The organism is Auritidibacter ignavus (assembly GCF_003703835.1).
GTDB classification, from domain to species: Bacteria; Actinomycetota; Actinomycetes; order Actinomycetales; family Micrococcaceae; genus Auritidibacter; species Auritidibacter ignavus.
On sequence record NZ_RDQR01000009.1, the window covers coordinates 1 to 57,051 of the forward strand.

Sequence of the window (57,051 nt, forward strand, 5' to 3'; positions counted from 1 at the left end):
AGGCACGTCGAGGTCTTTCAGATGGCTTGTGTAGGAACTTCCATCATCGGAAGGCCTCGACCTCTATCCAGCTATCGACGCGCCACTTCCCCGAGACCCCCGTCTACACCCTCGATTGTGAAGAGCCCCTTTGTAGATGAGACACCGACAAAATTTTGGCGACTCTATCTACGCCCAGAGGTAGCGAACCTGCGTCCTTTGAGCCAAGCAAGAACAGGAGAGAATGCTTGGGAAGGCGCGATTCCTCCGGAAACACCCAGTTAAAGTAAGAGGTTCTGCTAATTGAACCTATATAAAATAAATACATGATGCATTTCTTCAGATATTTGCATTTCAATATCCCATTCATTCCAAGCATTGTTTCGCGTGCTGTTGCGCTGAGGTTCTATTCACTTTGGTACTGATAATCTGTGGAAGGTGTTAGGTAAATGTTCTAGCGTACGAACCGTGTGGGATTTCGGCACTGGGCAATGCACACTAGTTGTTCACTAGGCGGAGGGATCACGTTCCCCTTGTCTTTTCAGATAGAGCGCCATGCGATTTGTGCATTCCGGTGAGCTGAAGGTCTCGATCGCAGCGGCAGTTTCCTCCTGGTCGTGATTTCGACCTCGCAGAGCTTCACGGCGAAGATTTTCTTTGGTTAGTCGTACCGCATCGGGTGGTAACTCTGCGGCTGTAGTTGCACGCTGTAGCGCAGTAGAAACAAGCTCCTCAGGACGGACGATTTCATCGATGAGATCTAAATCAAGAGCTTTGTGGGCGTGAAGCAGGTGACTTTGAAGAAGAATGCGCCTAGCTTGCTGAATGCTCATGAACTTCACCAGTCGTTGCGCGGGGGCCATAAATCCCATGGCTACCTCAGGGAGACCAAGGCGTATATCGCTCGTCGCCACGCGGAAATCACAGGCAAGCGCCAATTCCGTGGCGTTACCGAGGCATAGCCCGGACAATGCAACGACTGTAACAAACGGCATCTCTTCCAGTTGTCGAATGCAACGGTACTCGAGGCTGACAAAATCGCCGAACTCCTTTCGGCTTGCATTCACGACGTCTTCAATTGCAAGACCAGCGCTGAAACAATCGTCGCGACCCGTAAGCACCGCTGCGCGTGGCGGATCTTTATGCCAGGCGTCGAAGAGTCGCCCAAGATCCTTTACTGCATCGAGCGTTAACTCATTACGAGGGCGGTCGGTGTTGATGCGGACAAGGGCGACCCCGTTGATCGCCTCGGTTTGGATTTGTGAGTCCCGCTGCATGAGCTTCAACCATCTGTAGTCGACTATCCTGAGTGTGATATATCACACAGTATGGTATATTTCACACTAAACCGAAAGGTCGCTACCCATTGCTTGCATCCATATCAACGCGTCATCGGCCTGCTTGCTCGGAAATGTGCGCGGTGAGCAAAAAAAGAGGGGTCGCAGAGGCCGAGCTGAAGTGCTCATTCGAATGCGTTTCTTGCGAGTGTGTAAAAGAGTGTTTTTGTGGGTATATGTGTGAAATTTCAGGTGTCGATAAAGCGAAACGAAAATGCAGTTAAAAACGAAGCATGCTTTCTATGTCATCGATGATTGGCGAAAAATGTAAGGAGCATCCATGACGAGCATTCTAGTAGGCGACATACTCCGCAATAGTGCCAGCAGATATCCTGACCGAGTCGCGGTCATCGCCGGAGATGAGCGACTGACGTATAGTGAACTGCAAGCTCGAACCGAAGCGATCAGGCGTGGATTGTATAGTGCGGGCATCAGTAGTGGCTCACGTGTAGCGTGTTTGGCACGAACGTCCGTTGCCTACCTCGCTTTGTATTTTGCGACTGCGGACCTTGGCGCGATTCTTGTACCTCTCAACTACTGGCAACGAGGTGAAGAGGTGTCGTACGTTCTCAATGATGTGGAGCCAAGTCTGCTTTTCTATGATGAAGAGTTCGAAGAACTGGCGAACGGTGTCGCCAATCGGTGCGACAACTCCCCTCGATTGTTGTGCATGCCTGCATGGGGTCAAACTGGTAGCGGAAACTCCGAATGGCTTGGCTTCCTTGCTAAGGGGCAAGATGCTAAACCCGAATGCTCACCTGAACCTACCGATGCGCATCTGATCCTCTATACTTCCGGAACCACCGGGCGTCCGAAAGGAGCAATGCTGACTCAGGAAGGTACCGTGGCTAGCGCTTTCTCGGTGGCCTTGGCTTATCGGCTAGAGCGCGATGACTCTTTCGTGTCTGCACTGACGCCTTTCCACATTGCATCGTGGGGGCATATAAACCCATTTCTGTTACTCGGTGCAACCGTCACACTATTACCCAGTTTCGATGCAAAGCAGGCATATGGCTCCATAGTGGCTGAGAGGTCGACCATCATCATCCTCGCTCCCGTGATGATTCATCAGATTATGAATTTACCGGAGTTTGATCGGGGTGCTCTGGAAGCAGTGCGCTTGGTAGTCTTTGGGGCCTTTGACCCATCAGGTATTATGCGTCGGTTTGGCGAGTTGCTTGGGGCAACTCCGGACGGCCCAGTGCAGATGTTGCACGCTTATGGCATCACTGAGGGCGGAATCATTACCGTGCATTGTCGCCCTCAAGACGTTTTCTCCCATTGGGGTGCGATCGGAAAAGCTTCGGAAGGTTATCAAGTGCGGTTGGTAAGCCCTGACGGAGAAGATGTGGAGTCGGGTGAACCTGGAGAGATCTGGATTAAGGGGCCCATCATGAAAGCATATTGGCGTCGAGATGAAGCTACCGCTAGTACTCTTGTCGATGGCTGGCTTCGCACTGGTGATGTCGGGGTTCGAGACGACGAAGGATTCATCACTGTGGTGGACCGCTTGAAAGATATGATTCGCAGTGGTGCGCAGAATATCTACTGTAAGCAGATCGAAGACTGTCTCATCACGCATCCAGACGTGACCGAAGTTGCGGTCATTGGAGTTCCTGATCCAGAGTACGAAGAAGCTGTATGTGCTGTGGTTGTCCCGAAAGAAGTTCCTACTGACTCCCAATTATTGGCCACGTCAATTCAGGATTATGTCCGTGAACGCATCGCTGGATATAACGTGCCAAAACACGTGAGGTTCGTTGATGCCTTGCCTAAGAACTCTTTGGGTAAGATTCTGAAGCGCAATCTTCGGGAGGTTGCTAGTTCGGTGTGACTTTCCTGACTTACGCTTTCTCCGAGGGCGTGTGCCGGTTCTATAAAGCTTAGAAAGCACCAGTCGATCATTATTGCATCGCGCCGGAGCATAATTGCCCATCGTATCGTGACTCGCGGCATCGATCCGCTGAGACAGTGACGAAAAGAGATGGCGGTAGCAAAACAACGGGTCCCAGTAGTCGCACAGAAATCTGGAGGAAAGGAGTGGGTTCAAGCCGAGTGGCGGGCCACACGACTCCAAAGCCGCCGGTGTCCTCCGTGTCGGTCATTCCCAGTCCGGCCGAAACGGGGCCCGCCAAGCACATTGTGACTAGCCACTCCAACGTACCGGAGATGGTTCTGATCGCTCGGTTCTTGAAGGCGTCCTCTGTGCGTCGTATTTCGGCTCCAAGGACGTCACGCGCAATTCGACGCTTGCCAATGAATAGCTCGGCATAGTAGCTCCCTAGGCAGTTGGCTATCATTACAGTAGGGTTCATCTGCCACAGTGCCGTGGTGCCGGCGACACTCCCACTGCCGAATATCGGGACCGAGAAAAAGAAGTATCGCGTCGTGAAATGTGAATCCTCAGAGCATGCCAATCAGATTGCAGAGGGTGACTGCGGGGAGGGCGGTGCCGATCAAAGGTGCAACGATCGGATCACCGAACCTGATCAGCAGAGCACGGGGCGCTCCTAGGTTGCTATTTGCGGTGAGAAATGGCGCGTAGACATCGATAAATTTTATAACTGTGATGAAGCGTTGAGTTAAGTCCTCAAATCACTGTGGGTTAATCGATATAGAGCAAGAGGTTTGGTAGGACAATACGTCGCACAGTGGGTAGATTGACATGCCACAGGAGGGGACTCTATCGCCCACCAAAGTGGACCGCCCGCCGAATAAAATCACGATTTCGAAGCCCGGACTAGGGCATCAGGTGTGGAAAATTCCGGGCCACTTCTCATTGTGACGTGACGTTATTGATAGCACCTATGGAGAGTGTGCGGACATCTGATTGGCAAGAAGTCACGACCGTTAAGTTCATTGGCTAACTTGCCTTGGAATGTGAATGTCGCCCGATCTCGTTCCGCCTTTTCCTCGGTGTTGCATTCGTTAGTGCTCGAGTTTCAGCGCACGCCAAAGTTCTGGGTACCCACATGCCACCGCACCTCACTACGAGGGCGGTGGCATGTCAAGGGCTACACCCCAGGTTCCGAGAAGGAATTAGCTGACGTGAAGCAGGACCTTCCCGCGGGAACCGCGCTGGTTGTGTTCCATCGCCTCGGCGGCTTGTTCCAGCGGGTAGGTGGTGTCGATGTCGACGGTGAGGCGCTGCTGGTCGACCTTCTCCAACAGCTCACGGAGGCGCGCACCGTCGGGACGGACCCATACCCAGTGGCCTCCCGCTTCTTCCACGGATGGGTCAGCGGTGGAAGCGTGCCGGCCACCCTCGGTCAGGACCGCGAGCGTTTGTTCGCGCACGCCACCGACGAAGTCCAGCACGGCAGTGACCCCCTCGGGGGCGAGTTCTTTGACGCGGTCCTCGAGACCGTCACCGTAAGCGACCGGTTGTACGCCGAGCTCGCGGAGACGTTCGTGGTTGGCCGCCGAGGCAGTGCCGATCACCGAGGCGCCACGCTCCACGGCCAGCTGAGCGGCCAGGTGGCCCACGCCACCAGAGGCAGCGTGGATCAGCACGATATCGTCGCCGGAGACCGCAATGGTGTCGAGGCTACGCAGGGCGGTCAGTCCGGCTAGGGGAAGGCCGGCGGCAGTGTCGAGATCCACCCCGTCGGGGATGGGCGCCACAGAGGTTGCCGGCAGGGCCACATAGTCGGCGTAGGTACCACCCTGGATAAAGTCTTTGCGACCATAGGCAGCCACGCGATCGCCCGGTTTGAACTCGGGGGTATCGGGGCCGACTGTTTCGACCACACCGGCGACGTCCCAGCCTGGGGTCACTGGGAAGAAGGTGTCCATCATGGCATCCAGACCGCCACTCATCACCTTCCAGTCCACCGGGTTGACCGCTGCGCGCTGAACCCGAATCAGCACGGCACCGGGTGCGACTTTGGGGGTCGGTACATCGTGAAGTTCAAGGGTATGAGGTTCGCCGTATTTGAAGTAAGTCATTGCACGCATACTTCGCATAACAGCCGACCTTGTTGGCATATTCCTGCCTGTCGGATGGTGGTGCACCCCACGTCGGGAACGCCCCTGGTGCGAAGCGTTCCTCGTGCGTTCCTAGTGCAGGGCCCCGCCGATCAGGGGTTCATCGGGTTCCGGGCGTAAGGATTCGTCGATCAGGATCTGTAGTGCTACCACGGCTTGGTCGGTGGTGACGGGAACGGTTGGGTCAGGGAGGTCGGGCACGTGGACGAATCCGGCTGGAACCGGGGCGGGCCACTGTGTGACGGTTGCGAGTAAGGAGTAGAGCACCTCATTGCACACGAAGCTGCCAGCGCTCAGAGACAATTGGGCCGGCAGATCGATGGCACGCATGCGAGAGTGAGCGGCTTTCAACCGCAATGTGGAGAACACGGCGGCGGGCCCGTGGGGATCGATAGGCTGATCCACCGGTTGGAAGCCGGCGTTATCCGGGATGCGGGCATCGCGCAGGTTGAGTCCCACCCGCTCCAGGCGGATCGTTTCGGTGCCGGCTGCTAGGCCGACGGCGATGATCAGATCTGGTTGGATCGAGTCGACCTGGTCGAGCAACAGGCGAGCGGCAGTGCCGAATTCTACCGGAAGGCAGACGGCGTGGACCTCCGGGCTGATGTCGGCCTGTGACACTTTGTGGGCTACCTCCCACGACGGGTTATCGGTCATGGTGTCAAAGGGCTCGAAACCGGAAACTAACACTCGGGTCATGGTGTTAGCTCACCTCGGTGCGGTGGGCGTGCCGGGCCCAGGCTGACTGGCTCTGCTGGCCGTGCTCAGTCTGTTGGCCCCGGGTGTAGATGATGCGGTGGTGGTGCCGATCCGGGGAGCCCTGCCAAAACTCGACCCGGTCTGGCTGCAACCACCACAGCGTCCAATCGTCGGAATCCACACTGGCTTGGGCCTGTGGTGCGCGGGAGCTGAGGTCCTGCAGACTTTCGGCCCGGGTGGCCTCGACCACCTCGCCACGGATCCGGACGGCCCTGACCTGGGCGGGCCACCAAAACGTCATCGCTGCCGCGCTACGGTCAGCCAACTGGGAACCTTTGCGACTACTTTTCGTGCTGGAGAAGGCCCATCCGCGCTCGCCGACATCTTTGACCACCAACGGGCGGGCATCGGGGACACCATGGACATCGACGGTGGATAAATTCACCACGTGCGGTTCGGGGACCTCGGCTTCGACAGCCGCGCGAAGCCACTGCAAAAATGCGGTGACTGGGTCATTGGGAAAGGCCTCCGGGTCAATGTCGGGGGCAACGCCGGTCATGGCCGGGATGGATTTGAGGAAACCACGGACAGCATCGGTCATAGCGTCCAGCCTAGTGTGTCGGTGCCATGTCGGTGCCGGCGCCCCCGGTCCTTGGCCATTCTGCTGTGGCCAATCAGCCCGGACTGATCGGTCCCTTCGGCCTCGAGGAGACCACGGAGTACGGTAGCTTGCACCAAGGCATTGACGGCCCACGGGTCAACTGACCGATCAGGACATCTCGTGCCACGGCCCGGAAGATACGTCAGTCGGCACGGATGGTGACGATCGTGGCCACTGTCCAGACCGCTCAGAAACCGATCCTGCGCTGGTGGAGCCGAGGTGGCTGTGGCTTGCATCCAGATTTCCTGGGCGAAGGTGCTACTGATGTGGTGCAGGTATGACAAGTCTGGCCAGCTGGTCGACGGTATGGTCTAGTTGCGCAGCGGTGGTCTGCGCGCCGAACGTGAAACGCACCGCGGTCTGAGCAAGATCGGCTTCATACCCCATGGCGATCAGTGCGGGGCTGGGTTCCTGGCTACCTGCAGCGCAGGCTGGTCCCGAGGAACACATGATCCCGTAGCGTTGCAGGTCCAGTAACACCGACTCACCGCTCCGGCCGGCAAACACGAAGGAGGCATGCCCGGGTAACCTGCAGTGCCGATGGCCAGTGAGTTGGGCCCCCGGAATTTCGGCCTCGACCCGGTGGATGAAGGCATCACGGAGGTCGGTCAGGTCCGCAGACTCGTTCTGGGCCAATTCCAGGCCGGTGACCATTCCCACGGCTGCTGCGAGGTTCTCGGTCCCCGAGCGCAGACCGCGTTGCTGACCGCCACCGTGAATCAGCGGATCGCAGGGGGTCCGGCGACGCAGATACAGTGCCCCGATCCCCTTCGGGGTGCCGAGTTTATGACCGGCCAAGCTCATCGCCTGAACCCCGAGATCATCCACCTGCAGTGGAAGATCTCCGGCGGCTTGAACGGCGTCGGTGTGGAAGGGAACCCCGTATTTTTCAGCCACGGCTGCCAGGGCGGGAATGTCTTGGACGGTGCCGACTTCATGACTGGCGTATTGGATGCTGACCAGCGTGGTGTCTTCCCGCAGGGCATCCTCCAAGGCCGCGGGGGGCACCTGACCGGTGGCATCTACCGGTAGTTGCTCGAGCTGATAACCGAACCGTTGCAACCAGGTAGCGGATTCCCGCACAGCGGGGTGTTCGATGGCCGAGACCAGCAGGTGGCGGCCCCGAGGCGCAGCCAGGGAGATTCCTTTGACCGCGGCGTTATCGGATTCGGTCCCCCCGGAGGTGAAGATGATCTCGGAGGGCCGGGCCCCTAGGTGGTTGGCGAGGCGCTGTCGGGCCGCTTCCAGCACACCCCGGGCCTCTTCGGCGGGTTCGTGTTGGGCCGCGGGGTTAGCAAAGGCGCCGGTCAGATAAGGCCACATCGACCGCAAGACCTCTGGTCGGGGTGGGGCGCTGGCTGCGTAGTCCAGGTAAATACTCACGAAAAGTCCAGTCCGAGGTCCAGGGCACGAATGTGGTGGGTCAAGGCTCCCACGCTGATCAGGTCCACCCCGGTGGCGGCAATGTCTCCCACCGTTTCGAGCCGCACCCCGCCGGAGGCTTCCACGAGGGCCTGTCCAGCGATGAGTTCCACACCGCGATGCAGATCCTGTAGCGAGAAATTATCCAGCATGATGGTATCCGCCCCGCCGTGCAGGGCGGAGGGGATCTGGTCGAGGCGGTCGACTTCCACTTCCAGGTGCACGGTGTGTGGCACTTGGGCTTTGGCGTCTCGGATCGCGCTGGCCAGATCCCGGCCCCCTGTGGCAACCACAGCCAGGTGGTTATCCTTGGCCAGTACCGCATCGGAGAGGCTGAAGCGGTGATTATGGCCTCCTCCGCACCGCACCGCATGGCGTTCCAAGGCGCGCAAGCCGGGAGTGGTTTTACGGGTGTCGACAATGCGGGCTCGGGTTCCGGCCACAGCAGCGACGTAGGCGGCGGTGGTGGTCGCAATGCCACACATCCGTTGCACCAGGTTCAGTCCGATGCGCTCGCAGGTCAGAATGGGCCGGGCGGGCCCTGAGATCCCGGCCAGCACCTGGCCCTGGTCAAATTCGGCGCCCTCGTCGACCGTGAGATTCACGGCCACCTCGGAGCTCAGCGCGGTCAGAGCCCGGACGAAGACCTCCCCGCCACTGAAGACCCCGGGCTCACGGGCGACCAGCTCGGCGGTGATCTGTGCTGTGGCAGGGACGAAGGCCTGAGTGGTGAGGTCTCCGAAGGGTACATCCTCCTCCAGCGCGATATGGATCACCCGGTCAATCTGTGAGGGTTTCATGTCTGTCACCTCACCTCGGCTTGGCGGCTAGCATCCGGTCCAAGGCGACCTTGGCCGGGATGGCGATCTGTTCGGGCACGCTGATCTGATTGCTGACCCTGCCGGCCACCAGGTCGTCGAGTACCCAGGCCAGATAGCCAGGATGGATGCGGTACATCGTCGAGCAGGGGCAGATCACTGGGTCGAGGCAGAAAATGGTGCGGTCGGGGTATTGAGCGGCCAGCCGGTTGACCATGTTGATCTCAGTGCCCACTGCGATGACGTCGCCGGGGTGGCTGGCGGCAACGACTTTGTGGATGGCATCGGTGGAGCCGGACGCGTCGGCGGCATCGACCACCGGCATGGGGCATTCGGGGTGAACAATGACCTTCACCCCGGGAGCATCGCGACGGGCTTTGTCGATCTGATCGACGGTGAAGCGCCTATGGACCGAGCAGAAGCCATGCCAGAGTAGCACTTTGGCGTGTTGCAGGTCTTCTGCCGTATTGCCACCTTGCGGTTGGCGGGGATTCCACATCGGCATTTGCTCCAGCGGAATGCCCATCGCTTTGGCAGTATTGCGACCCAGGTGTTGATCGGGGAAGAACAATACCCGGTGGGCGCGTTCGAAGGCCCACTCCAACACGGTGGCGGCGTTGGAAGAAGTGCACACGATGCCCCCGTGCCGGCCACAGAAAGCTTTCAGGGCCGCTGAGGAGTTCATGTAGGTCACCGGGATGACCGGCAGTTTTCCGTTGGCATCGGGTTCGGGGTTCTCCGGGTCGAAACCATAGACCGCGGCGATGTCCTCCCAGGCGGTTTCTACCGAGTCCTCATCGGCCATATCGGCCATGGAACACCCGGCAGCGAGATTGGGCAGGATCACTTTCTGTTCGGCGGTGGAGAGAATGTCTGCGGTTTCGGCCATAAAGTGAACTCCGCAGAAGACGATGGCTTCGGCCTGTGGGCGAGTGAGGGCGGCGTTGGCCAGTTGGAAGGAGTCTCCGACAAAGTCGGCGTGCTGGACGACCTCATCGCGTTGATAAAAGTGGCCGAGGATGACCAGCTTGTCTCCCAGGGTGGCCTTGGCCTGTCGAATCCGGCGGTGGAGTTCCTCGTCGTTCATTGACCGGTACGCCTCGGGGAGCTGGCCGGGCCGGGCGATGGCATTCGTCGGGGCGAAACCCGGCACGCTGTCGTCTTGGGAGGAACCGGGCCCATAGCCGGGGATGGCATCGAAGGCCCAGGGGTCATCTGCCAGGGAATCGTGACAGGTTTGGGCCGGTGCTAGGGTGATTCGCTGATGAATGGACAGTGTGGTCATTGATCGGTCTCCTGGATGGTGAGTATGTAGCGGGAACGTTCCGGCGCGGAACGATAAAGTTTGGGGGGCCGGTGGGCGGTTCCGGTTTGGCGGCGTCCGGTGTCTTCCACGGTGCCCTGGGCCAGAATCTGGCGTCGAAAATTAGAGGGGTCCAGTGCCCGGTCGAGGATGGCCTCGTACACCCGACGCAAGTGGGCCAGTGGGAATTCCTCGGGGAGAAACGCGTGAGCGATCGGCGAGTAGGTGACCTTAGCGCGCAACCGATGTAAGGCATAGTCGAGAATGACGCCGTGGTCGAAGGCCAGGTGCTCGGCGTTGTCGGCAACCTCGTCGACGGGGAACCACTCCACATTGTCACCATCAATAGAGGCGGCGTCCTCATCCTGGCCGACCAAGGCCCAGTAGACAATGGAGACGACGCGGGCGTGGCTGAGAGCATCAGCGCTGTGGGAGCGGTCCACATCACCGAACGCGTAGAGCTGTTCGAGGTGGCGCGGGCTCAGTCCGGTGGTGCGTTGCAGGGTCATCTGGGCCGATTCCACGAGGCTCTTCTCGGGGGCTAGGGGCCCGCCAGGGAGCGCCCAGCGACCCTGATAGGGTTCGCGGATGCGCCGGACCAGAGGCAGCCAGAGGGTCAGTTCCCCGGTGTCCGGATGTGGCCGCAACGTGAAGACCACGGTAGAGACAGCCAATTCAAGACGGTCTGACATGGTGACTTACCCCCTCTGGTTAGGTGAGTGACACCATACAGGCCCCATAAGGTCAATTCAACCTGAAGTCGATGTGGTTTAACACGTGGGTTAAACCACGACGGCGACCCGTCCTGTCATCTCAGGACGAGCCGCCGTCGTGGTTCGTTTTTCGTCAGTTCCCTCAGCGGGCAACTTCAGCGTGCACTGTCAGCGCAAGGAGGCGTAAGGAGCCTGCGCGGATCAAGCCTGACTACCGGCCGGGGTGAAGTCCCGGGAGCCCAGGAAGTCCGGGCGCAGGTGCGGTGCCGCATAGGGCGGGTCCACCGGGGTGTTCTCCACAGAGTTGTAGACGATGAACACGTTGGACCGGGAGTAGGGAGTGACGTTGCCGTTGGAGGCGTGCATGCAGTTGGAGTCGAACATAATCGCTCCACCAGCGGGGCCTTCCAGCACGTCAATGCCGAATCGATCGGCGAAATCGGTCAGAATCTGTGGGTCGGGAACGCCGGCACCCTGCATCACCAGGGACTGCTTGTAGTTATCGTCCGGGGTCTGGCCCTGGCAGACGATGTAGTGCTGGTGGGAGCCCGGCATGATCATTAGCGGACCGTTGAAGGAATAGTTATCGGTCAGCGAGATCGAGATCGACACAGCCCGGGGTCCGGGCATGCCGTCCTCGGCGTGCCAGGTTTCGAAATCCGAGTGCCAGGTGAAGTCCTTACCCACAAACCCGGGCTTGTAATTGATCCGGGATTGGTGGATGTAGACATCGGATCCGAGAATTTGCCGGGCGCGGTCGACCAGGCGGGGATCATTGGCGATCTTCTTGAAGACCTCGTTGCTACGGTGAATATCGAAAATGGAACGGACCTCATTGGACTTAGCTTCCACCACAGTCCGTTCGTCCTGCTTCACCTCGGGGTCCTCGGCGAGTCGCTTCAACTCATCCTTGAACTGCTGGAGTTCTTCGGGGGTGATGAGCTGATCGATGGTGAGGTAGCCCTTCTCGTCGAAGCTCTGCAGGGTCTGCTCGTCGAGCGGGCCTTGTTCTGCGGTGCCCTGGACAACGCGGTCTGGGCGAGGAATGACCCGGGGTTCTTCGCCGGTGCGGGTCGGATAGAAATCAGTAGTGGTGTCAGCCTTGTCAATGGTGGTCATGTACTCTCCTTCCTACATGTTGATCCATGGTCGTCCGGAGTTCAGTTATGTTGCCATGATGGCCACAGTGTGGCAGGCGCCTGATAGTGCCACTACTCGTGGACCCTAGCAGGGATAGCCAGAACTGCAACCGTTGGGGCGCGGCTGAAGCTCCCGGTGAGTCTGCGCGGTGAGCCGGGAAAGGGCAGTGGCCCCTGGGGTCTTCACAGGTTCCGGCTTCTCTGGTTGACTCGGCGCTATGGCAGATTCATTCAGCACCGGACACTTTGTTCGGATCACCGGTACAGTCCAGGGCGTCAACTTTCGCAACTCCGCCAAACAACAGGCCGATCAACTGGGCTTGGTGGGCTGGGTGGCCAATACCGAGGACGGTGCGGTGGAACTTGTCGTCGGTGGCTCGGGTCCGGAGGTGGATTCTTTGCTGGCCTGGTGCCACACCGGGCCCGAGCGGGCCGAGGTCACCGAGGTGCAGGATCGAGAAGCCAGCAACCGGGAGCTGGCTGAGCTACCGGAGTCAGGATTCCACGTGCGGCGTTAGTCCCAGCTCTTTCGGGAGCGAGGTGCCCTCACCGAGAAGGTGCTTGGCCAGGAAGTTGAAAACCACTTCGTACCAGATCTTGGCGTGCTGGGGTTGGAGAATCCAGTGATTCTCATCCGGGAAGTAGAGGAACCGGTGGGCGGTGGTGCCATCGGCATCCATCGGCAGGCCCGATTTCTCCAGCAACTCGTACCAGAGGCGTAGTCCTTCGCCGATGGGGACTCGGTAATCCCGATCGCCGTGGATGACCAGCATCGGGGTGACAATGTTCTCCACATAGGCGTGCGGGGAGTGTGTGGCCTCCATTTCCGCATTGAGTTGCCGGCGCCAGAACGGGGACATATCCGTGGTGGGGCCGAACTGGTCCAGCGCCCAGAGGCTGGCGTGGGTGACGATGGCGTTGAACCGATCGGTGTGGCCGGCCACCCAGTTGGCCATATATCCCCCGAAAGAACCGCCCATGGCCGCGGTGCGGGACTCGTTGATATCGTCGCGCTCTACGGTGGCATCGGTGATGCTCATCAGGTCGGTGTAGGGCTTATCTCCCCAGGAGTTCCAGCCCCGCTGGATGAACTCCTGCCCGTAGCCGGTCGACAGGGCCGGATCCGGCAACAGCACCGCGTAACCTCGTGCCACAGCCAACCAGGGGTTCCACCGCCAGGTCCAGGCGTTCCAGGAGCTCAACGGGCCACCGTGAATCCACAGCAACAGCGGAGCCGGCGCATCCGGGCTGGCCTCCTGTGGCAGGGCCAGCCACCCGCGGATCCGTACACCGTCTTCGGCGGTGGTTTCGACCTCCTCGAGTCGCCCGGGGAGTTCGGGCCGTTGAGTGGGGTTCAGCAGTCTGGTGGTTTCTCCGGTACTCACATCGATCCGCACCACCTCGGGCGGGAAAGCGTAACTGGAGCGAACCCCATAGGCGAGGGTGCCCTCAGGGGCGGCCAGGGCTTCGCTGTAGGTGGCATCATCGTGGGTGATCTGCACGGTCTGGGCCTGTACGGTGTCTCCGGCATGGTCGAGATCCACACGGAAGACGGGGCCACGACCGTTCTGATCGGCTAGGGCGAGGAAACCGCTGCCGTCGGGAAGCCAGCTGGTCGCCGTCAGCCAGAGATCGGTGTCGTCGGTCAGGGCAATTAATTCACCGGTGCTGATCTCCAAAAGATGCAAGACCGGGCGCATGGCACGCTCGGGAGTAGGACGATTGGCCACACTGACCACGGCGTGGCGTCCGTCAGGGCTGATGACGCCGGGAGTGTAGTTGTGATCGGGGTCGTCAAGAAGAATCTGCCATTCACCGGTGGCGAGATCGACATAACCGACGGTGACACGGGTGTCGGCGCGAGCCTCCAGGATGCGCAGACCGAAGAGAGCGAAAGAACCGTCGGGACTGAGGTGGATATCCTCGGCCACCAATCGCGCATCGAGCCCCTCCAGGAGGTTGGTCAGCTTCTTCCGGGCCGGTTCAGCTTGGCTCGTATCAGCATCAGAATCAGCCTCAGCACCGTCGTCGGCATCGAGGCGAAAGAGACTCGGTGCGGCGGGACCGAGATCGTGGTCCCAGTAACGGACCGGATAGGAGTCGTGCAGAATGGCCTGCACGGAGCCGTCCTTGCGGGCCTGGTGTAGCTTGCGATGGGTGGTTTCATCGGTGGCTCCGGGAAGCAGGGGAGCGGTGACGGCGATGACATCGGCCTGATCTGCCGCAAGTATGGTGCTAACGCCACCGGGGCGACGGTTGACCACGTGGGCTTCGCCACCGGTTGCCGGCAGGCGCCACAGCGCGGTGGTCTCGTCTGGATCCGTATCGTGGGCGTCGGGGCGGGCGGAGGTGAAGTACAGATCCCCCGAGGCCGCGAATACAGGGTTGGTTTCACCCTGAGGGCTGTGGGTTATCCGCCGTGCCGGCTGTTCACCACGTGGATCGACCTCCCAGAGGGACTCCACATAACCATTCTTCTTATGGTTGAGTGTTTGAACAGTGGTTACCAGCCGGGTGCCGGCGGGATTCAGGCTCAGCCCGGCGATCCGCGGTTGAGCGACGTAATGGTCGAGGTCGGAGAACGTGGAATCAGTCATGCTGGGCTCGTTTCTCATCTTATGGTGTGCTGAGGCATCTGAGGTAGTCGGAGTTTCGACCATACCTGTGACTCACATTACAGGATAGTGGCAGATGATGCTGACTCGGATGAAAGTTCATGCAACATCTGCTCAAAATCTCTGCTCACATTGGCGAAGGGACGGAGCGCTTTCTCGGATGGCGACAGGACCGCTCGGGGTGTGAGGCGCCGGAGGCCTGCGGTTGCGAATGAATCTGAGTAGGGTTCGCACCTTATGTCTTCTGGCGGGTCCAGGCTTAGACTGGGGCTATGGGAATCGGGCACGCGCACGGACATGCAGGCGAAGATGTCGCCAGAGCTTCCTATCGAGGCAGGCTCGTGCTGGCCTGTGTCATTACCCTGAGCATTGTCGCAGCCCAAGCCCTCGGGGCGTGGATCACCGGATCACTAGCGCTGCTAACCGATGCGCTGCATTCGTTGATCGATAGTATTGGCCTGCTGGTGGCCGTGATCGCCGCTGGGCTGATGTTCAAAGCCGCGACCACACAACGGACCTGGGGATACCGTCGGGTCGAGATCCTGGCCGGCCTCGTGCAAGCAGCATTACTGCTGGCTATCGGGATTTATGCCGTCATCGAGGGCATTCAGCGCCTCAGCACTCCGCACCAGGTGCTTCACGTGGAGTTGCTCGTCTTCGGCGCCATTGGGCTGATCGGTAACCTGCTCTCGCTGTGGGTGCTGTCCTCGGGTAGGCGGGCAAACTTCAACCTCCGGGCAGCATTCCTGGAAGTCCTGGCAGATGCTTTAGGATCCATCGGTGTCATGGTGGCAGCTGCGGTGATCTGGGTGACCGGGTGGCACCAGGCTGATGCCGTGGCGGCCCTGGTCATTGCAACGGTGATCATCCCGCGCGCACTTCTGCTTCTTCGGGAAACCGGCCGGATCCTTCTGGAATTTGCTCCGCGCGGATTAGACCTCGAAGAAGTCCGGGCTCACCTGTTAAACGTTGAGCACGTCAAGGAGGTCCATGATCTCCACGCCTCCACGGTCGCTACTGGGCTACCTGTCCTGTCCGCCCATGTCGTGGTCGACGAAGCCTGCTTCATCAACGGGTGCGCCCCTGAGAAGCTAGCAGAACTGCGGGCCTGTGTGGCTGAGCATTTCGATGTTCCGGTGGAACATTCCACCTTCCAACTCGAAACGGCCAGCCAAGCCCGCACTGAACAGCAGGGCCACTGAGTACCCGCGCTGAGATCCCACGGCCCGATGGTCTCGGTGGGCGTGATGTATAGCGCAGGCTAGTGCGACGTACGTAACATAAGGTCATATTTCGCATTTTGAAGCCTTTCCTCAAAGGTTCAGATGGCACCGGTAGAGAGTGTTTGCCGTAGGCAACGCTCCGCCACTGAGGCTTCTACGACTTCACGCCCGAAAAGCCCCGTATCGCGTGAAATAGGGCATGAGGAGACTCGAGCTCCTACGTTTGTGGGGCATGCCCTGAGTACCAGTGCAGGCCCACGAAGGCCCTCCTACCGGCACAACCACAAGGAGGAACTCCTCTGAGGAATTGAAGGAATTGCCAGCTTGCCGGGACGAATGCTCAACTACACCTTTCGTGGAGCCCTGATGCCGGCAACTGGTCTTTGAGTACAGGGGCCGAACACGACAAAAATGCACTGCGACTTACCGTCCTGTCATGTTTTTGGTGAGTTATTTTTACGTCATTGGAAATGAGTAGGTAGTCGAAATCGGCGGTTCACGTGTCAGTCTAGGGCTGATACTTCTTCGTTTTGTGCAGCGTGGTGGCAGGCCGCTTGTTGGGTGATGCCGGGACGGACCTCCAGGGCTGGTTCTTGTTCTGCGCAGATTTCGGTTGCTTTCCAGCAACGTGTGCGGAACCTGCAACCGGAAGGCGGGTTGGCTGGGCTTGGGGGGTCTCCTTTGAGAACAATTTCTTGTCGTTGGCCACGAAGTGTCGGGTCCGGTACTGGGACTGCCGACAATAGAGCCTGAGTGTAAGGGTGAGCAGGTGCGCCATAGATTTCGTGGTCTCTGCCTAGTTCGGCTAGGCGCCCTAGATACATCACGGCTACGCGGTCGGAAATATGTCGCACCACCGAGAGGTCGTGGGCGATGAAGATGTAGCTGATTCCGAACTCTTGCTGAAGGTCTTCTAGAAGGTTCATGACCTGAGCTTGGACCGAAACATCGAGGGCGGAGACCGGTTCGTCACAGATGATCACATCGGGATTGAGTGCCAAGCCCCGAGCGATGCCGATGCGTTGGCGTTGTCCGCCGGAGAATTGATGGGGATATCGGTTGATGTGATCGGGGTTGAGACCCACGACCTCTAGGAGCTCTTTTACTCTGTTGCGTACACCTTGGGTCGGTTTGGCCTCTGGGTGCAGGACAAAGGGTTCCGCGATGATGTCTCCGACTGACATGCGGGGATTCAGTGAGGTGTAGGGGTCTTGAAAGATGATCTGTATTTTTCGCCGAGCGCGTCGCAGGGCGGCGCCCTTCAGGGCCAGGAAATCCTCGCCACGGAAATTCACTTTCCCGGAGTCTGGCTCCTCTAACCTCATCAGAAGCTTGGCCAGGGTGGATTTCCCGCATCCGGATTCGCCGACGATGCCGAGGGTTTCGCCTTTACGCAGTTGAAAGCTGACACCGTCAACAGCTTGCACCGCGCCCGTCTGTCGCTTGAACACCATCCCTTCTTTGACGGGAAAGTGCTTAACGAGGTTCTCCACTTCGAGGACGACCTCAGCGTCGGCGAACGGGTCCGAGGCGCTTTGAGTGCTGGGGTTGTTCATGGTTGAACCTCCTCGCGTGGGGTTAGTGTTCCGGCGTAGAGTTCTTCACGATAGTGACACGCTGACGTTCGGCCCTCGTCCACTGGAAGAAGCTCCGGCCGTTCGGCGCTACATAGTTCCGTGGCATAAGGACAACGTGGAGTGAAGGGGCACCCCGACGGCATATTGGTCAGCGAGGGTGGCAACCCTGGGATGGTGCTCAGCCGATCGTGTTCGGAATCGATACGAGGAACCGATTCCAGCAGACCTTTGGTATAGGGGTGGGCCGGATTGTCATAAATACCGAAGACATCTGCCTCTTCCATGACCCTTCCCGCATACATGACGGCAATCTTGTCAGCTATGTCAGCCACGACGCCTAGATCATGGGTGATGAGGATCAGCCCCATGTTGTTCTCTTCCTGTAGCTCCTTCAGTAGTCGCATGACCTGGGCCTGCACTGTCACATCTAGTGCCGTCGTTGGCTCGTCAGCGATGAGTACATCTGGATCAAGGGCAATCGCCATAGCGATCATGATTCGCTGACGCATACCGCCGGAGAATTGGTGAGGATAGTCGCTTACCCGATTCTCAGCAGCCGGAATACCCACCCGTTTCATCAGTTCGACAGCCTTCTGGCGGGCCACCGGTCGCTTCGTGTGCTGGTGAACTCGGAACATCTCCGCGATCTGCCAGCCCACGGGAAGCACAGGGTTCAGCGAGGATAGGGCATCCTGGAAGATCATAGAGATACTAGCTCCTCGCAATTTGCGTCGTCGGTCCGGTTTCATCGACAGCAGGTCCTTGCCCCGGTAACGGATCTCACCACCGGTGATACGCCCCGGTGGCATATCGAGGGTGCCCATGATGGTTTGGGCGGTAACTGACTTTCCCGAACCGGATTCGCCAAGAATTGCAAGAGTCTCACCCGCGTTGAGAGTGAAGTTCATTCCATTGATCGCCTTGGCAACTCCCGCCTTGGTGTGAAACTCGACCTTCAGGTCCCTGACTTCTAGTAACGGAGTTACCGGGCCATAATCCTGTGAAGAAGACTTATCAGTTAATACACTCATGCGGTTCACCTCTTCTTGGACTTCGGGTCGAGGGCATCCCGTAGCGCCTCTCCCAAGGTGGTGAAGGCGAAGACGGTCAGGCCTACAAAGATTAAGGGAAAGACCAGCAAATGCGGCATCTGTTGGAGATAGCCTTGAGCATCGTTAAGTTGCAGTCCCCACGAGATCGAAGGCAGTTGTAGACCAACACCCAGGAAGGTAAGCGTCGCCTCCGCGCCAATGATGACCCCGGTGTATACGGCGGCATAGCCGACGACCGGTCCCAGAGAGTTCGGTAGGATGTGGCGCCTCATAATTGTGAAGGGTCCAGCGCCTAGGGCTCGAGCGGCAGTGACATACTCGTTATTAATAACTGCCAAGACCGAGCTTCGCATCAGCCTGGCAAAAGTGGGCCAGGTAAATAGGATCAGGATAAACGCGACCTCACGCACCCCGCGATCCTGCTGAACGGCGAGGAAGACCAGTGCAGCGAGGATGTAGGGGATAGCAAAGATTAGGTCGGTGACTCTCATGATCAGCGCATCGATCCAGCCACCAAAGAATCCGGAGAGTAGTCCCAAAATGACCCCGATGACCAGGACACTCACAGTCACAATCGCACCGACTGCCATTGAATTCCGTGCGCCATAAATCACTCGAGTGTAGTAGTCACAACCCTGTATATCCGTACCGAACCAGTGCTCAGCAGAGGGCTCCTGCCGAGACCGCGCTAATGGACACGCATGCGGATCTTGGTCGGTGAACAGCTGCGGGAACAGGGCCATCGTGATCAACACCAGGAGCAGGACTGCCGAAAAGACGAACCAAGGATTTCGACGTAGGGAACGCCAGGCGTCCATCCAGAGGCTGGCGTCCTCGGTTTTCTTACCCTTATTCGGTTGCGGGGCAGGAGGGGGATCGGTGTCCGCGGTCGCAATACGTGCTTTGTTCAGCTCAGTCATAGTAGCTCTCCTACTCGCCTAGTCGTAGCGGATTCTCGGGTCTAGGACGGCGTATAACAGATCAACAAGGAGGTTGATCACTACATAAAACAGCACGAATAGCGTGACTATCCCCACCACTACAGTGTTCTCCTGCGCCTGGATTGAACGGAAAACTTGCCCTCCCAGGCCAGGAAGGTTGAACACCGATTCCACCACGATTGTGCCACCCATCATGGTGGCCAGATCGGCGCCCAAGAACGTCACTACGGGAATGAGCGAGTTCCGCAAACCATGACGAACCACTACCCGGGAGCGTTTCATACCTTTGGCCGTAGCTGTTCGGACATAATCCGATTGCAGAGCCTCAATCAATTCACTACGCAACATACGTGCCACGATCCCTGTAGACACCGCCGCGAGCACTATACCGGGAAGAATGTAGCTGATTAGTCCCTCCTGGTTACCAGCGATCGGGAACCACCCCAGATTGACCCCGAAGATCAGCTGCAACAAGAATGCAATAGCAAGGGTCGGCAACGCGACAACGATCACTAGAGAAACCTGAATGAAACGATCGATAAAACTATCCCGGAACACCGCAGCGAGAATGCCCGCGATAATACCGATGACAGCTTGGAAGCAGAATGCCACGACCGCCAGGGTTACGGTGACCGGCAAACCCTGTTGGATCATGTCTAAGACGGGGCGGCCCTGGAAGGTAGTACCGAAGTCTGCCTGGGTGAATACCCCCCACATATACTTGCCGTACTGCACCAAGAAGGGGTCATTGAGGTTGTATTGTTCGCGCAGTGCTTCCTGAACCTCAGGGCTCATTGGCCGATCACCGCCCAGCGCGCGGATAGGGTCGCCTGGCATGAGGAATACCATGGCATAAACGATCAACGTCGCTACCAGAACAACGGGAATAAACTGCAACAGACGTCGAATAATATAACCGGTCATAGGTGACCTCGCTTAACTAGGCGAGAGCTACGCAGGGGCGAAAACTTCAGGCTACGGAAACGAAAAGCCAGGCAGGTGCTACGCGAGCAATCATCCATCCTGCCGGTCGTATCCTTAACTGAAGACCTCGACTCGCTCGAACTAGGGAAGACCGCGCTGGGCAACATCAACATTCTCGAGCTCGTCTCACCGAGCAACGTGTTTGTCCTCATACTGAGACGTTGGTCTGATGCGCAGATCTTCCACGGACATGTGCGCTCTGGTGTGGTCGTTCGCAAAATAGTCTTGCGTGTTTGCGGTAGCCACGTCACGGACCGTTGCGCCGAGCAACTTAGCGGGTGCCTCAAAATTATCCGAGGTAGTTCCTGAGATGCACAGCCGTTCAGTCGCGGCTGGTGGGTCCGGGGATGCCAAAAGCTACCGCGCGTCGAGCCTGCGCTGAGGCTTTCGTTCGCGCCGTGGTGCCCCAAATATGGCCTAGAGTCAATGGACTGAAAACCCGAGTTATGGGTGAGAAGGTTTGCATCCTGTTGCCTGCTGATGAGATCCAGATTGTCGTTATGGTCGTTACCGGTCCCAGAGTACAGGCGATCCTCATCAGTAAGGGCTTTGGTGTCCGCGACCGAGACAGGATCCGTGAGCTTCGTGTCGTGACAGATCCCTACCTGCCTGATGAAGGATGGGCTACCGAACACTGCATCCACAATGCTAACTGCGGTGAACAGGGGCCAGATTCTGGGGGTAGAACTGCACACTGCTCTTGCGCCCCCATAGTTCGCCATCCTGCCACCATTATTGTCGCTGTTTTTGTTTTCATCGCCGGAAGAGCGGTTCCCAGAGGCAAGGGGACCCGGCAATAGTGGCATTGATGCATCAATTGGGGCTATGAGCGATTGGCGTTGTGCGTGGATGAGCCTGGTGGTTCTGAAATGGTTGGTTTGCATCGGGTGCTCTCCGGTTCAGTGTGCATGTCAGGTAAGAAAGCCAGTGGGGACCCGTCGGAGGTAGCTACCCCTGATGCGTCCCCACTGTGGTGGTTCGTCTGATTTCGGCGAAGGCTCTAGTCAGTCACCACCAGTTGCTCGACACGCAGGAAACTGCGCTGATCGACCATGACCGAGCTGTTGTCGATCCGGTCGGTGTGGACAGCTACGTTCTCCCCGAACCAGAGCGGTGCACCGGGCATATCCTCCAAGAGTACGTCTTCAGCCTGCTGGTAGATCTCGTCAGCCTCATCTGGATCGGTGGCATTGGCCTCTTTAATAAGGCTGTCAAATTCATCACTGGAGTACCCAAAGTAGTTGGAGGCTGCCCCGGTCAGATAGATAGGCTCCATTGCGTACTGCGGGCTGGGATAGGACAGAGACCATCCTAGGCGATACGGGCCGGTAATATTCTCTTCTTCCTGCAGGTCCAAATACTGTGCGAATTCCAGCGACTCGAAGGTGACATCGTCAATAGGTAGGTGCTCTTGCCACATATTAGCGATGGCCTCGACGTAGTCTTCATGGCCTGCCCCAGAGTTGAAGTAGTATGTGAGCTCACTGGGGCCACCGGCTTCCTCGTAGAGTTCAGCAGCAGCTTCCGGATCAAACTCGCAATACTCACACGCACCGTCCCTAGCTTGGGGCAAGGTGGGCGGAATAATATTGTTGGCTGGCGTCCGTGCGCCATCGAAAATGGTCTCAATGATTTGTTCGCGATCGATGGCCATCGATAGTGCATGTCGCACATCCGGATCCTGGAATTCCTCCTGGTACAAGGGGAAGCCAAAATACTCGTAAGAAGCGGTCTCGAAGCTAGCCTGATTATCTCCGAAATCGGCGTCAACTTGGGGCAATAGGTTTGGCGGAGTCTGCTCCAACACGTCAAGCTGGCCGGCCTGAACGTCCCTGTAGGCTGTTTCGACGTCGTTGTAAATGCGCCATTCCACTCGGTCAGGTCCGCCGGAGGAGCCTAAGGGGTATTCCTCATAGCGGTCCATGTTGACCTCGACATCGTGGACCCACTCGCCGTCCATTTGGTATTCCCCGTTGCCGACGGGGGAAGACTCAAAAGCATCCGGGTCTTCGCGTCCTTCGTCTGGGACGGGGTAAAAAGCTGTGTAGGAGAGCATCAAAGGTAGTGGTGAGAACGGTTCTTCGAGCTCAAACTCTAAGGTGTAGTCATCAACTGCGCGCACGCCCTCGAGCTCGTCTGCATCACCGTTGACTACATCGTCGTAGCCAACGAAAACATCATAGAAACCCGCTCCAGCCTGCGCGTTTTCCGGGTCGACGGTCCAGTTAAACGTGTCCACGAACGTCTGTGCAGTGATCGGGTCACCGTTATGGAAGGTCCAATCCTCGCCGATTTCGAAAGTCCAAACCGTCTGTTCATCGTTGGATTCCCACTGGGTCGCGACGCCTTCTGCTACCTCGTAGGTGTCAAGGTTCACAGTGGTCAGACCTGTGAACAGTTGCTCGAGCATTTTCGAGCCACAGACCTCCGTCGAGTTTCCGGGAGTGAACTCTTGTGGCTCGCAGTTGTAGACCGAGACTGTTCCTCCGCCTTCTCCTTGGCCGTTCTGTCCATTGCCGTCACCCCCATTGCCACAGGCTGTCAATAGCAGAGCTGCCACGGACGCGCCGGCTATGGTGACGCGACTGTTTTTCGCGGTCATCATATTCGTGCTCCATTTCAATCGTGTGATATGTGATGTAAGTCATAATACTACAGCATTGATCTGTTGATCTATAAAGAAGACACATCGGGTAAGGTAACCCGCAACAGGGCCACGAGAACATTGGGGCGGGAAGTCTCTGACAGTACTGCGCCACATCGGCTGGAAAGTGCGCTGTGCCGGGCGAGGTGGTGCTATCGAGCAGGTTTCGGAGCCGTCTAGCGCTGTGGTGAGCGTGGGCGCGGGCCGGAATAAGCGCGGACACAACTACGCCCTGGTTGCTTTTTGTGACATTTATTTTCAGTTTTGTGAGATGCTGGACGAGTTTTCGACCGGCCCTCCGACTTTTCGCCAGGCGCGACTCGTTTATCTGGTTCGTATAGGTCCCTGGTAGCGGAAGAACGTCGATGCTTGTTCTGGGTCCTGACGTCTGGCAAGTTTTGCCGATGCGTTTTCAGCCTTCAGCATCGTGGTTTGGGCGCATAGTTCTTCTCGATGCGAGGCTTCTCGGTTGGTGTGTCATTGGAATCGACCGATCGGCCTGGTTGCTTAGTTCCATCGCAACGTCACCGCTAGCGACTCATCCACGCCACCATGAGCTGGGATGGGGTACACGCAGTTTTGGTAGACTCTTTCATTGTTCTCCCAGCGACACGGCCAAATACCAACTCCGCTGTCGTTGCAAATTGGTGCGACTACCTTGAGAGTTTTCCGAACGACACAGTTTGCCATCAAGCACCGAATTGTGAAACAAGCCAATCGCTAAGAACCTGGGATTGCGGGTGCGAAATAATTTCTCTCACTGATACTCAGCTCGAAATGTTTCACAAACTGCAAGCGCTGGTCACAGTTTAGCCCCAAGCCTTGCCCCTCTGGGGTTGATCTTTATGCAGGACCCATGACTTCAACATTCATGACATTTGCCCTAAGCGGTCACACCCAAGTAGCGCGATACTACAGAAAGTAGTGAGAAGTAGTCGTCGATGTACATCGTCACTGCTCTGCTTGTGACTACCTTGTGAAGGGAGAGAACAACGTGATCGCAACAGGTCAGAACAAACAAACCACTGTGCGCGGCATTTCCACGGGGTGGACAAATGCCTGAGGCATCGCTCTGTGCACAGGTGAAGACTATGAGTGTTCCCGCGATATCTTTGCGTGGCGTGAGAAAGAGCTATGGCGAGGTCACTGCCGTTGATAATGTGAGTTTAGAGATTCCGCGCGGACAGGTGGCGTGTCTCCTGGGACCGAATGGCTCCGGAAAATCGACGTTGATCGATATAATATTGGGCCTCACGGCTCCTGACAGTGGCAACGTCGAATTATTGGGTTTGGCGCCTTCGACTGCAGTGCAAGCCGGGGCGATTGGTGCGATGTTGCAGGCTACTTCTCTCCTCGATGATGCGACCGTTGGGGAAGTGATCGCGATGGTGTCGAGATTGCACAAGCATCCGCTTGGGGTTTCGCGGACGTTAAAGTACGCCGGGATCGCGGATCTGGCTTGCCGTCGCTCCACGAAGTTGTCCGGTGGTCAGCGGCGACGAGTGACGTATGCCCTTGCCATCGCAGGGAACCCGGATATTTTGGTGCTTGATGAGCCCACTGCTGCGATGGATGTGGCCTCCCGTCACGCATTCTGGGAGTCGATTCGTGAAATCACGAGCGTGGGGAAATCAGTGCTCTTCGCAACTCACCATTTGGCTGAAGCCGAGAAATTCGCTGACCGGGTCATCTTTATACAAGACGGGCTGATCATCGCTGATGGCACGGTGACCGAAGTGCAGGAGTTAGCGGCGGGAAGAGAGGTCTCAGCAACGATTCCAACAGGTAACCACGAGCAGATAGCAACGTTACCGGGAGTCGTCGAGGCCAGCTGGAGGCATAATCGCGTTACGCTACTTAGCGCGCGTTCGGACGACACTCTCCGCGCGTTGGTCCAACGAGTGCCCTCGGCAGAGTCGATCGAGGTTGCCGGGCTGTCACTCGAGCGCGCGTTCCTCACCTTGACGGCACCAGAGAAGTAGGTGTTGTGATGTTCGGTTACTTATCGTTGGAACTTCGCCGTGCGCTGCGTGCGTCGGGGACGCTACTATTCACTCTGGTTTTCCCTGCCGTATTCTATGCTTTAGAGAGCCTGCTGTTTAGCGATTCAGGTTCTGTGGTTGAGCCACGACAGATTATGATCGGTATGAGCGTCTGGGGTGCAGTGACGGCGGGGTTGCTCGTGGGCACTCGCATCGTTGATGAGCGCGCCTCCGGGTGGCATCGAGTCCTGCGTCTTACGCCACTTTCTGGGCGTGGCTACCTAACCACAAAGGTCATCGTCGGTGTCTTCGTCGGACTTCCTGCCATCGTTGTTGTGCCTATCGTGGCGGTTTTGCTCGATGGAGTCGCTCTGACACCGCTTGGCTGGATGTTCGCAACGGTCGGTGTGTGGTGGGGTTCGGTGCCTTTCGCGGTTTTAGGCGTGACGATCGGACTTTTTGCCCACAAGGACAACGTGCAGACAATCATCATCGTCTTGATGCTGGCCTTAGCGACACTTGGGGGACTCTTTCTGCCGCTGAACCTACTACCCGAGGTCTGGACGTCAGTCGCTCAGCTGATGCCGAGCTATTGGCTTGCCGAACTCGGGTTAGCCGGTGTGGATCCCGCGCGTGCCGTACCCGCGATCATCATCCTGGTAGTGTGGCTCGGTTTGTTGACCACCCTAGCGCTGTGGCGATATCGGCACGTGGCTGAGAGAGTCTAAAGAAAAACGGAGGGCGTGATGAAAACGCGGTGGGCTGGCGTCGTCATTGCTATGGGCTTTATGGCGCTCACCATTCCTGCGTGGGTGGCGCTGTTGAGTGCGCCTGAGCACGCACCGAACAGAAAATTCGTCACGGTCCTCGCGGTCAGTTACGGGGTTGCGACCATCGCGGCAGCGTTTCTCACCAACACTCGAAGGGCACCTGCGCTCCGAGTTCTTGTCGTCGTGCCCGTCGCTACGCTGGGATTGATCCTGGTTGTGACGCTCGGGGCCGGAAGCGCCCCTGTCTTCGCTCCAGCGATCTGCCTGATGCTCGTCCTCTTGCCCCGAGTAGCAGGGATCAGTGCGGTCACAGTGAGTTTATTGGCCCTGGGAGCGGCCGGCCTCTTGGAAGGGACTGCCGAGGCGCATATTCAGAATTTTCTCCTTCTTTTCTCGGTCGCTATCGCCACCTTTCTTGTGTTGGTGTTGGTGGAGATGAACGAACAGCTCGTCGAGGCCAAGAATGCGAACGAGTCTCGCGCGACCTCCACGATGTGCTTGGTAGCTCGGCGACCACTATTGCACTCAAGGCCCAGCTCAGTGCCGAGTTCATCTCGCGTTCCGACCAGCATCGCGCCCTGGCAGAAATTGAGGATATCAGTCGGCTGGCGACAACCATCTCTCGTGATACTCGAGAAGCCGTGCGCAATCTGCGCGAGACGACGCTGGAGGCAGAACTCCTTGTGGCCCAAGCAACCGCAAAGGCGGCCGGTATACGCTGTGATATACGCCGTGCGGGAACTCCGGAAGCCCAATGTGAACCTGTCCTGGCTATGATCATCCGAGAGTCCGTCACCAACGCGGCGCGACATGCGGATGCGAGCCTGATATCCGTCACCGTTGAAGCCGGCGGGGTGGAAATCGCCGACGATGGACATGGCGGGAAATTGGTCGCAGGCGATGGTATCCGCGGTATGAAAGACCGACTCTCCGCCTGTGGGGGAACTCTTAGCGTGAACGGCGGCCAGAACCAGGGCACTGTGGTGACCGCGAGGTTGCCGTGATTCGCGTCCTTCTTGCCGATGATCAGGCAATGTTTCGTCGAGCGTTATCAAGCTATATTGAGATCACCACGAATTTCGAGGTCGTGGCTGAAGCATCCAATGCGGACCAGGCACTTGACTTGATTCATCACAACCAACCCGATGTTGCGCTCCTGGACATCCAGATGCCTGGAGACGGTCTCATGGTGGCGGAAGAAGTAGCCCGACGCGGTATTAAGACTCGGCTAATTATCTGCACAACATTTGATCGACCCGGATACGTGCTACAAGCATGGGAAACCGGTTGCGCGGGGTTCGTCACAAAGGATAAAGAACCTAGTGCGCTCATCAGTGTGATCCGAAGGGTCGCTACCGGTGAGCGAGTGTTCGACCCACAGCTTCTCCAGGAGGCCCGGACCTGGGGAGCGAACCCTCTCACGATGAGAGAGCGAGAAGTCCTCCGCGCGAGTGCAGATGGTGTGGCCGTGCGAGAAATCGCCGCTCGCCTCTTTCTGAGCAACGGAACAATCCGAAATCATTTGTCATCGGCGATGGGAAAGACCGGGGCGAGATCTCGCGCCCAGGCCGTCGAACGAGCCCGGGAACGTGGTTGGCTCTGAGACGATCGCTGTTTTACCTACTAGTGGCCCACTCTATGAAACACCACGATACGCAGACCTCAGTCTCAAGCCATCTCTGCGGTCATCGGGATACGACCTCCAACAATCACCATCTGTACCTGTCGGGCTGAGAGTCGGTGACGGAATCTCACCTGGCGTTCACCGATAGTTCCGGTCAGCTCGGACCCGCTGTTGAGGGCCTCGTGGAGGCCGTCGAGTACGAGTACCTCGCCCTGGTCGATGGCATCATGATCAACCGGGTCGGCGAATTCGAGAGGGAGAATCCCGAAATTGGCCAAATTTTGCCAGTGAATACGGGCGAAGGACTGGGCGACCACTACGCGTAGACCCAAGTACCGGGGTGCCACGACAGCATGCTCGCGGGAGGAACCCTGGCCGTAATTTGCGCCACCGATGACCGCGTGGTCGCCCTGTTGTTGCCTGGCACGTTTCGGATACGTTGCATCGATGCGTTCAAAGCAGAAATCTGCGATGCGGGGGATATTGCTACGGTACGGTAGGACCCGGGAACCGGCGGGCATAATCTCATCGGTGGACACATCGTCGCCCATCACGAGCAACACCGGCACCTTTAAGCTGTCTGGCAGTGGGTCGAACTCCGGTAACGAGGAGATATTGGGACCTTTGACCAGCTCTACCTCACGGGCTTGATCCGCTGGCAGCGGAGCAAGAAACATCGCGTCAAAAGTACTGAAGCTCTGAGGCATCTCCGGCACCGGATAGCTTATCCCGTGGCTATCGACCAGCGTGCGTGGATCGGTGATCTGTCCGGTCAGTGCTGCCGCGGCGGCGGTCTCTGGGGAGCACAGCCACACCGAGTCTTCTTCGGTCCCAGAACGGCCCGGAAAATTGCGTGGCATGGTGCGCAACGAATTCCGGCCACTGGCCGGAGCCTGGCCCATACCGATGCATCCCAGACAACCGGATTGGTGGACTCGTGCTCCAGAAGCGACCAGCGAGCTCAACCAACCGCCGGCCACTAGGTCGGCCAGTACCTCACGGGACGTGGGGTTGATATCGACCGATACCCGCGGGTGGGTCTGTCGGTTGTTCAGAATCTCGGCGACGACGGCGAAGTCGCGCAACCCGGGATTGGCCGAGGAACCGACGACCACCTGGTAGACGTCCTCGTCGGCGACATCGGCCACTGGGACAACGTTGCCCGGCGAGGACGGGCGGGCAATGAGCGGTTCGAGGTCGGAGAGATCAATGTGTTCGGTGACGTCATAGCAGGCCTCGTCATCGGCGACCAGCTGGGTGAAATCATCCCCACGGCCCACGGCCTCCAAGTAGGCGCGTGCGGCCTCATCGGCGGGGAACACGCTTGTCGTCGCGCCGAGTTCGGCCCCCATGTTGGCAATGACATGCCGGTCCATTGCCGTCAGACCGGCAAGCCCTGGACCGTGGTACTCGATGACCCGACCAACACCTCCTTTAACCCCGTGCCGGCGCAACATCTCCAGCACCACATCTTTGGCTGACACCCAATCGGGTAGCTCGCCGGTCAGCTTGACTCCCCATACCTCGGGCATGGTGACATAGAGTGGCTGACCGGCCATGGCCATTGCGACTTCCAGTCCGCCGACGCCAATGGCCAGCATGCCCAGCGCTCCCGCTGCGCAGGTGTGCGAGTCCGAGCCGATCAGGGTCGCGCCGGGTTTGCCGAAGTGCGCCTGGTGTACCGGATGAGAGACGCCGTTGCCGGCTTTGGAGTACCATAGTCCGAAGCGTTGGGCGGCCGACTGCAGAAAGACGTGGTCGTCGGGATTCTTCTCATCGGTCTGTAAGAGGTTGTGATCGACGTACTGCACAGATAAGTCGGTGCGGATTCGGTCGAGTCCCAAGGCTTCGAGTTCGAGCATCACCATGGTGCCGGTGGCGTCCTGGGTGAGCGTCTGATCGACGGTCATCGCGATCTCATCACCGGGGGTGAGTGTGCCGTCTACGAGGTGGGAGGCGATGAGCTTCTCAGTTACGTTGCGAGCCATGACGATTCCTTCCGCAGGTTGCTCATACCTAGTCAGCTACCTGGTCAGTCGGCGCCCTTCCGAGTCGGCGGGAAGAATTGGGCAACAACGATGTGCATAGCACCGGGCGGAAGCGCGCCTGTGTCCGATTGTGCTTCCACTCTCGATCCTACCGTGGAAGTGATCGGGGCCATAGTTGCTGATCAGTGATAGCCGCTCGGCAAGCTGTGGTGGGTACGCTCTGGGTCTCGTTTCCCAGTTGCGCTCGCCTGAGGTCATATTTGTACCGGTTAATAACGTATTTACCTAATGGTTCAGGAAAGTATAACCAGGACATTTAGTCTCCCTATACGGACCTCCGGTACTGGCCGGTAGTACTCACACTTCACCGAACACCTTGAGGAGTAGGAGATGTCGCAGACCACCGTCGAACGTGGTACAGACAAAGCAACAGAAGCACAGTCAGAAGACGGCCAGCCCAAACGGAGTCCGTTTGAAAGAATGGGGCTGACCGGCACCGCCCTGAGCGTTGCCAACTGGCTATCGGTCATTGCAGCGATCTACGTGCTGATCACTGCGGTGAATGTGATTGGTTCCGGTTTCAAGATCGCCACCGGAGACCAGGCCGAAGATCTCTTCAGCTTCGCGTCGAACCCCTTGGTGGGCTTGATGATCGGTGTGGTGGCCACCGCACTGACCCAGTCGTCGTCGACCACCACCTCGGTGACCGTGGGTATGGTGGCCGGGGGTATGCCACTGAATGTGGCGGTGCCGATCATTATGGGTGCCAACCTGGGAACCACACTGACCAACACGCTGGTGTCGCTAGGTATGGTGCGCGATAAAGAACAGTTCCGCCGCGGTTTTGCCGCAGCAACCGTGCACGACTTCTTCAACTTGCTGGCGGTGATCATCTTCCTGCCGCTGGAAATGATCTTCGGGCTGCTGGAATCGGTGGCCACGGCCGTGGCGGATGCCACCGTCGGTAGCGACGTGACGGTGATCAACGCCATCTTTGAAGGTATCGGTGCCGTCGTTTCCGGAGCCACCGAGCCGTTGGCCAACGGGATCGAATTCGTGCTGAGCTTCCTGCCAGAAACCTGGCAGGGCATCGTGATGATTCTGGTCGCCATCGGGTTGATCCTGCTGGTGATCAATTTCATCGGCAAGATGCTGAACATCTTGATGGTGGGTCAAGCCAAGAAGGTCCTGCACACCGCAATCGGCCGTGGACCGGTCACCGGTATCGCATCCGGTACCGTCATCACCGTGATGGTCCAGTCCTCCTCGACCACCACCTCGCTGATGGTGCCACTGGCTGGTTCCGGTGTCTTCACCCTGAAGCAGATCTACCCCTTCACCCTGGGCGCCAACATTGGTACCACCATTACCGCTCTGGTCTCGGCCTTCGCGTTCGAAGGAGTGGAAGCCCAGGCCGCACTGACCGCGGCCATGGTCCACCTGTCCTTCAACGTCTTCGCAACCTTGGTGATCTACGGTTTGCCCTTCCTGCGCAACATTCCGCCGATGGGTGCCACCTGGTTGGCCAACGTAGCCGCCGAGCGCAAGATCTATGCCGTGATCTGGGCAGTGGGCGTTTTCCTGGTGCTGCCGCTGATCCTGATCTTTGCCACCACCGTGTTCTAACCGTTGCCGGATTCTAGGAGCTAAGGACGACTGATGAGCGATAACAACGAGCAAGACTACGATATCGAAACCCGTCTGGAACGTGTCCTGGCCGACACGGAGACTTCCATGGCCCAGTTGCGCGAGGAGCTCCATCGCATCCAGACCGAACGTCGCCAGCACCAAGAAGTGGACCGGCTGGAAGAGCACCTGGCTCATGCGACCGTGCGCTGGTCGAAGATCAAAGAGTTCCTGCAACTCATGGTGGCTGAGTTGCGCGGTGCGCGCCAGGACAACGCCGAGGCCCCCCAGCACGAGACCACACAGCAGACCGGGGAGGAGAACAAGTAATGCGCAAAGTGCTCGCACTCGGCGCCATGGGCGCTCTGGCCCTGACTGCCTGCGGGGAAGGCGACAGCGAACAGACCGCTAGCCCGATCGTGGCCCGCGGTTCGACGACGGTTGCTCCGATCACCGAGCTGGTGGCCAATGACGGCGGGTTCGACGTCGACATCACCGCCGAAGGGACCACCACGGGGTTCGACACGTTCTGTACCGGTGACGTCGCGATCAACAACGCTTCTGAAGCTATTCCCGGCGAGGATGCTGAAACCGATTACATCAGCCTGTGTGAAGAAAACGGTGTGGAATTTGTCGAGCTACCCATCGCCTTGGACACCCTGGCGGTGGTGCGCAACTCCGCGAACGACTTTGCCAGCGACCTGACCATGGACGAGCTACAGGCCATTTGGGAGCCCGGCTCCGAGGTGACCACCTGGTCGGATGTACGCCAGGAGTGGCCGGATGAAGAGATCGAGCTGGTGGGACGTCCCGCCGGGTCGGGGACCTTCGACTACTTCACCCACCACGTCACCGGTGAAGCCGGCGAGATCCGCGATGATTACCGTAAGACCGATGATCTGGATCAGCTAGCCACCTGGATCTCCCAGGATGACAATGCGCTGGGCTTCATGGGGATCGGTAATTACTTCACCGCTGCCGATGACGAGGTACGTGAGGAGCTGTCCACCGTCAGTATCGAGGGGGTGGACCCCAGCCTGGAGAACGCTCAAAACGGTAGCTACACTCCGCTGACTCGCCCGCTGTTCATCTACGTCAACGTGGACTCGTTGGACAACGATGACAACGTAGCAGAGTTCGTGACCCACTACGTCGATAATGCCTACGACCTGATGCCACGAACCTTCTTCTACCGGTTGAGCGAGGACGACTACGACAACGTGCGGGAGCGGCTGGACTCCCGCACCACCGGTTCCCTTTACGAGGGCGACCCGTTCCGCCCCGAGTCGGTCAGCGACCTGCTGGACTAGTCTCAAGACACCTCCAGACGTGCTGACCCGTTCTCAGGTAGACCGACCTGTCAGACTCGGCCACGGTCTGGTTGAATGTGCTCTATGAGCACTTCAGCACAGACCGTGGCCGATGTTCTGCAGCACGCACCTGTTTGGGACGGACATAACGACCTCGCCATCGCGTTGCGTGCACGATATGGCTACTCCGTGACCGAGGCCGGACTCGCCGAAGGCAATACGACCCTGCACACCGACATTCCCTCCCTACGGGCCGGCGGGGTAGGTGCCCAGTTCTGGTCGGTCTTCGTCCCCTCGAGTCTGCGTGAACCCGAGGCAGTGACCGCGACCTTAGAACAAATTGACTGCATCTACCGCCTGGTGGACCAGTTCCCCGACGTTTTTGCGATCGCCGACTCCGTCGACGGGGTCCGAGCAGCCTGGCAACAAGGCAAAATCGCATCCCTGCTCGGGATGGAAGGCGGACACTCGATCAACGAATCCTTGGGCGTGCTGCGGATGATGCGCCGGTTGGGGGTCACCTATCTGACCTTGACCCACAACGACAACACCTCTTGGGCGGCCTCGGCAACCGGCGATCCGGTGGATTACGGGCTCACGGAGTTCGGCCGCGATGTGGTAGCGGAAATGAACCGGATCGGGATGCTGGTCGATCTCTCCCATGTTGCCTCACAGACCATGCGCGATGCCTTAGCGGTGAGCACCAAACCGGTGATCTTCTCCCACTCCAGTTGCCAAAGCGTGTATGACCACCCGCGCAATGTCCCCGACGATGTGCTGGGCCAGCTGGCCACCAACGGGGGCGTACAGATGGTGACCTTCGTGCCCGGATTTATCACCGCCGATGAGGATCAGGCCGGCATCGACGATGTGGTCGCCCACCTAGAGCACGCCCGCGAGGTCGCAGGTATCGACCACATCGGACTGGGTGGTGACTACGACGGGATCCCCACCGGCCCGAAGGGGCTGGAACGGGTGGACGGCTACCCCCGATTGCTCCAGGCTCTGGTGGATAAAGGCTGGTCACCCTCCGACCTGGCCGCACTGACCAGTGGCAATATTCTTCGGGTTCTCGGTGACGCCCAAGGTCAGTGACCACAGCCGGTTGCTACTTCCACCATGGTCTTTGCAGGCTGCACCGTAGAGACCGTTACGTGCTGGCTTCCGCTGTCGTAGCTTACACACAGTTAACCTGTCGTCGGTTCCAGCCGATCAATCCGATGACGATACCGCCAACAGCGATCGCCAGCAGCACTGCGATGGGGGCCAGTTCAACCTGCTCCACCGGATATTCAGCCAGATGACCAAAAAGATCAAGGTTTGCGAGCGCATCGGGAAGTTCCAGGAGCTGACCGAAGGTGGACATCACTGTGCCAAAACCGACGAAGAACCATCCGACGGCAAGAGCAATTTTCGGTAGCCATCCCAGTAATCCAACGACAACGCCGATCAAGGCCAGGACCGCGGGTGCCTGCACAATACCAGCCAGGAGCAGTTCCCCGAAGTACTTGTCGCCTTCCGTGTCGAGGGAGGCCGAGGCCCCCAGTCCCATACTCACACCGACCACGACCTGCATAAGCAAGACCCCGAGGATCAGCACTGCCAGATGCGCGCCAAGCCAGACGGTTCGACTCACCGGCGCCGACATCGCGTATTCAGCACGGCCAGAGTTTTCTTCACTGCGCACTTGGTGGAGTCCGCTAACCCCGGCAGCGCCGATGAAGACAGTCATAAACACAGCTATATAAGCCAAGTAACCTCGCAACATGTCCTCTCCGGCAAAGACTTGGGCCATCTCCGGCGGGAGGTCATCGGCAACGTCAACAACCGTCTGAGCGAAACTGCCAAACATCAACGAGGCCAGCAACAGCGCGATGACCCACCCAGTCAACGTGCCCTTGAGGGTGTGAAGAGCTAAGCCCTGCGGGGTACCCAGCAACGGTCGAGCCACCCGGGGTCCCAACCGGGTCGGCACGAGGCTTGCTCCGACGTCACGGGTTGTAGAAAGCCAGTAGCCTAACTGTAGTTCCTCGGGAGGTTGTAAACACTCGAGATAGGTGAAGACCTCCGGTAAAGATGGGGTTTACCACAACCGTCCATCCTGAAAACCGGAGGTCTTCAATGTCCCACCCTAATGCACCCTTGAGGCCTGAAGGTCGCAGACGCCTTGCCGTGCTGATTGTCGAGGATGGTTGGACGATTCGTCGCGCTGCTGAGCGATTCCAAGTCTCACCAGCCACCGCTTCGAAATGGGCGAGACGCTACCGTGCCGGGGAGTCGTTGACGGACCGGTCCTCGCGGCCGCAGACGTCGCCCAACCGGTTATCTCCACGGCGGGAGCGGCGTATCATTGCGTTGCGATTTACTCGGCAGTGGGGCCCGCACCGGATTGGCTACCACCTGGGGATCGCTCGTTCCACTGTGGGTCCGGTGCTGGCCCGCTACAAGATGCCACCACTGGCGTGGTTAGACCAGGCCACCGGGTTGCCGGTGCGGAAACCGGCACCGGTGCGTTATGAGAAGGCCACACCCGGTGAGCTGGTGCATGTGGATATCAAAAAACTGGGCCGCATCCCTGACGGCGGTGGCCACCGCAAACTCGGGGCAGCTGGCCGCAAAAACAACGGCTACGGCAACAAAGGCCGCGGCTATGCCTACCTGCATCACGCGGTGGATGACCACTCCCGGCTGGCATACTCCGAGATCCTAACCGATGAACGCCAAGACACCGCAGCAGCCTTCTGGCAACGTGCCAACGCATTCTTCAGCGAGGCTGGGATCACCGTGCAAGCAGTCATGACCGATAACGGTGCCTGCTACCGGTCACGCCTATTCCGCGACATGCTGGGTGACAAGATCAAACATCGCTTCACCAAGCCCTACCGGCCTCAGACCAATGGCAAGGTCGAACGCTTCAACCGCACTCTGGCCCAGGAGTGGGCTTATGCCGATACCTATTACAGTGACGAAGCCCGCGCCGCGACCTACGCGGACTGGTTGCATTACTATAATCACCACCGCCCCCACACTGGTATCGGAGGCTCAACGCCCTCAGATCGCGTTCACAACCTCACGGGGAACTACACCTTAGTCAGAGTCAGCGAATGTCTCATGCATTGCGGGGAGAGTAGATTCCTTTAGCCCGGAGCTTGCGGCCACGCTCCTGGCTGGTTTTCGCTCACTGTAAATGGTATCTTTACAGTATGGAGGTTTTGCGGAGCGCGCTGAAGCACGGCTACAGCACAGCCGACGTACTCCACGCCTACGACAACGCGCTACGCCTCGTGGAATACGAATACCACGGCGATGAACGCCTCTTAGTGATTGGTCCCGACCAGGCAGGAAACCTCATGGAAGTCGTGGCGGTCCCCGCACAGACGCCACTGCGGATCATTCACGCCGATGCTTTACGCCCCAAATTCTATGACTATCTGAGGTGAGAACCATGAGCACCCACATACACACCAATAACGCCACTGGGCTTGAGGATCTTGACCCAGCATTCACCCCTGCCCAAGACGCCACCCACTTCCGCAACATCCGTGCCGCCCGAGCCAACCTCGCACAAGCCGAAGCCGACCTCCGGGAAGCAGTACAGCAAGCACGCAAAGCCGGAGACTCCTGGACCGTCATCGGCGCCGCCCTCGAAACAACCCGCCAAGCCGCCTACCAACGCTTCGGACGCGACTAGCATCGACCCAATTACGGCATGCGGTAAAACTACGGCAATTACCCGGTATTTTTACGGTAATCGCCATTCCAACTGCCCGATTATTTGCCGGCAGCACGGTGGCGCTTTCAAGCGTTGTAAATCGTTTGTCGCGAGACCTGAAATTGCCGTGCGTTTTCCGTCTTTTCATGACCAAGCTGCAGCACCACGTGGATTTGCTCCACGTCCTCTTCAGTCAGCTTCGGCTGCCGTACTTACTTACCTTTCGCTTTGGCAATAGCAATCCCTTCAGCTTGACGCTCCCGGATCTTAACGCGTTCAAAATCAGCGATAACAGCTAGAAGTCCCACCTTTCCGGCGTTGTTCCAGTTTGAAGTGTTATAAGGCGAGTTAGCCCGCTTTGAATATCCAAAGTCATCGATTTTAAAATGCTGCTAAGTAGTGACGCACGCTCCTAGAGCCGCAAAACGAAAGGAGTAAAAAGCCGCCAATCGAAAATAACAATCACACCTGAAGATTCAACGGGTCCTTAAATGTTGAAGGTTCCGTAGCATTGACCATGATGGAATTTATAAAACGTTCGACCATCAGGAAAATAAATATGGCCTATACAAAACCCCAATAAGACCCCTACGTGAAAACTGTTTCGACTCAATGGAGGCCGAAGAATGGCTATATACGAAGAAGCTGAATACAGAAACATCTTTGAGGTCCGCACCGAAGTTACCCCGACGGATATGAGTCCTGTGCGAGTCAATCTTCATGTAACCGCTTCCGAGAATCCCTCTGCGTGGGATTTTCAGATCCCCGAAGGCGGTCCGCTAATTCATTTTCATGTCGCGAAGGATGGGACAGTGGAGCAGTATGTTGATACTCAGTATCGTGCTGGCTCAGACCTTGAAGGAAATCCTGACACTATCTCCATCGAATCACAAGGCGGCGTTGAGGCGCCGAACGAAGAGCCTTGGACAGAACAGCAGGTAACATCGATCACTGCTTTACTTGATTGGATTTTGGCTAATCACGATTCTATCCCGCTGAAACTGGCGGAAGATTCAATACCTGGCGAAAGCTCACATGGCATTTCTTGGCATCGGCTAGGCATTCCTCATGCAGATGGAATTGGTGTTGAGGGCTGGCTGCAGGAAGGTGGTTTACGGTACTCCGAGGACGTAGGAAAGGTGTGTCCAGGGACTGTGAAAATAGAACAGATTCCAGGCATCTATGAGTCGCTGAACTCCGGCGGGGTCCCAGATCCTGACCCCGCCGGAGTTCAGAAGGCGTCTTCAAAACCGATGCCGAGGACCTTTACCCGTCAGGACATAGTTCCCTTGTATGATGATGCGTGTCCGAGCCTGCTTTGATTGGTCTTTACTAGTCCTCATGGACTACTGTGGTGTGCATGACACTTTGATCCTTTTTCCTCCTCGTGTCTGAGGCGTGCGCCCGACGAGGTTCGAAACGTTCAAGGATCTTTTTGTGTCGTATTCACGCACCGTATATTCCCATCTGCTAGTTGAGGGCTTGTCGAAGTCTTTTGCGGATCGCAGAGTCTTCACTGACATTTCGTTTGTTGTCCCGCAAGATGATTGTGTCGGGGTGATCGGCGAAAACGGTGCCGGCAAATCTACCTTGCTTCGCATTATTGCCGGCCATTTATCTGCTGATGCTGGGCAGGTCGAAATTTTCCACCATGACACCGTACAACCAGCTGTCGGATTGTTGTCTCAGCAACCGTCTTTTGCGGCGTCTGGAACAATGGAAGACGTCTTGGAAACCGCCGTCGCTCCCCTACGGGCTGCGGTTTGCGAAGTCGACGACGCCGCCCAAGCTCTTGCTGACCGTCCTCACCAAGAGGCTGCCATGGTGCGGTACACCGAAGCGTTGGACCGTGCGGAACGTTTCGCCGCTTGGGACGTGGACGCGCATGTGAACCGGATGGTCGCAGGATTAGGCCTGGCGGATGTCGAGCTTTTGGCCCCTGTGGGTCAGCTGTCCGGGGGGCAAACTGCACGCCTCGCGTTGGCGAGTTTGTTATTGAGTGCCCCGGACGTGTTGTTGCTAGATGAGGCCAACTCTCAAAGAGGGGGTATCGCTTGTGTGTTGACCGTTCAAGAGTACCAACGGAGCGTTGGAGATGGCGGGCGTCCTCGAATCTTGTGCTCGCACAGCCTCGTGGGAACTATTAGCTTCGGGCGAACCTGTGAGAGTTTCACGCTGGTCGCGCGTGGCGGTGGGTTTCGCCTAGCCAGTGTGCAGGCGTTGACCTTAAGCGCGACATGCTCTATACGTTACGGCTCGGGCCAGATCCAAGCGTGGAGCGGCCTGAGCGGCAACCCGCTCCGGCTTTGCTGCCTCGACACGGCTCGCAGCGCCTTCTGGAATCCTCCGCTGTTGAGCAATGCTATCTGTTCGATGCTCCCGAAGGGAAAGCCTGCGAAACCATTCGCTTCGACGTGGGCGTGAAATCTACGATTTAAGCAAGCAGAGGTCGTCAACAATAGCCTACTAAGTTCCCCCGGCGCGTATGCTGCGTGATACTGGTCAGTTAAGTAAGTTCGCTCGGCATTGTTCCGTGCAGCATCTAAGGCGTTGCGCCGATCGGCTCGGTTGAGATCGACGATGTAGAGCATGGATTCGGGTGGCATTGTGTTCATGATCGCTATCAAACCTCGTGTTGGCTGAGACCAAAGGCCGAGGCAGAGATGGATTAACGTAATCTCTGGCGGGTCGATCAGGTTCACTGTCAGCCCCTCTGCGTCAATGCAGTGAAGCGTCGCCTCGGCATTCAGGTGTCTGGCGGCGGCAATGGCCTGAGGGACGGGATCTATTCCCGTTGTACGGAGGTTGGGATCGAGCCGCCGCGCATAGGCGAGGCCTTCCCCAGTGCCGCACCCAACGTCGAGGAAAGTCTTCGGAGCGCGCCCATACAAGTGCTTAAAAAGCGAGTACACCGTCGCCACCGCTAGTGTACGTAGGTGGCTAGTCTCTCTTTCATCGAATGCAGTGCTGACCGCGCGCTTATCAGAGTCGGTGAACCAGGATTGGGCGCGATTGGCGGCGTCACGGCGGCGGTCCGTGGCGTTCTTTGCATCATCTACCATTTGACCTCACTCGCGACTGGGCGCACGTAGCTATCTCGTGGTTTGGGGTGGACCAGGGCGATAACGAGGTTGTGCGCCAGATGGAAACCGATGGCCGCGCCAACGCCCAGAAAGATAGTAAGGCATACAGCTAGCGCGCCGAATCCAACAAAGTACGGGACTGAACGTGCGCCGTGAAGTCCGAGATGAAGAGCCGCAAAACCTGCAATGCTGACAACAATCGCGATCCAGTACGGCGCGTCGAGCCCATTGTGGACGAGGTGGACGACCGTGACCCGCCAGATGATCTCTTCCGCAACGGCACAGAGAGCAAGGAGGGCCAGGGAGATAGTTCTAGGTGTGGGCCGCCTGATCGTCGGGGTCTTCCCGTAGGCGCGCCAGAGCGCGAGAGGAGCAACGGCGCCGGCCATTAGGCCGAATAGCAATCCGAACGTCAGGATCTGCCCGACGGGGAAGATGCTGAGCTCGAGAAGCGCAAACAGACACAATGCGGCGCCGATGGTGGTGAAGAGATCGTAGGCGTGCTCCGGGCTAATGCGTTTTCGGATTCGCGCCGACCGTCCGACAACGTAGGCGATTGTCGGAGACGCGAGATGTAAGCCAATTCCCGCCGCAGTAGTGAGCGTCGCAGCTACTGGTGGTTCCACGTGCCCATTACGTAAGTGTAGAGCGGGGCATCGTCAACGCCATTCTGTAGTCCTATAACGTCGGACAGCTCATCGTCCACGAAGCCGCCATAGGGGCGACCTGCAAGTCCGAGGGCCGCTGCCGTGAGCGCCATATTCTGGACGACATGTCCAGCTTCGATGAGGATGAAACGTGAGGAGCGTGGCCCGTACTTGAACCGCGAGCGCCAGAAACTGGCCGAGATGATGAATGTTACGGCCGCTCCCGCGACGGCCTCCTCTTGGAGTAGTGTGCGGCCGAGAAATTCCTCGTCGAAGTCCCCGATTCGTGTGAGTCCGTTACGACGCGCGTCGAAATACCATACCCCGTGTTCAAGTCCTTCGACGCGACTACACAGAATATAAAGGTCAAGGGGGTAGAGCGCCCCTCCCGAGGGAACGGATCGCCGGATACCTTCGACGCGCCGTAGCTCTCCGTAGCTGTTCGCGAGGACGGTAGCGATCTGGTCAAGGGTTACGGAATCCCCGGAGAAGCGTTCGGCGCTGATCCGTCGCGAGATGGCCTCGCTCAACGGCATCTCACAGGAGAGGGGAGGAGGTAGCTCCAGCAATGGGAGGTCGTCGAATTTCTTACCGGCCCGTGTCGCGATCTCCTGGAGGATCGGCGATCGTAGCAGGCGGGAGACGCCTGGTGCATCCCACGCCATTGAAGGCCTGTAGATCTTTGTGACTTCGAACCAGTTCTCGGTCGGGTCGTCGTATCGGAGGACCTCGTTACCGTAGACAACATCAACTAGATTGGTTGCATGGCGTTCAAGTTCGGGCATGTGAACCTCTTTGGTCAAGGGAACGGGTGAGGAGCTGGGTTGAGCTCGTCGATGGTGAGGGGGTGATGAACGAGCCCAAGCTCGTAAGGAAGTTCTAGGAGCCTGGAACCGCCCAGGAAGCGGGCGTTGTAGGCAACGTCTATGGGGCGCATTCCAGGTATTACGGTCCTGACTACGGCAGCACCTGCTTCCCGGATGTCCGGGCTCGTCACATCGAAAGTGAGCACTCGGTGTCCGAGTTCCGTCAGCCGATCGACAAGCGCGTTCCAAAGCCTCTGGGGTCCGTCCTCGGGAAAGCGTTGGTGGTTGTCTACATCGGTGCTTTCAGTACTCGAGGTTAGGAAGTCGGCCTCAGCGATGAGCGGAGTACCTGCGTAAAGTCGGATGTGGTCCTCGAACGACTTCACACTCTCGAAGTAGTTGGTGTCGAGGATGGCTCGCCCTTCTCGTTGTTCCGTCTTCATCCAGGTTCGGGTGTACATCGCTTCAGTGACTGCCTTTTCAGCAGCGCGTTCAATGTTTGCTGCCGAAGCAGCACCGAGCGCGAAGGGTGCGAGGCTGGAGTGGCGGCTGCGGATGACTGCCAGGATCGTGGGGATGCCGGTGTAGACAGTCATGTCGACCAAGTAGGGGTCAAGATAGGTCGGTGACACGTATCGCTTGATATAGGAATGCAGCCGATCGCTCGACTCGATTCGAAGCAATGGTAGAGAAATGCGGTTGTACCAGGTAAGCATGAACGCGTCGCGTTCGACGACCTCAAACAGCCCCGACAGAGCGGCCTCGACGGGTGTGATGCCGCAGGCAAGGCCGTTACTCGTTGCGTATCCGATGGCTTCTTCGCCGCGCCAAGGTCCTGCCATGTGAATGAGCTGTGCTGGTGTCCATACACCCTCGCCCGAGACGGCGTCGGTGCCCTTACGCCACCAGAGTGATACATCGTCATCCCACCGGGAGTACGGGAAGTTGGCGTTGGAGTACTGGCAACTCGCGAACAGTTGCCAGTCGTCGGCGTCGATTACGTCTTTGTTGTCTGCGCGTAGCGACGCGGATGTTCCTTTGATCACCTTGTCAGAATCGACGGGAGGGTAGGAAGCGCTGTACCGTTCTACGGTCTCTCCGATGGCTGCAAGTTCTGCGGAGACCGGGTCGGGCGAGCCGCCGCCGTTGTAGGCGTTGGAGGGAACTCCAAACACGACGCCGCTATCGGTACCGTGCGCGCCGATAGAGTGGCCCCAGATGTCGTCGACGTCGCGAAGCTTTCGATACTGACGGCGAACGATTCCGACGATGGGGTCTGCAAGCGGGCTGAGGACTTCCCAGCTTCGGGTGGTGGTGCTCCAGGTGTCGATGGTGGTCATGGCTGCACCTCATCTTGATGGAACCACACCTGCGGGAAGCCAGTATCTGCGACGGGCGAGCAATCGCGGCACCGGGGGACTCTGTACACACGCCGCGTGTCCATCGACACCCCACGATCGTTCACAGTGACGGTGGTGAGTCCGCCCGGCATGCAGCTCGGGGCATAGTCGCGAAGCGTGATGTACTCGAAGGCGAAGTTGGTCACTATGCCCGCCTGGATGATGTCAATTGGCGTCACGACGGTGTGCGAGACTACGGGCTCCAACGGTTGGATCGTCGGGAGCAAGGGACGCATCACGTCGTCGGAGAAGTTGGCCGAGCGACGGGTGTTGAAACATGTCAGGCAAGCCGACTGGTGAGGAACGACGAAGGGGCCGACCCAGGCAGTGTCGCCGTCGTACGGGACTACGGGGAGCCAAGGAGTCCCCGCTTCCAGGGCAAAGCTGTTCGAGGTCGTTAGCAGACCGTCCAAGTGCGTGGAGCCAATCACAAGTCGCAGTGCCGACGGTTGACCCGGTTCGTCCCCCTCGATAGTGCGGACAGAAAGCCCTTGTTTCCGCAGGAGATCGGTGATTAGTTCGGCGAGCTTATTAGTCGGACTGGCGCAGACCTGGACCCAATCGGACTGAATCCGACTATCGATTTCACTCTGGTCGATCTGCTCGCCTGTCCGCAGCGACGCTAGGACTCCCTGCACGTTCATTGGCTCGGTAGAGGTGACGAGCATCTTGGCCTGGACGAGCATTTCAAGGACAGGGAGTAGGTCTTCGGCGGGCGATCCAGTTTGCTGACTAAGGTCGGCAAGGGTGACCTGATCAACGTTGCGTAGCGCGTGCACGAGCGATGCGACGAAAGGCAGTACATTGTCGCCGTCAATTTTGATGACGGACGGCCCGTAGACGGCGACGACAGCGTCTTCCAGTTCTCCGAGAGACACGGTCGGATTAAGCCGAAAGTAGCGCGTCGGTTGGTCCCGCTTTGTCTGTGTAATCATTCTTTAGCTCTCCTTTGGTCGCGTCGGCTCCGGTACGAGCCGGGGAAATCTGGGGTCGTGGCCGAGGATGTCAGCCAGGACGGGTGTTGTCGGTGGCAGTCTGGGGTCGGACACGGCGGCCTGGTACCACACGAGCCAGGCCCCGACTTCGGCCGGTATCCCGTTGGCCAGAAGACTCCTCGAAACAGATTCGGGTGTCTCGCATTCAAGGGATATCTTTGTGTCGAAGGAGTCAGAGAACTCCGCGCAAAGTCGTTCCATCGGCACTCGTTCTGGGCCTGTGATGTCGAACGCCCTTCCCTCGCGCTCCCGTATGGTCGCCGGATCGAGGCGCTGAACGGCTTCCACCAGATCCTCGGTGTGAACCCATGCGGTACCGACTGGGTGGAAGGCGGTGAGCAGCACCTCGGTCGCGGTAGCCCAACCCCAGTACATTTCGAGGGAACGGTCGAGTGGAGCCGTGCGGAAAACTACCGCAGAGCGCAAGTGCTCAAGGAGGCGGTTCTCCAGCTTGCCGACTCGGTCGGTTAGTTCGTGTCGCCGCACGGACAGGATGACAGTGGCTGCATCTGATGCCGCGCGTTCTTCGATTTGATCGAAGCTGGGCGCGTCGACACCCACGATGTCGATGACTTGCGTTGTGACGTGGGCAATCTGGCCAGTTTGCTCTCCGAAGGCCTCGACGAGAGGAGGCCGGGTGCCGATGTAGTTGATCGCCGACATCTTTGATCTCCTAGGCAGACAAGCGATACTCGCGGTCGGTATCGCGTTTGACCAGCAGGACGGTTGTCAGGAAGGTAAGCGCTGTCCACGCCACCCAGCCGACGAGGCCCGCGACTGGAAGCCCGTCGGCAAAGCCTGCCGCCCAGGTCACGATCTCCAGCGCGGAACGCGACGGTAGCGTAAGGGAGATGGCGTTGAGCCAGTCCGGAAAAATCATGGGAGGAAGGAACAACCCTCCCCCGAAAGCCAGGAGAAGCATGAGGACCTGAGCTAGAGCGACTGCGGCCTTTGAACCACTGGAGTATCCGATGATCATTCCGATGAGCATGAAGGGCACTGAGGTCAATATGAGCGAGAAGACAGCACCGATGGCAGGTATTGCCGATAACCGTGCTTCAGTGGTGAATGCTGCCAGTAAGGCCAGTGGAAGAACGGAACCTAGGGCAAGGATCCCTGATGAGATTAGGTACGAGACAATCCGCGCGGTTTCCGTGGTAGGAAGCGATCGGGTATAGGAGCCCCAGGGGCGCTCTCGGGCCTGGGCGACTTCGACGGCGAAGTGGAACAGGGAGTTCGCGAGGATGCCGAATATCGCCAGTGCAAGTACAGCTTGGGTTGCGCTGTCTGGATTCGTCGCGACCTCCCGCTGAGGAATCACAAAAAAGAGAAGTCCCATACATGGCGCGGCGAGGGTCATGAGAATGCTGACGGGAATCCTGACGGCCTCCGTCAGCTGAAACCTTGCCTGAACGAGCGCGAGTGCCAGCGTGGGCTTCAGCGGCCGAATGGTGTCTGTCATTTTGTCTCCGTCAGGTTACGAATGATGTTCTCCAGCGAATCTCGAGTGACCTCGACTTTGTCAAGGGTGCCAAAGTGGCGACGCAGTTCTCCCAATGTCAGATCAACGTTGGTGGTCTTGATCTCGAAAGCCCTTTCTTGGGCGTTCTGGGCGACTCCGCTCTCTAGCCACGAAAGATCTTCGGGCATACTCGCTTGTACAGTTATCGTGACCGTCTGGCTGCTGTCGCGTATGTCATTGACTGATCCGTCGGAAATGATCTGACCCTGGTGTAGAACGACGATGCGCTCGGAGAGCTGCTCGATATCTTCCATGTAATGCGAGGTCGTAACTACGCTGGTGCCCCTGTAAGTCTTGGCCCGGATGATCTGCCACAGACGTTCGCGAGCTTCGGAATCTAAGCCGGTCGTTGGTTCGTCAAGGAGAACGAGGCGGGGATTTCCTGCGAACGCGAGGCAGGCGCCGACAAGGCGCTTCTGGCCGCCGGAGAGGCCGCCGACCTGCTTGCGGGCAAGTGTCCCGAGGTCGAAGTCGCGGATGAGATCTGCCGTAGGGACCGGGTCGTGGTAGTGGGCTCTCACGTATCTGATGACTTCATCGACGCGTGCGGTATCTGGCAGGCTCAGGGCCTGCGGCGCGACGCCCAACTCTGTCCGGAAGCGTGCCTTGGTCGGGGGGCCTCCGAAGAGCGCGACCCTGCCGCTGGTGGGGCGACGGAGACCCTGGATGATGCTGAGAAGTGTTGTCTTGCCCGCGCCGTTACGCCCGACGAGACCGATGGACTCACCGGTGCCAACCCGCATCGAGACCTCATCTAGGACCGTCCTAGTTCCGTATGTCTTCGAAACCAACGCACAGTCAACGAGAGTCGAAGTAGTCATGCCTCGAACCTATAGGGCCACCGTGCGATACCGCAAGCCCCGTAAGGCAAGGCACCCTGTGGTGCAAAGCGACGGGCCGGTCTGGTAGCTCGAGTGGAGGTCCGTTCACTAGCTACGAGCCCTGCGATGCAAGGTGGCTGGCTTGACAGGCTGGGCTGGGTCGGAGAGACTCTCGATGAGAGGGTCGCCCGACCTCTCATCCGCCTGATCAGAGAGTGAGGTTCGCTATGGAACTCGGCAAGGTTCCCGCTGCGGCGTCCATGACAGTCACGTTCTTCGGAGAGGGCCAGCACCTCTTCGAGCCCATGGCGGCGCGCTGCACCACCACCACGATCATCTCCAGCTCTTCGTCCTGCTGGTAGATTTGATCGCAAAAGACGGGACCTTGGGAGTCTCCAACCGGAGACTCCCAAGGTCCCGTCGGTGGTGCGATGGGAGGCGAGCTCGGTGATCGAAGAACAGCCAACAGAGGCCTCATCAGTGCTGCGTCGCGCTGCCGAAGTCGAGAGGCGTGCCCGCGAGGCGGTCTCAATCAACGAACCACTACTTTTCCTGGTGTGGGGTGCTGTCTACCTTCTTGGATACGGGGCGTTGTATTTCAATGTGCGCTGGGCTGATGGCAGTCCACCTGTTGTTGGGGCTGTTCTCTTCGGGGCAATGGGCGCCTTCGGGTTTATCTTCACTTTTACTGAAATTCGGAAGCGGTTTCGTGGGCTGCGAGGTGAAACCTACGAGACGGTAGGTAGGATGATCCGACTCTGGGGAGTTCTCGTTGTCGCCTGGATTGTGCTCTTGACCCTGGCGATCACTCAATACAGGGGCAGAGAGAATGCAATGGCCGAGATCGGTGCGGTATCAGGCGCGACAGCGACGTTGCTTGTCGGGGTGATGTATCTGCTGATCGCTAGTAACTTCCCGGTTTGGCAGACTGGGCTGGGTCTCGCTCTCGTGTCGGTAGGCGCCGCAGGGCTCGTTATCCCTCCGGAGCACTCGCCTCTTTTCGTTGCTGTTGGGGCGGGGGGCAGTTTCTTTTTGGCGGCAGCCAACAGTGCCGCTCGGCGGCGCCTCGATCGCATAGATCTAGGAACTCGTGGTCATGCCTGAACTAGCGGTGAACGAAGTCCTTCATGCTCCAGTGCGACTCAATATCATGGCCGCTCTAGCGAGCATCGGGCCGGGAGATAGGATCTCGTACAGTCGCCTCCAAGAGGTCCTTGAAGTGACGTCCGGAAACCTCACGTCGCATCTACGGAAGCTCGAAGAGGCCGGATACATTCATCAGGAGAAGCGCTTTGTGAAACGCTCCCCTGTCACGGAGGTCAGACTATCTAAGCGGGGCCTTCGTGAGTTCGATAGTTACATTGAGCAGCTGCGGGGTTTCCTGGATGGCGTCGATGAGTGCAGGACACAAACATCGGGGCATCCTCATGATGCAAGGACACGTTAGTGCGGAAGTTGACATGTTCGCCTTAGGGCTGCCGGTGGGTGAACTCCGCAAGGTAAGGCATGTGCCGTGAAGTTTCTTAAGGGGAACTAGATTTGGCTTTCGTTGCTGCGTCGACTGTGTGCTGACGCTGCTGGCCACCGCTACGGCGATTTCGGTGATGCGGCGCGTATGCCACTAAGCCGGTCACGTTTCGCAGGGCCGCTGCGATATCTATAAGTGACTATTGTGCGGGGCGTAGTGTTTGGCCAATCGGCACACTTGGGGAAATTGCCTGTTTCATAGAGACCGTGCGCCGTTCCGCCCCAGCGGAGTGTTCTTCTTGTGGGGTCCTACTTGTCGGGCCGTCGCTGGACATCTCATAGGCCGTGCCCTGGCCTTTCGTGATCTGGACCGCTGGTGAGACGGGACTCGTGGATGAACGAGTCACGGAGCTGCTTCTCCCTCTCTGTCGCTTGTTGCCGGGGGTGCTCCTGCTCGGCCTGTTTTGCCTCGATCCGACGCGCGGCCTCGTTGACCGGAAGGGTGCGTAGTTCATCGGCCTCAGCACGGATCGCCGTGGCTCGGGCACGAGCGTCTTCAGCTTTGCGGTGGGGGTTGAGCATGAGGGCACCTGCTCGGTCATGGCGGACACGCTCAGCCCCATACTCACTGACCAACAGCGCCAGGTGCTCCTGTTCATGGGTCTTCTGCATAGCCTCACGTTCACCTCGGGCCGCTTCGAGGTTCTGCACGGTCTCGGTCACGCGGGGGTCGGTCTCAGCGCGTGCCGTGGCGACGGTGCGCGCCCATTCCGAGAGATGATCAGCGCTGCTCGGGGGGATGCCCCATTCGCGGCTGACCCGACCACGCAGTACTTGAGCCTGTTCAGTTGCGGCCTTCTGCTCGGCACGGGCCTTGCGCCTGCCGAACCTGCCCACAGTCGAGAGCCGGGCGCGCGCAGCGGCCTCGGCCTCAACAGCGGCGAGGTAGGCGGCACCATCGTGTCTAGCCTGGATGGTGAACGGCTGAATGACCTCGGCGCGTATCCGCTGGGCAGCTTCCTCGGCCTTGCGGAGCACAGCGGCGCTCTGTTCGTCCTCTGTCCGGTGTGCAGCACGTTGGGTATCAAGGCGTGCGGCGATCTGCTCCCACCGTTGTGCCTGCCGTTCTGCGCGTTTGGCCGCGTGGTCGAGCCGGGCGAGTTCCTGGGTGACCCTTTGTATGGGGCCGTCTTTGACGAGTCCGCGCACCGCTTCTTGTGCGGTACGGGTGGCGTGGTCGAGGCCCCCGTCGGCGGGGTCGCGTTCCATCGCTTCGATGAACTGAGCCCGCGCATCTGCGAGGTCTTCGGCGACGATGTGGAGGTGGTTGGTCTGGCGGCCTCTGGTCATGCTCACGTAGACCCCTGCCGCGCTGGTGGCCTCCGAGAGTATCGTGTGGGAACCGTTCACGGTGGTGCCTTGGACGCCGTAGGCGGTCGCGGCATAGGACAGGTGCGCGTGCTCACCTACATACTCAGGCGGCAGGGAGACAGTCCGGGGGGTCTTACGCCCGCTTCCGGCTTCGCGGGCGTAGACGGTGCCGTCGTCCGCGACGTGCTGGACGATCCACTGCTGCCGGTTCGCCACCCCCAAGCCGGTGTCGTTGCGGCGGGTCTGGATGAGGTCACCGGCTCCGATGGGCAGCCCGTCACTGCCGGTGGCGGTGACCGTGTCCTCAACCTCACCGCGTTGGACTCTGCCGGTGCGGATGCGCTCGTTCAGCTCCGCTGCTTCATCATTGGTTGCTACGGTGATTGCCTCGCCGTCCTGAGCATGACTGGTGATGTGCTCCCGGGCGGTCTCGTCGTCGGCGTACAGGGTTACCAGTCCCATTGCGGTGAGCCGGTCGAACACGTCGCCGGGGTCGTCACGGTCTCGCATAGCCAGGGTCAGTGCCGCGTACTCAGCATCCGAGAACCTATGCAGCTCGGTCATGTCGTAGGTGCGGCCTGTGATCTGTGCGGCCATCTCCAGCACCCCGCCCCTGCCTACGGCCGGGAGTTGTGCACGGTCACCGACGAACGCGACTGACGCCCCCGCTTCGGCGGTGATGGTGAGTAGGGCGTGGGCGGTGTCTTGGTCGAGCATCCCGGCCTCGTCCACAATCACCCGCTCACCGCGCGACAGCACCGCGTCCTGGGGCGGCCCGGTGTAGGTACCGCCGGTCTCAGGGTCAGTCTCACCAGGGGTCAGGCGCGTCCATACGCCATCAGAGTTCCACCGCCACCCATGGGCATGCACCAGAGCGGCAACACTGGTAGCAGACACCCCAAGTTCCTCCTGGGCGACCTGCGCGGCCCGCAACGTGGGCGAAACCACCCGCGAGGCTCTATCTTGTTCGGCGGCGACTTGGATTGCGGCACCGAGCATCGTGGTCTTGCCCGCCCCGGCTGCGCCTTCGACGACCACCAACGGATCAGACGAGGCCACCGCAGCCGCCGCGACGCGCTGCCCCTCATCCAACCCGGCAGCTTGGGCGGCTTCGGCCACGTCCGGGTGCTCCGGCTCCCGCTCCGGGGTTGCGGTGGTGAGTTGGTCGCGTAGTGCGGTCTCAGCAGTCACCACGCTCAGACTGGTCAGATGGGCCACATGTCCCGGTGCCGGTGCCTCCGGTGGCAGCACAGAGAAGCAATCCGAGTCCGCCAGGTCGGTGGTCAGGGCGATGAACTCCCTCAACTCTGCTGGTGTTGCGTGGATGCCGTGTTCGGTGGTGATCCTAGTGACCTGCTCCTGAACGGTATGCCGCGTCCACGCGGAAGCACTCGCGGCGCAACGGTCCAGTGCACGGCTGGCGACCTGCTGCACCGACAGCTCGTCCAACCGCACCGGGGGTTGCACCGCCTGACGTTCGAGACCCTCGGGGTGGTATCCGCCCTCGCGGAGTTCCTGTACCCACCACTGCTCGTCCTTGAGGTCCGCCGGTTTCTTCCCCGGGCGCTGGTGACTCCAGGCGATGGTCTGCAACCGCGCCGACATCACCGGACCGAGTTCTTCCCCGGGATGTGCGGCCTCCCATTCGGCTTCGAGCCGGTCAAGGTTGCGCTTGATCTGCGCTGACCGCTTCGACATGACCGTGTTGAAGGGCTGCAACTCCGTCACCTCACCCGACACGGGGTCCAGGGTCAGCCCGTGCTCCGCGAGGGTTTCGGCGAGCTGCGGGTGTGCGGCGATCACCGCCGTGCCCATCGCGCGGATCGCGCCCTGCTGCTTGAACAACGCCGCCGTGTCGAGCGCCCGCCACTTCCCAGCCGCCCAGACTCTCGTGCCGATCTGCATATGGATATGCCGATGCGGATCACCAGCACGAGAAGTCTTATGCCCAATACCCACCACCTGCATCCGCTCAACAGGTATGACCTCCCGCGCATCCCTCGGCCCCACCCGGGTCACCGAGTGCCGGGCAAGCCAGCGACGAATCTCCGCCAGCGCGTCCTGCTGCGCAGCATCCAGGGCTTCAGATACTTCGGGGTGCAGGGCAGCGGCGACCGACAGGCTCTTCGGGGCGTTGATCGTCATCTCCGCGAACAACGGCGACCCCCGCTGACCCTCACCCGGACCACGCGGTCTACCCATCTGCTCACCGGTGATCGGCTCTCTCCAGTCCACCCACCCCTCATACTCAACCGCCGACAGGAGACGACTGGCGGCGACCTCCCCATTGGTGTCGAGCACCGCGTACTCGGCCACGGCATCGTCCGCCCCGAGGTAGTACTCATCCGCCCCGGAACGGTCAGCCTCAACATACCGGCGCGCGGCAGCACCGTTGCCGCGAAACAGGATCACCCCACCCTTCACCCCGGTCACCGCCTCCCCGACAAGTGGGCCTCTTGTCAGGGAGGTGCACACCACGGCCCCGCCGTGGCATACGTGCATCAATGAATCAATGAGCCTGGGCGGGATCGGCGGAAACTCAAGGAACTTGGGTGGGGCGTCTTAGGGATGCGCTGATTTATTGGGTAGCGCGGCCTGCCTGACGGCTCGCCCTGGGGTGGTGTTGGGATCATGGGGTATGGCCAGCGATCAGCTCTCTTTCACGGATATCGAGTACGGCAGGCGGCGGCGGGTCTCCAAGCGTGAGCAGTTCTTGGAGACGATGGATGCCACGATCCCGTGGAAGACCTGGGTGGGGCTGATCGAGCCGCACTACTACGCCGATACCCCGGGCAAGCGGGGCCGGAAGGCCAAGCCGATCGAGACGATGCTGCGCATGTACCTCCTCCAGGGGTGGTTCTCCCTCTCCGATGAGGGCGTGGAGGACGCGATCTATGACTCCTATGCGATGCGCAAGTTCATGGGCCTGGACTTCGCTGTTGAGGATGTCCCGGATGCGACCACGCTGTTGCACTTCCGCCACCTCCTCGAAGAACACGATCTGGGGGCGGCGTTGCTGGCGGCGCAGAACGAGATCTTCGAGACCGAGGGCTGGATCATGCGCGGAGGCTCGATCATCGATGCCACCCTCATCGCCGCACCGTCATCGACGAAGAACGCCACCGGCAAGCGGGATCCGCAGATGCACCAGGTCAAAAAGGGCAACCAGTGGTACTTCGGGATGAAAGCCCACATCGCCACCTGCGCCGCCACCGGCTATGTCCACACCATCACCGCCACCGCGGCGAACGTCCATGACCTGGATCAGGCCGCGAACCTGGTCCGGGATGATGACGAGGTCGTCTATGTCGATGCCGGCTACCAAGGAGCCGCCAAACGCCCTGAGATCGCCGGCGATGAGCGGCTATCGAAGATCTCCTGGCGCATCGCCGCCAAGAAGGGCGTGCTCAAGACCATGGCCGGCCCGGACCGGGCCGAGCAGTCCCGTCAGGCCGCGATCCGGGCCAAGGTCGAACACCCCTTCTTGATCATCAAACGTGACTTCGGCTTCACCAAGACCCGCTACCGCGGCATCGCGAAGAACCTCAACCACCTGGCAGTGCTCTTCGCCTCAGCCAACTGGTTGATGAGAGCCCGCGCCGTCGCCCTGACTCCAGCGGCGGCATAGCGCCAGCCTGCCCGAAAACGCCCCCACAGCCCCGAAAGCAGGGGCCAGGGGCCAACATCGGAGGACGCTACGCGCCCCTCAGAGCCAGATCAGACCTCCGCGGGCCAGCAATGGCCCATAGATCAGCGCATCCTTAGGGCATCGTGGACGGTTCTGTTCCAGGCGATGATGGTGACCTAGTCGCAGGTGGTTTGGGCGGGATGCCCGAGGCGGTCGCGGGTGTTGAGGACCTGCTGGATGTGGGTGAGCTGCTCCTCAACGCTGTAGGTGATGGTCAGTACAGTGCGTTCCGGGTTGTCAGGGCAGCGTGGTCGATGCGGGCGGGGACTTCTGGAGCGATGGCACTGATTTCAGCGAAGGGCTCCCCGTGTTTGAACACCCCGAGACCGCGTAGCCAGATACTTCCGCCAGCACGCCCGTATGCCACCTTCGGAGTGCAGACAGCAGGTTGCCAAGAGGTTACGTTGGTCCTGCCCGAGGTGTCAGCGGCAGATCCTCACGCCGCAGGGCAGGGACGGAGCACGTCGGGAGTGAAGGTGCTGGTGGGACGGTCCCGCCACCGTGGCAGGACCGTCCAGGAACCCTGAACTGAGGTCGAGTTGAGCCGGTTCACGGGGGTGGAAAATGTGCACCCCCGTCGTGACCTGGGACGATGTGATTTCTGACCTCTGAGGATGCCTTCCGCCATGGTCGGCCCGGCTGGCTGCTGCTGACTGTGCTGGGGTCGTGGTGGTGGAAAATGTCCCTCACCATCGACGGGGCCGGAAAATGTCTGTACCCGTCAGCAGCCTCCGTGGTCCCGGCGAATCGCCGGGACCGTTCCCGCCAGGGACGATGCCTACCAGGGGTCGCGGTACCGCCGACTCGACGGGAGCACCTGACTGACCGTGTGGCCAGCTGTCTGGCTCTGCGCTGATGCTGTTATCAACGGGAACGCAATATATGCAGCTCCGTCCATCCCCGTGGAGGGGTGGATGCCACCAGTGTAACTCACCTGGGCACAACATCTAGGGTCGGTGGCGCATTTCGGTCCCTCATGTTGTGTCTGCCCAGGTGTGCTGGGTGCACCTGGAAGGTATGAGCACCACCAGTCGCACGGAGTCTCCGGCCACCCTCACCCCAGTCGGGGAGCAGGGCGTCAGTGCTGAGGAACAAGCCGTGATCGAGACGGTCGCTGCGCAGACAGCCGCTCGGTTGGGACCGTTGATTGATGAGCACCTGCGCCTGGTCCGCCACGTCCTCGACAACCACCAGCAGCAGCGGCAGCGTCGGGGCTAGTAGCGGAGGTTGATGATCACTCGGGTGGGGTCGAAGAAGTTCCAGCCCTTGGTTGCCGAGGTCACCCGCACATCCAACACGGCCTTGATGATCCGGCGCTTCTCCCGGACCGGCAGCGACTGCCAGGAAGCGCGCACGTCCTCACCGGAGAGCAGCTGGCGCAGCCCCGGGTCGGTCACTGGTGGGATCATTGCCTTCCTCGCGGCGTCGATCTGTGGGCGCAGCGTCTGTTCGATGCGAGTCAGCACCTCTAGGGGCAGCTCGCCTGCGGCGTAGCGGTCTGAGGCGTCATCCAGCCGGGCTTGCAACTCGGCTAGTTCCTGCTGGGCGGCTTCCATCCGCTGTGTCCAACTGGCCTCACCGTCAGCGGTATCACCAGTAAGCCGAGCGAGGGTCTCCGGGGTGGTGAGAAGGTTCAGCAGGGTTTCTTCGACCAGCGCATCAGCCGGTGCTTGGACGATGACGACCTTGTAGCAGCCGGGATACTTGCACGTATACCGGCGGCTCGGGGCAGGGGTCCCCGGGTCGCCGTAGCGTTGGACGCTGCGCTTCAACGTCCTCCCGCAGTAATGACACTTCGCGATATGCGACAGCAACGATTTCGGTTGATTCTGGCCGAAGTGCACCCGCCGTCCGGGGTCGTTGAGGATGCTCTGTATCCGTTGGAAGTCCTCCCAACTGATCAACGGCTCCCAGGCCGCGTCCCCGATCACTTCGCCTCGGTAGACCCGCTTGCCCGCGATTGTCGGGTTCTTCAGCAACTGGCGCACTGTCGATGGAACCCACCCGGCGGTGTTCTCCTTCCGTGGCCCTTGCGGCAACGGCTCCCCGGCCTTCTCCAAGCCCATGGCGATCGAGTTCAACGACGCACCAGCCAACACCTGCTCGGCGATATCGCGGACAATCTGGCCCGTGTGCGGGTCAGGCTCCTGGCGAATCAGCTCCCGGGTCTTCTCGTCATACACCCGCCGGTAGCCATAAGGCAGGCGCCCGTGGGGCTTGCCCTTCTGCGCCCGCAACCGCGAGGTCCGCAGCTGGCGTTCCCGCATCGTGTTCGCATCCGCTTCAGCGCGCAGGAACTCAAAGCCCATCATGAACGCATCATCAGAACGGTCCAGGTCATAGACCCGCCCATGAGTCATGTACAGCACCCCGTACTGCTGACACGCCGCCCGAAGCTGGACGTAGATCGCCAGATCGCGACCCGCCCGAGAGGGCTCCCAGGAGACCAGCGCCCCGTACTTGCCCGAGCGGATCAGCTCTAAGGCTTCCTCCCAGCCCTCACGCTCCCGTGTGCGCCACTGCGAAGCCGACCGATCGGCGTCCTTGATGACGTGCGCGACGCTCCATCCCTGCTGCGCGCACCAGGTGCGGCAGTCCTCGATCTGATCCCCGATCGAACGCTCCCGCTTGGTCCGATCCTTCGAAGCCCGCCCGTAGACGATCGCCTCCACCGGACCCCGGCTGATGCCATCGTGTCGCTCCGCTGCTGTGGTGGTTGTCCTGGTCTCCATGACAGATAGGTGCTCCCATGCTCCCTACCCCCTCTCCGAGAGCTCGACGAACCCACCAACCATCTGGATGATGACGGAGTGGATTTCCTCAGCGGTTTGGTGTCCAACTGGCGAGGACCTGTGCTGATTGCCAGCCACGACCGGGCCTTTCTGGATCACACGGTACGGTCGCTGATCGATTTAGATCCTGCCCCACAACCGCATCAACTTAACGAGGCCGAGGATCAGCTCACGACCAGGGGGATCACCCGATTTACGGGCACATACTCTGACTACATCCAGCATCGACGTGACGCTCGACGGCGCTGGCAAAACCAATACGACCAAGAACAAGCCCAGCTAAAACGGCTCCGAGCGGCAGTGGACCAAAATCAAGTCGTCGGCCACGAGGATTGGAAACCCCGCACCGAAATTCGGATGGCCCAGAAATACTATGCCGATCGCAACGCCAAAGTCGTGGCCCGTCGAGTCAATGACGCCCGATCCAGGTTACGAGAGTTAGAACAGCGTCAGATCGTGAAACCTCCACGCGACCTGTCCTTCCAGGGTCTCGGCGCCGCTTACACCACCGGGCCACACTATGCCCCTGACGAGGAGCTTATCCGGGCAACGCAGGTGGCAAGTACACACCGGCTGGCCCCGACCTCGCTGGCGATTACCGCGAATGACCGGTTGCTGATTACCGGCCCTAACGGGGTCGGGAAATCCACGCTGCTTGCCATCATGGCTGGTCAGCTAGCACCGGATCACGGCACCATCATGCGAAAACCCGGTCTGGCCGTCGGCCTGCTCACGCAGGAAAGCGACTTCTCAGCATTTGCTGGTCAGACCGTCCAAGCGGTCTACGAACAATCCGTTGGATCAACCGTCGCAGGAGCAACCCCTTTAGCAACGTTTGGGCTGTTGCATCCCCGCGACCACACCCGCTCGATCGACAGTCTCAGCATCGGACAACACCGCCGTCTGGCCCTGGCCATCATTCTGGCCGACCCACCCGAGGTGCTCATGCTTGATGAGCCAACGAACCACTTCTCGCTGCCGCTGGTCACCGAGCTCGAAGCATCCATAGAACACTACCCCGGAGCAGTCATTGTCGTGTCGCACGATCGATGGCTCCGCAATCACTGGAACGGCAGAACACAACACCTCACCAACCCGGATGCGTCGGAGAGCTAGTGTTTCGAGAAGCTCACGGCACAGAATTTTCAAAGACGGTCGCTTCATGCTCCGATGCCGAGAACCTTTTTCCCGTCGAGACGGAGTTCCCCTGTCGGGGAGACGTGGCGGTAGAGGGTTTGGCGGGTGACACCGAGTTCTTTGCACAACTCACCGATCTTGGTACCTGGCTGACCCATGGACGCCATGGCGAGCAGGACTTTGGCTGGGGTCATTTTGTAGGGTCGTCCATCTTTGCGGCCACGTCCCCGCGCTGACGCCAGTCCGGCCTTGGTGCGTTCGGAAATCAGTTCGCGTTCAAACTCAGCCAGAGCAGCAAAGATTCCAAAGACCAGCTTGCCGGAAGCGGACGGTAGCGTACGACACTACTGATCATCCAGGTTTCAGAACCCGTCAGGGGGTTGTCAGATGGGTTGTGTATGGGGGCCTGTCTGAAAGGATCTGTAGATGAGTGAAATTCATGAGCGTTGTGAGCGGCTGTCTGGTGCTGATGTTGTTGCTGAGTTGAAGGCCAGCGGAGCTCTGGATGGGTTGTTCGCTCGGATCGATGCCGGTGAGATTGAGTTGACTGGTGATGGCGGGATGATCCCGGTGTTGATTCGTGAGGCTTTGGAACGTGGCCTGCAGGCGGAGATGACTTCGCATTTGGGCTACGAGGCCGGGGACCGGGCGGGTAAGGCGGTCACAGGCAAGCCGGTGAACGCCCGGAATGGTTCGTATACCAAGACCGTGGCCAGTCAGGTCGGAGATATCGATATCAGTGTGCCCAGGGATCGGGCGGATTCGTTCGATCCGGTCCTGGTGCCGAAGGACTCCAGGAAGCTGGGCGGGCTTGATGAGATGATCGTCAGCTTGTATGCCGGTGGGATGACGATCCGGGATATCCAGCATCACCTGGCGTCGACGATCGGCACTGAGCTGTCTCATGAGACGATCGCGAACATCACTGATGCGGTGCTGGATGCGGTCATGGAGTGGCAGAACCGGGCCTTGGAGGAGTTCTATCCGGTCATCTACCTTGATGCGATCCGGGTGAAAGTCCGCGACAACGGTCAGGTGCGGCCGAAGGCTGCCCACATCGCTGTCGGTGTCGATATGGACGGTGTCAAGCATGTGCTGGGCATCTGGGTCCAAAACACTGAAGGCGCCTCGTTCTGGGCGCACGTGTGCGCCGAGCTTGCCAATCGTGGGGTCAAGGACGTGCTCATCGTCTGCTGTGACGGGCTGACCGGCCTGC

54 protein-coding genes and 2 pseudogenes (1 of these 56 only partly in view) are annotated in these 57,051 nt (G+C 59.2%); 24 read left to right on the top strand and 32 right to left on the bottom strand.

The window, feature by feature from the left end:
- Positions 1-488: 488 nt before the first annotated feature.
- Complete coding sequence (locus DYI20_RS06020; RefSeq protein WP_122549091.1) at positions 489-1,256, bottom strand: enoyl-CoA hydratase/isomerase family protein; 768 nt, start codon at positions 1,254-1,256, stop codon at positions 489-491.
- 340 nt (positions 1,257-1,596) lie between these two features.
- Between DYI20_RS06020 and DYI20_RS06030 the strand changes: the two genes are divergently transcribed.
- Positions 1,597-3,150: a class I adenylate-forming enzyme family protein gene (locus DYI20_RS06030; protein ID WP_122549093.1), complete on the top strand. Its 1,554-nt coding sequence runs from the start codon at positions 1,597-1,599 to the stop codon at positions 3,148-3,150.
- Between the two features lie 1,205 nt (positions 3,151-4,355).
- On the opposite strand, the gene DYI20_RS06040 is transcribed toward DYI20_RS06030, so the two are convergent.
- The 3 genes from DYI20_RS06040 to DYI20_RS06050 form a co-directional block, all read right to left on the bottom strand.
- Positions 4,356-5,264, bottom strand: a complete 909-nt coding sequence (locus DYI20_RS06040; protein ID WP_341771031.1) for an NADP-dependent oxidoreductase — start codon at positions 5,262-5,264, stop codon at positions 4,356-4,358.
- Between the two features lie 111 nt (positions 5,265-5,375).
- The gene (locus tag DYI20_RS06045) at positions 5,376-6,002 is read right to left on the bottom strand and encodes a pyroglutamyl-peptidase I (RefSeq protein ID WP_122549096.1); all 627 of its coding nucleotides are present in this window, start codon (positions 6,000-6,002) and stop codon (positions 5,376-5,378) included.
- 4 nt (positions 6,003-6,006) lie between these two features.
- A complete protein-coding gene (locus DYI20_RS06050) occupies positions 6,007-6,603 on the bottom strand; it encodes a pyridoxine/pyridoxamine 5'-phosphate oxidase (RefSeq protein ID WP_122549097.1) in 597 nt (198 codons plus the stop codon).
- 26 nt (positions 6,604-6,629) lie between these two features.
- Here DYI20_RS06050 and DYI20_RS12310 point away from each other — a divergent pair, with 26 nt between their 5' ends.
- A complete protein-coding gene (locus DYI20_RS12310; RefSeq protein ID WP_183145605.1) occupies positions 6,630-6,767 on the top strand; it encodes a hypothetical protein in 138 nt (45 codons plus the stop codon).
- 154 nt (positions 6,768-6,921) lie between these two features.
- Here DYI20_RS12310 and DYI20_RS06055 read toward each other — a convergent pair whose 3' ends face one another.
- From DYI20_RS06055 to thpD, 5 genes are all read right to left on the bottom strand, one after another.
- Positions 6,922-8,046, bottom strand: coding sequence for a cysteine desulfurase family protein (locus DYI20_RS06055; protein WP_122549098.1), 1,125 nt, complete (start codon positions 8,044-8,046; stop codon positions 6,922-6,924).
- Entirely contained in the window at positions 8,043-8,885 is an 843-nt protein-coding gene (gene nadC, locus DYI20_RS06060; protein WP_122549099.1) for a carboxylating nicotinate-nucleotide diphosphorylase, read from the bottom strand. Before nadC ends, DYI20_RS06055 begins: the two co-directional genes overlap by 4 nt.
- A gap of 10 nt (positions 8,886-8,895) precedes the next feature.
- A complete protein-coding gene (gene nadA, locus DYI20_RS06065) occupies positions 8,896-10,188 on the bottom strand; it encodes a quinolinate synthase NadA (RefSeq protein ID WP_122549100.1) in 1,293 nt (430 codons plus the stop codon).
- The gene (locus DYI20_RS06070; RefSeq protein WP_110100857.1) at positions 10,185-10,898 is read right to left on the bottom strand and encodes an NUDIX hydrolase; all 714 of its coding nucleotides are present in this window, start codon (positions 10,896-10,898) and stop codon (positions 10,185-10,187) included. The genes nadA and DYI20_RS06070 overlap by 4 nt, the downstream gene beginning before the upstream one ends.
- A gap of 222 nt (positions 10,899-11,120) precedes the next feature.
- Positions 11,121-12,038, bottom strand: a complete 918-nt coding sequence (gene thpD, locus DYI20_RS06075) for an ectoine hydroxylase (RefSeq protein ID WP_110100856.1) — start codon at positions 12,036-12,038, stop codon at positions 11,121-11,123.
- A 238-nt stretch (positions 12,039-12,276) separates the two neighbouring features.
- Between thpD and DYI20_RS06080 the strand changes: the two genes are divergently transcribed.
- Positions 12,277-12,576, top strand: a complete 300-nt coding sequence (locus DYI20_RS06080) for an acylphosphatase (protein ID WP_110099067.1) — start codon at positions 12,277-12,279, stop codon at positions 12,574-12,576.
- Here DYI20_RS06080 and DYI20_RS06085 read toward each other — a convergent pair.
- Positions 12,553-14,655, bottom strand: a complete 2,103-nt coding sequence (locus DYI20_RS06085; protein WP_243857766.1) for a S9 family peptidase — start codon at positions 14,653-14,655, stop codon at positions 12,553-12,555. The two genes, DYI20_RS06080 and DYI20_RS06085, sit on opposite strands and share 24 nt — an antisense overlap.
- Before the next feature lie 290 nt (positions 14,656-14,945).
- On the opposite strand from DYI20_RS06085, the gene DYI20_RS06090 reads away from it, so the two are divergent.
- The gene (locus DYI20_RS06090; RefSeq protein ID WP_122549101.1) at positions 14,946-15,875 is read left to right on the top strand and encodes a cation diffusion facilitator family transporter; all 930 of its coding nucleotides are present in this window, start codon (positions 14,946-14,948) and stop codon (positions 15,873-15,875) included.
- Positions 15,876-16,399: 524 nt separating this feature from the next.
- Here the strand turns inward: DYI20_RS06090 and DYI20_RS06095 are convergent.
- From DYI20_RS06095 to DYI20_RS06120, 5 genes are all read right to left on the bottom strand, one after another.
- Positions 16,400-17,452, bottom strand: coding sequence for an ABC transporter ATP-binding protein (locus DYI20_RS06095; RefSeq protein ID WP_110110888.1), 1,053 nt, complete (start codon positions 17,450-17,452; stop codon positions 16,400-16,402).
- Complete coding sequence (locus tag DYI20_RS06100) at positions 17,449-18,504, bottom strand: ABC transporter ATP-binding protein (protein ID WP_122549102.1); 1,056 nt, start codon at positions 18,502-18,504, stop codon at positions 17,449-17,451. Before DYI20_RS06100 ends, DYI20_RS06095 begins: the two co-directional genes overlap by 4 nt.
- Before the next feature lie 5 nt (positions 18,505-18,509).
- A complete protein-coding gene (locus tag DYI20_RS06105) occupies positions 18,510-19,445 on the bottom strand; it encodes an ABC transporter permease (protein WP_122549103.1) in 936 nt (311 codons plus the stop codon).
- Between the two features lie 18 nt (positions 19,446-19,463).
- Positions 19,464-20,390, bottom strand: coding sequence for an ABC transporter permease (locus tag DYI20_RS06110; RefSeq protein ID WP_110122854.1), 927 nt, complete (start codon positions 20,388-20,390; stop codon positions 19,464-19,466).
- A 1,060-nt stretch (positions 20,391-21,450) separates the two neighbouring features.
- Positions 21,451-23,055: a peptide ABC transporter substrate-binding protein gene (locus DYI20_RS06120; RefSeq protein WP_122549105.1), complete on the bottom strand. Its 1,605-nt coding sequence runs from the start codon at positions 23,053-23,055 to the stop codon at positions 21,451-21,453.
- 1,130 nt (positions 23,056-24,185) lie between these two features.
- Between DYI20_RS06120 and DYI20_RS06125 the strand changes: the two genes are divergently transcribed.
- The 4 genes from DYI20_RS06125 to DYI20_RS06140 all read left to right on the top strand — a co-directional run bounded on the left by DYI20_RS06125 (position 24,186) and on the right by DYI20_RS06140 (position 27,449).
- Positions 24,186-25,076, top strand: a complete 891-nt coding sequence (locus DYI20_RS06125) for an ABC transporter ATP-binding protein (protein WP_122549138.1) — start codon at positions 24,186-24,188, stop codon at positions 25,074-25,076.
- Between the two features lie 8 nt (positions 25,077-25,084).
- Positions 25,085-25,804: an ABC transporter permease gene (locus DYI20_RS06130; RefSeq protein ID WP_122549106.1), complete on the top strand. Its 720-nt coding sequence runs from the start codon at positions 25,085-25,087 to the stop codon at positions 25,802-25,804.
- A 362-nt stretch (positions 25,805-26,166) separates the two neighbouring features.
- Positions 26,167-26,850, top strand: a complete 684-nt coding sequence (locus tag DYI20_RS12315; protein ID WP_280524156.1) for a sensor histidine kinase — start codon at positions 26,167-26,169, stop codon at positions 26,848-26,850.
- Positions 26,847-27,449: a response regulator transcription factor gene (locus DYI20_RS06140; protein ID WP_122549108.1), complete on the top strand. Its 603-nt coding sequence runs from the start codon at positions 26,847-26,849 to the stop codon at positions 27,447-27,449. Before DYI20_RS12315 ends, DYI20_RS06140 begins: the two co-directional genes overlap by 4 nt.
- 65 nt (positions 27,450-27,514) lie before the next feature.
- Here DYI20_RS06140 and DYI20_RS06145 read toward each other — a convergent pair whose 3' ends face one another.
- Positions 27,515-29,458, bottom strand: a complete 1,944-nt coding sequence (locus tag DYI20_RS06145; protein ID WP_122549109.1) for an aconitate hydratase — start codon at positions 29,456-29,458, stop codon at positions 27,515-27,517.
- Positions 29,459-29,848: 390 nt separating this feature from the next.
- Between DYI20_RS06145 and DYI20_RS06150 the strand changes: the two genes are divergently transcribed.
- From DYI20_RS06150 to DYI20_RS06165, 4 genes are all read left to right on the top strand, one after another.
- Positions 29,849-31,084, top strand: coding sequence for a Na/Pi cotransporter family protein (locus DYI20_RS06150; RefSeq protein WP_122549110.1), 1,236 nt, complete (start codon positions 29,849-29,851; stop codon positions 31,082-31,084).
- A 33-nt stretch (positions 31,085-31,117) separates the two neighbouring features.
- On the top strand, positions 31,118-31,414 hold the full coding sequence (locus tag DYI20_RS06155) for a hypothetical protein (RefSeq protein WP_122549111.1): 297 nt from the start codon (positions 31,118-31,120) through the stop codon (positions 31,412-31,414).
- Positions 31,414-32,394, top strand: coding sequence for a PstS family phosphate ABC transporter substrate-binding protein (locus DYI20_RS06160; protein ID WP_122549112.1), 981 nt, complete (start codon positions 31,414-31,416; stop codon positions 32,392-32,394). The genes DYI20_RS06155 and DYI20_RS06160 overlap by 1 nt, the downstream gene beginning before the upstream one ends.
- Before the next feature lie 84 nt (positions 32,395-32,478).
- The gene (locus DYI20_RS06165) at positions 32,479-33,489 is read left to right on the top strand and encodes a dipeptidase (RefSeq protein ID WP_122549113.1); all 1,011 of its coding nucleotides are present in this window, start codon (positions 32,479-32,481) and stop codon (positions 33,487-33,489) included.
- A gap of 82 nt (positions 33,490-33,571) precedes the next feature.
- Here DYI20_RS06165 and DYI20_RS06170 read toward each other — a convergent pair whose 3' ends face one another.
- The gene (locus tag DYI20_RS06170; protein ID WP_122549114.1) at positions 33,572-34,369 is read right to left on the bottom strand and encodes an efflux permease Rv1217c-related protein; all 798 of its coding nucleotides are present in this window, start codon (positions 34,367-34,369) and stop codon (positions 33,572-33,574) included.
- A gap of 146 nt (positions 34,370-34,515) precedes the next feature.
- On the opposite strand from DYI20_RS06170, the gene DYI20_RS06175 reads away from it, so the two are divergent.
- The 3 genes from DYI20_RS06175 to DYI20_RS06185 all read left to right on the top strand — a co-directional run bounded on the left by DYI20_RS06175 (position 34,516) and on the right by DYI20_RS06185 (position 36,085).
- Positions 34,516-35,535, top strand: coding sequence for an IS481 family transposase (locus DYI20_RS06175; protein WP_110099050.1), 1,020 nt, complete (start codon positions 34,516-34,518; stop codon positions 35,533-35,535).
- 62 nt (positions 35,536-35,597) lie between these two features.
- Positions 35,598-35,834, top strand: coding sequence for a hypothetical protein (locus DYI20_RS06180; RefSeq protein WP_110099049.1), 237 nt, complete (start codon positions 35,598-35,600; stop codon positions 35,832-35,834).
- Between the two features lie 5 nt (positions 35,835-35,839).
- On the top strand, positions 35,840-36,085 hold the full coding sequence (locus DYI20_RS06185) for a hypothetical protein (RefSeq protein ID WP_110099048.1): 246 nt from the start codon (positions 35,840-35,842) through the stop codon (positions 36,083-36,085).
- Between the two features lie 107 nt (positions 36,086-36,192).
- Here the strand turns inward: DYI20_RS06185 and DYI20_RS12920 are convergent, their stop codons facing one another.
- Positions 36,193-36,303, bottom strand: a complete 111-nt coding sequence (locus tag DYI20_RS12920) for a helix-turn-helix domain-containing protein (protein WP_122549115.1) — start codon at positions 36,301-36,303, stop codon at positions 36,193-36,195.
- 15 nt (positions 36,304-36,318) lie between these two features.
- Positions 36,319-36,486 (bottom strand): recombinase family protein, encoded by a 168-nt coding sequence (locus DYI20_RS12925; RefSeq protein WP_110099046.1) that lies wholly within the window; start codon positions 36,484-36,486, stop codon positions 36,319-36,321.
- A gap of 246 nt (positions 36,487-36,732) precedes the next feature.
- Between DYI20_RS12925 and DYI20_RS06200 the strand changes: the two genes are divergently transcribed.
- A complete protein-coding gene (locus tag DYI20_RS06200; RefSeq protein WP_110122783.1) occupies positions 36,733-37,428 on the top strand; it encodes a peptidoglycan recognition protein family protein in 696 nt (231 codons plus the stop codon).
- Between the two features lie 115 nt (positions 37,429-37,543).
- Positions 37,544-38,530: an ATP-binding cassette domain-containing protein gene (locus DYI20_RS06205; RefSeq protein ID WP_158278438.1), complete on the top strand. Its 987-nt coding sequence runs from the start codon at positions 37,544-37,546 to the stop codon at positions 38,528-38,530.
- A gap of 149 nt (positions 38,531-38,679) precedes the next feature.
- Here DYI20_RS06205 and DYI20_RS12930 read toward each other — a convergent pair.
- The 8 genes and pseudogenes from DYI20_RS12930 to DYI20_RS06245 form a co-directional block, all read right to left on the bottom strand.
- Positions 38,680-39,168, bottom strand: a pseudogene (locus DYI20_RS12930) (class I SAM-dependent methyltransferase); the annotation flags it as partial.
- Positions 39,162-39,815 (bottom strand): CPBP family glutamic-type intramembrane protease, encoded by a 654-nt coding sequence (locus DYI20_RS06215; RefSeq protein ID WP_110122785.1) that lies wholly within the window; start codon positions 39,813-39,815, stop codon positions 39,162-39,164. The gene DYI20_RS06215 and the pseudogene DYI20_RS12930, both read right to left, overlap by 7 nt.
- Positions 39,800-40,621 carry a SagB/ThcOx family dehydrogenase gene (locus DYI20_RS06220; protein ID WP_110099041.1) on the bottom strand — a complete coding sequence of 274 codons (822 nt, stop codon included), beginning with the start codon at positions 40,619-40,621 and terminating at the stop codon, positions 39,800-39,802. The genes DYI20_RS06215 and DYI20_RS06220 overlap by 16 nt, the downstream gene beginning before the upstream one ends.
- Before the next feature lie 14 nt (positions 40,622-40,635).
- Entirely contained in the window at positions 40,636-41,982 is a 1,347-nt protein-coding gene (locus DYI20_RS06225) for a YcaO-like family protein (RefSeq protein ID WP_110099040.1), read from the bottom strand.
- Complete coding sequence (locus tag DYI20_RS06230) at positions 41,979-42,977, bottom strand: TOMM precursor leader peptide-binding protein (protein ID WP_110099039.1); 999 nt, start codon at positions 42,975-42,977, stop codon at positions 41,979-41,981. Before DYI20_RS06230 ends, DYI20_RS06225 begins: the two co-directional genes overlap by 4 nt.
- Positions 42,978-42,980: 3 nt before the next feature.
- On the bottom strand, positions 42,981-43,700 hold the full coding sequence (locus DYI20_RS06235) for an SDR family oxidoreductase (protein WP_110099038.1): 720 nt from the start codon (positions 43,698-43,700) through the stop codon (positions 42,981-42,983).
- 10 nt (positions 43,701-43,710) lie between these two features.
- The gene (locus DYI20_RS06240; RefSeq protein ID WP_110099037.1) at positions 43,711-44,499 is read right to left on the bottom strand and encodes an ABC transporter permease; all 789 of its coding nucleotides are present in this window, start codon (positions 44,497-44,499) and stop codon (positions 43,711-43,713) included.
- Complete coding sequence (locus tag DYI20_RS06245) at positions 44,496-45,380, bottom strand: ABC transporter ATP-binding protein (protein WP_110099036.1); 885 nt, start codon at positions 45,378-45,380, stop codon at positions 44,496-44,498. Before DYI20_RS06245 ends, DYI20_RS06240 begins: the two co-directional genes overlap by 4 nt.
- Positions 45,381-45,607: 227 nt before the next feature.
- On the opposite strand from DYI20_RS06245, the gene DYI20_RS12935 reads away from it, so the two are divergent.
- From DYI20_RS12935 to DYI20_RS06260, 3 genes are all read left to right on the top strand, one after another.
- On the top strand, positions 45,608-45,742 hold the full coding sequence (locus DYI20_RS12935) for a plantazolicin family TOMM peptide (protein WP_110099035.1): 135 nt from the start codon (positions 45,608-45,610) through the stop codon (positions 45,740-45,742).
- 85 nt (positions 45,743-45,827) lie between these two features.
- Positions 45,828-46,484: a hypothetical protein gene (locus DYI20_RS06255; protein WP_136089238.1), complete on the top strand. Its 657-nt coding sequence runs from the start codon at positions 45,828-45,830 to the stop codon at positions 46,482-46,484.
- Complete coding sequence (locus tag DYI20_RS06260; RefSeq protein ID WP_110099033.1) at positions 46,477-46,827, top strand: transcriptional regulator; 351 nt, start codon at positions 46,477-46,479, stop codon at positions 46,825-46,827. Before DYI20_RS06255 ends, DYI20_RS06260 begins: the two co-directional genes overlap by 8 nt.
- 356 nt (positions 46,828-47,183) lie before the next feature.
- Here DYI20_RS06260 and mobF read toward each other — a convergent pair whose 3' ends face one another.
- On the bottom strand, positions 47,184-50,651 hold the full coding sequence (gene mobF, locus DYI20_RS06265) for a MobF family relaxase (protein WP_244924665.1): 3,468 nt from the start codon (positions 50,649-50,651) through the stop codon (positions 47,184-47,186).
- A gap of 205 nt (positions 50,652-50,856) precedes the next feature.
- On the opposite strand from mobF, the gene DYI20_RS06270 reads away from it, so the two are divergent.
- The gene (locus tag DYI20_RS06270) at positions 50,857-51,846 is read left to right on the top strand and encodes an IS5 family transposase (RefSeq protein WP_110099031.1); all 990 of its coding nucleotides are present in this window, start codon (positions 50,857-50,859) and stop codon (positions 51,844-51,846) included.
- Between the two features lie 274 nt (positions 51,847-52,120).
- On the opposite strand, the gene DYI20_RS12320 is transcribed toward DYI20_RS06270, so the two are convergent.
- Positions 52,121-52,273: a hypothetical protein gene (locus DYI20_RS12320; protein ID WP_158524611.1), complete on the bottom strand. Its 153-nt coding sequence runs from the start codon at positions 52,271-52,273 to the stop codon at positions 52,121-52,123.
- A gap of 650 nt (positions 52,274-52,923) precedes the next feature.
- Between DYI20_RS12320 and DYI20_RS06280 the strand changes: the two genes are divergently transcribed.
- Entirely contained in the window at positions 52,924-53,124 is a 201-nt protein-coding gene (locus DYI20_RS06280) for a hypothetical protein (protein ID WP_136089237.1), read from the top strand.
- On the opposite strand, the gene DYI20_RS06285 is transcribed toward DYI20_RS06280, so the two are convergent.
- Complete coding sequence (locus tag DYI20_RS06285; protein ID WP_110122790.1) at positions 53,121-54,638, bottom strand: recombinase family protein; 1,518 nt, start codon at positions 54,636-54,638, stop codon at positions 53,121-53,123. The two genes, DYI20_RS06280 and DYI20_RS06285, sit on opposite strands and share 4 nt — an antisense overlap.
- 9 nt (positions 54,639-54,647) lie before the next feature.
- Here DYI20_RS06285 and DYI20_RS06290 point away from each other — a divergent pair, with 9 nt between their 5' ends.
- Entirely contained in the window at positions 54,648-55,814 is a 1,167-nt protein-coding gene (locus tag DYI20_RS06290) for an ATP-binding cassette domain-containing protein (RefSeq protein WP_110099027.1), read from the top strand.
- A gap of 44 nt (positions 55,815-55,858) precedes the next feature.
- On the opposite strand, the gene DYI20_RS06295 is transcribed toward DYI20_RS06290, so the two are convergent.
- Positions 55,859-56,077, bottom strand: coding sequence for a helix-turn-helix domain-containing protein (locus tag DYI20_RS06295; RefSeq protein ID WP_425320827.1), 219 nt, complete (start codon positions 56,075-56,077; stop codon positions 55,859-55,861).
- Positions 56,063-56,152 (bottom strand): annotated as a pseudogene (locus DYI20_RS12940) (recombinase family protein); the annotation flags it as partial. The gene DYI20_RS06295 and the pseudogene DYI20_RS12940, both read right to left, overlap by 15 nt.
- Positions 56,153-56,261: 109 nt before the next feature.
- On the opposite strand from DYI20_RS12940, the gene DYI20_RS06300 reads away from it, so the two are divergent.
- Positions 56,262-57,051, top strand: the 5' portion of a protein-coding gene (locus DYI20_RS06300; protein WP_110099026.1) for an IS256 family transposase. 569 nt of this gene lie beyond the right edge of the window; the window shows 790 of its 1,359 coding nt (coding positions 1-790); it begins with the start codon at positions 56,262-56,264; its stop codon lies off the right edge, out of view.

Coding starts and splice junctions, on each gene's coding strand:
- DYI20_RS06020 (WP_122549091.1), bottom strand. CDS start 1,256: ATGCAGCGGGACTCACAAATCCAAACCGAGGCGATCAACGGGGTCGCC.
- DYI20_RS06030 (WP_122549093.1), top strand. CDS start 1,597: ATGACGAGCATTCTAGTAGGCGACATACTCCGCAATAGTGCCAGCAGA.
- DYI20_RS06040 (WP_341771031.1), bottom strand. CDS start 5,264: ATGACTTACTTCAAATACGGCGAACCTCATACCCTTGAACTTCACGAT.
- DYI20_RS06045 (WP_122549096.1), bottom strand. CDS start 6,002: ATGACCCGAGTGTTAGTTTCCGGTTTCGAGCCCTTTGACACCATGACC.
- DYI20_RS06050 (WP_122549097.1), bottom strand. CDS start 6,603: ATGACCGATGCTGTCCGTGGTTTCCTCAAATCCATCCCGGCCATGACC.
- DYI20_RS12310 (WP_183145605.1), top strand. CDS start 6,630: ATGTCGGTGCCGGCGCCCCCGGTCCTTGGCCATTCTGCTGTGGCCAAT.
- nadC (WP_122549099.1), bottom strand. CDS start 8,885: ATGAAACCCTCACAGATTGACCGGGTGATCCATATCGCGCTGGAGGAG.
- nadA (WP_122549100.1), bottom strand. CDS start 10,188: ATGACCACACTGTCCATTCATCAGCGAATCACCCTAGCACCGGCCCAA.
- DYI20_RS06070 (WP_110100857.1), bottom strand. CDS start 10,898: ATGTCAGACCGTCTTGAATTGGCTGTCTCTACCGTGGTCTTCACGTTG.
- thpD (WP_110100856.1), bottom strand. CDS start 12,038: ATGACCACCATTGACAAGGCTGACACCACTACTGATTTCTATCCGACC.
- DYI20_RS06080 (WP_110099067.1), top strand. CDS start 12,277: ATGGCAGATTCATTCAGCACCGGACACTTTGTTCGGATCACCGGTACA.
- DYI20_RS06085 (WP_243857766.1), bottom strand. CDS start 14,655: ATGACTGATTCCACGTTCTCCGACCTCGACCATTACGTCGCTCAACCG.
- DYI20_RS06090 (WP_122549101.1), top strand. CDS start 14,946: ATGGGAATCGGGCACGCGCACGGACATGCAGGCGAAGATGTCGCCAGA.
- DYI20_RS06095 (WP_110110888.1), bottom strand. CDS start 17,452: ATGAACAACCCCAGCACTCAAAGCGCCTCGGACCCGTTCGCCGACGCT.
- DYI20_RS06100 (WP_122549102.1), bottom strand. CDS start 18,504: ATGAGTGTATTAACTGATAAGTCTTCTTCACAGGATTATGGCCCGGTA.
- DYI20_RS06105 (WP_122549103.1), bottom strand. CDS start 19,445: ATGACTGAGCTGAACAAAGCACGTATTGCGACCGCGGACACCGATCCC.
- DYI20_RS06110 (WP_110122854.1), bottom strand. CDS start 20,390: ATGACCGGTTATATTATTCGACGTCTGTTGCAGTTTATTCCCGTTGTT.
- DYI20_RS06120 (WP_122549105.1), bottom strand. CDS start 23,055: ATGATGACCGCGAAAAACAGTCGCGTCACCATAGCCGGCGCGTCCGTG.
- DYI20_RS06125 (WP_122549138.1), top strand. CDS start 24,186: ATGAGTGTTCCCGCGATATCTTTGCGTGGCGTGAGAAAGAGCTATGGC.
- DYI20_RS06130 (WP_122549106.1), top strand. CDS start 25,085: ATGTTCGGTTACTTATCGTTGGAACTTCGCCGTGCGCTGCGTGCGTCG.
- DYI20_RS06145 (WP_122549109.1), bottom strand. CDS start 29,458: ATGGCTCGCAACGTAACTGAGAAGCTCATCGCCTCCCACCTCGTAGAC.
- DYI20_RS06150 (WP_122549110.1), top strand. CDS start 29,849: ATGTCGCAGACCACCGTCGAACGTGGTACAGACAAAGCAACAGAAGCA.
- DYI20_RS06155 (WP_122549111.1), top strand. CDS start 31,118: ATGAGCGATAACAACGAGCAAGACTACGATATCGAAACCCGTCTGGAA.
- DYI20_RS06160 (WP_122549112.1), top strand. CDS start 31,414: ATGCGCAAAGTGCTCGCACTCGGCGCCATGGGCGCTCTGGCCCTGACT.
- DYI20_RS06165 (WP_122549113.1), top strand. CDS start 32,479: ATGAGCACTTCAGCACAGACCGTGGCCGATGTTCTGCAGCACGCACCT.
- DYI20_RS06175 (WP_110099050.1), top strand. CDS start 34,516: ATGTCCCACCCTAATGCACCCTTGAGGCCTGAAGGTCGCAGACGCCTT.
- DYI20_RS06180 (WP_110099049.1), top strand. CDS start 35,598: ATGGAGGTTTTGCGGAGCGCGCTGAAGCACGGCTACAGCACAGCCGAC.
- DYI20_RS06185 (WP_110099048.1), top strand. CDS start 35,840: ATGAGCACCCACATACACACCAATAACGCCACTGGGCTTGAGGATCTT.
- DYI20_RS06200 (WP_110122783.1), top strand. CDS start 36,733: ATGGCTATATACGAAGAAGCTGAATACAGAAACATCTTTGAGGTCCGC.
- DYI20_RS06220 (WP_110099041.1), bottom strand. CDS start 40,621: ATGCCCGAACTTGAACGCCATGCAACCAATCTAGTTGATGTTGTCTAC.
- DYI20_RS06225 (WP_110099040.1), bottom strand. CDS start 41,982: ATGACCACCATCGACACCTGGAGCACCACCACCCGAAGCTGGGAAGTC.
- DYI20_RS06230 (WP_110099039.1), bottom strand. CDS start 42,977: ATGATTACACAGACAAAGCGGGACCAACCGACGCGCTACTTTCGGCTT.
- DYI20_RS06235 (WP_110099038.1), bottom strand. CDS start 43,700: ATGTCGGCGATCAACTACATCGGCACCCGGCCTCCTCTCGTCGAGGCC.
- DYI20_RS06240 (WP_110099037.1), bottom strand. CDS start 44,499: ATGACAGACACCATTCGGCCGCTGAAGCCCACGCTGGCACTCGCGCTC.
- DYI20_RS06245 (WP_110099036.1), bottom strand. CDS start 45,380: ATGACTACTTCGACTCTCGTTGACTGTGCGTTGGTTTCGAAGACATAC.
- DYI20_RS12935 (WP_110099035.1), top strand. CDS start 45,608: ATGGAACTCGGCAAGGTTCCCGCTGCGGCGTCCATGACAGTCACGTTC.
- DYI20_RS06260 (WP_110099033.1), top strand. CDS start 46,477: ATGCCTGAACTAGCGGTGAACGAAGTCCTTCATGCTCCAGTGCGACTC.
- DYI20_RS06270 (WP_110099031.1), top strand. CDS start 50,857: ATGGCCAGCGATCAGCTCTCTTTCACGGATATCGAGTACGGCAGGCGG.
- DYI20_RS06280 (WP_136089237.1), top strand. CDS start 52,924: ATGAGCACCACCAGTCGCACGGAGTCTCCGGCCACCCTCACCCCAGTC.
- DYI20_RS06285 (WP_110122790.1), bottom strand. CDS start 54,638: ATGGAGACCAGGACAACCACCACAGCAGCGGAGCGACACGATGGCATC.